The organism is Nocardiopsis sp. JB363, assembly GCF_900143625.1.
Taxonomy (GTDB): domain Bacteria; phylum Actinomycetota; class Actinomycetes; order Streptosporangiales; family Streptosporangiaceae; genus Nocardiopsis.
In genome coordinates this window covers 1-55,582 of the sequence record NZ_FRFF01000084.1, presented here as the reverse complement: position 1 = coordinate 55,582, position 55,582 = coordinate 1, and the positions used below count along the sequence as shown (strand labels likewise).

The following is a 55,582-nucleotide window of genomic DNA, read 5'->3' as shown; positions in this document are numbered from 1 at the left end:
CTTCGGTCATGGGATCCACCAGTGCCTGGGCCAACAACTAGCCCGGGTCGAGATGCGGGTGGCCCTGCCCGCACTGCTCACCCGGTTTCCCACACTCCGGATGGCGGTGCCTGAGAGCGAGGTGCCCACGCGAGAGGACATGGCCATCTACGGTGTCCACCGGCTCCCGGTCACCTGGGGGAGTGGGTCGGGGTGAGGGTGCGGGTGGACCGGACGGTGTGCGTGGGCGCCGGGATGTGCGTGCTGACCGCCCCCGAGGTCTTCGACCAGGACCCGGAGGACGGGCGGGTCGTGTTGTCCGAGCCCGTGCCCCCACCCGCACTGCGTACCCGGGTGGAGCAGGCCGCCGACGTTTGTCCTTCGGGAGCGATCACCATCACCGACTGAGGGCGGTGGTCGGGTTCATGTTCCGTTCGGGTCGGTCGCCTCGCCGTCGAGTCAGGGACCCGCGGAGGTGCCCGCGTGCTCGGTGTCGATCCCCGGTCGATCGGTCCTTCGTGCCGGATGCGCGGCACAAGTGAGACCGGCCGCGGTCGTGCTGATCGTCAGATCGAGGATGCTCGGGTAGAGGTCGGGGTCGAACTCCCGCTGGTTCACCTCTTTGCTGAGCCGCTTTCCGGACTTGGCCCTGCTCCACCCGCACACCCCACCGGCCTGGCGGCCCGGCGCGTGGCCTGGCCGAACTGCCGGTGCGGATGTATTGAACGGGCCTTCCGGGACACTCTGCGGCGTCCGTGCGGGTGAGTGCGGCCTTGACGTACTCGCCCACCCGGGGCCTAATATATTTACGGTACCGTTCCGTTAATAAAAAGAGGCGGCCATGTACGACACCGAAGTCCTGGTGGTGGGCGCCGGCCCCACGGGATTGACCACCGCGTGCGCGCTCATGCTCCAAGGTGTCTCCGTGCGGGTGATCGACACCGCTGAGAGCCCCTCGTGGAGCTCCCGGGCGAACTTCCTGCACGCGCGGGGAGCCGAGGTGCTCGACCGCCTGGGAGCCTTGGGGAATCTGCCCGAACAGGCGATCTCCGCACTGACCATCAAGGTGCATGTGGCCGGTGAACCGGTCTCCGTGGTGCGCTTCGGGGACGTCGGCCTGCGCACCAGCCGCCCCGCGCTCCTCACCCCCCAATCCGAGGTCGAGAGGGTCCTGCGGGAGCGCTTGGCGGACCTGGGCGGTTCGGTGCGGTGGGGTACGCGACTGGTCGGGATCCGGCAGGACCCCGACGGGGTGGTCGCTTCCGTGGAGGACGGCGACCCGATCCGGGCGTGCTGGCTCGTGGGCGCGGACGGGGCCCACTCCGCCACGCGCAAGCTCGTCGGCGAGGCCTTTCCCGGAGCCCCCATCGCCGACACCTGGCTGCTCGCCGACGTGCACATGGACTGGTCACTGGAGCCCGATGGCTCCTACGGGTGGCTGCACCGCGACGGTGTCCTCGGCGCCCTGCCCATGCGCGACCCCGCCGGTGAGGGTGTGCTCTGGCGTCTGATGGCCTACGTTCCGGGACTCGGAGAGCAACGTCCCGATGAGGGGGAGATCCTCGAACGGCTGCGCACCCTGCTCCCCGAACGTACGCACATCGATCAGGCACGTGTACTCGACGCCACCTGGACCTCGGTCTTTCGCATCCACCGAAGGCTGGCCGACTCCTACCGCCGGGGCCGGGTCCTGCTCGCCGGGGACGCCGCGCACATCCACTCGCCCATGGGCGGGCAGGGGATGCTGACGGGCATCGGGGACGCGGAGAACCTCGCCTGGAAGCTCGCCCTGGTCCTGCGCGGAATAGCGGAATCGGCTCTGGTGGACACCTACCAGGCCGAGCGGCGGCCGCTGGCCGAAGTCGTGCTGCGCACCACCACGGCCAACTCCCGCCTTCAGTTGGGAGAGGGAAGGGTGCTGCGCTACCTCCGCGAGCACGTTCTTCTCAAGGTCATCGACCTGCCCGCGGTCCAACGCTGGGCGACCTCGATCGCCTCGCAGCTGAGCGTGAGCTACCGCAAGGGCCCCTTGGGCGGACGACGCCCGTCGTCGCCCTCGAAACGCCCCGGTCCGGGCGATCGGGTTCCGGACCTGCCGTGCCTGGGAGAGGACGGCGAACCGACCCGACTGCACGGTGAACTCGGCTCGCACTGGGTCCTGCTGGCACCCACGCGGGAACCGGGTGGGGCGGACATCGTCCGGGAGCGTCTCGGGAACGACGTCACCGTGCTCACCCCCCGCTCCTCGGGGCTCCGCGACCTTCTGCTCGTCCGTCCCGACGGACACCTGCTCTGGCGCGGTCGTCCCGGAGACGACCGGATCGGACGTGTACTGGACGGTCTGCTGAACGAAGGGCGGACCCGATGACCACCCGACCGGAGCCTCCCCGGCGTGGGCGGCCGCGCGACCCGGCGACCGACCGGGCGATCCTGGACGCGGCCTTGGCGCTGTTCCTGGAGAAGGGGGTGGAGGGCACCTCCATACAGGCCATCGCGGCGCGCGCCGGGGTCGGCAAGCCGACGGTCTACCGGCGCGGGTCCTCCAAGGAGGAACTGATCGCCCAGGCCATCGAACACGGGCGAGGGGATCACCCCGAGCGATCGGTGGACGACACGGTGAGCGTCGCGGAGGCGATCGAACACTCCCTGCCGGCCTCCGCCGCACTCATCGCCGAACCCGGGTTCCGCGCCCTGCTGGCACGGATGTTGGGAACGACCCACACGCATCCCCGCATCATGGAGGCCAGTTGGGAGCACTACATCCTGCCTCGCCGCCGGGCCGCGGCGCTCCTGTTGGAACGCGCGGTGCAGGAGGGATCGGTTGACGCCGACGCCGACTTCGACGCGCTCATCGACATGATGGTCGGCGCCGTCGTCTACCGTGTCCTGCAACCGGAGCCCTTGGACCGGGGGCGGGCGGAACGGTACCTGCGGTCGGTCTACCGACAGGTGGGTCTGCTTCCCCCGACACACGACAAGGGCTGATCGTCGTCGCGGTCGGCCTCACCAAGCCCACTCCGGGTGGCCGGTCTGCTCCTGACTGACCCGCCACAGGCGTTCCCGGGCGTCCCCATCACGGGCGGACGGGGGCAGGGGGACGGGACGGCATCGTTCGTCCAGGTAGACGCCTCGCAATGGGTTCCGGTCGGCCGTCTCGCCATCGGTTCGGCCGTTCAGGGCGTCCTGCCGCGTGGACAGGCGGGCATAGGTCCGGGCCATGCGTTCCGGGGAAAGCGCCACCTGGTTCTTGGGGGCGTACAGCGTTCGCAGTACACGCGGCATCGAGGCCATCCGATCAGGGTCCAGGCGTACGGACGGAACCCGGAGACAGACCACGTCGACGGAGCCACGAGCGTGCTGGGCGATCCGAAGACTCGTCATGACCTGGGCGAGTTTGGCGTGGTAGTACGCCTTGGTCGGGCTGTACCAGCGTGGGGAGTCGAGTTCGTCGAAGCGGATCCTGGTCCACGGCATCGCGACAAGACCCTTGCTGGCGATGGTCAGCAGGCGCGGTACCGGGGCGGCGGCCATGAGCGGGCTGAGGGCGGCGGTGAGCCTGTGCGGCCCCAGGTGGTCGGTGGCCCAGACGAGTTCGTGGTCCTCCGGGGTGAACCGGGGCACGCGCATCGTCTGGTCGAAGATCGCCGCGTTGTTGATCAGGACGTCGAGTCGGTCCAGGGTCGCGCCGAGGTGGCGCGCGGCGGCCTCGATGGACGCGGGATCGGAGAGGTCGGTGACGACGAGCCGTGCCGCGACGGTGGCTCTGTCGTTGATGCGTTCCAAGGCCCTCTCGCCCCGGGCCGGATCGCGGCACAGGGCGAGAACGCGGTGTCCTTCGGCGGCGAGTCGTTCCGCCGCGCGAAGGCCGATCCCGGAGTTGGCCCCGGTGATGGCGATGGTGAGGGAGGTTCGGGGCACGACGATCTCCTGTGGTGGTGGTCGGACTCGGGTGGCTCGACACCGGCCTCACGTGGCGTCGTGGTCTCAGGACCGTAGTCGGGAACCTATGCGTCGCGCGAGCAGGAGGGAGACGATCACGGTGGTCGACAGCCCGCCGATCAGGATCGACGTGGCGAAGACGGCGTCGGTCGGAGACCTGGTCAGGGCCAGGAACGCCCAGGCGGGGGGTAGGACGAGCAGCGGTGTCCCCCAAGACGCGGGCAGTATCCAGAGCAGCGACGGAACCAGGATCGAAACGGCGGCCGCACCCTTCAGCACCACCAGTGCCTCCACCTTGTTGCTCGCCAAGGCCGTGGTGGTCAACACGACCAGCGGCGCGACCGACGTCGCCAACGCCACGGCCGTGACCAGCCCGGGAGACCACTCCGGCGCCAACCCCGACAGTGGCACGGAGAGCAACAGGCCGACCAGGGTGAGCAGGGCCGCCGTCCCCGACCAGAAGCCGAAGTAGGCGGTGGGCGAAAGCGGGGAGACCCGCAGGAGCAGCAGGATCCGGTCGTCGACGTCCTCCACCACGCGCAACGCCACGGCGGCCCCCACCATCAGGGGAACGTGCAGGAGCAGAGCGCCGAAGACGGCCGGGGCGTGGGGCAGGAGGTCGAATCGGTGGGCCGACCACAGGTACTCGACGAGTACGGGGTAGGCCCACCGGAGCGCCAGGAACAGGGGGACGAGCACCAGGACGATGATCGTCAACAGGGGGTCGCGTCGCACGCCGACCAGTTCCCATCGGACCAGTCCCAGGAGCGGGTGGCGCTTCCTCCCGGACGGCGACGCGGAGCCCGCGCGCACGTGGCCGCGCCGTCCTGTGGCACCTCGATCCCGGACACGGTCCGGTTTCGGCTCGCGGGCCGTCTTCGACACGGATCCGTGCCGCCGTGGTGCTCCGCCGGTGGGCTCAGCGGGGGCCATGGCCGCCCATCGACACACGGCCACCGCGCACCCCAGGGCGTACGGCAGCGCGAGCATCATGCCGGGGCCTCCCGACGCGCCCACCTGTCCGGTCGCGCCGTGGTGGATCAACTCGGCGCCCGCCGTGGTGGGTACGGCCCACAACATAGGGATCCGAACGATCTCGGTCATGTGCAGCACGGGGACGACGATGAGTGGAACCAGGGCGGGCGCGATGACGAGGAGGGCGCCCTGGAGGGTGCGGGTACGTGCTCCCAGACCCAGGCACACCCCCACCAGCAGGACGGACGTGAGCAGGACTCCGGCCGTGGTGAGTCCGAGCGCGCTCCAGAACCGGTCACCGGTCGGTACCACCATGGTCACCGGGACCGCGATGGCGACGGCCGCGAGGGTGAGGACCAGGACGCGCGCGACGGTGGCCGTACCAGGGCCGACGGGGGTGACCGCGCGTGCCGCGTCCGTGCCCTCCACCCGCTCGAACATCAGCAGGGCCACGGCGAACAACGCCCCGAAGCCCGCGGTGTCGAGGAACAGCAGGTACGGCGCCACCGCCACCGCGGTCGACGCGGGAAGGGCAGCCAATAGAGCGGTCCAGAGCACGGCGAGAATCGCGGCGATCGCCACGATGCCGTACCGTCGCGCCACCTTGGCCTCCACGACGCAGGCGCCGAGGAGCCGTGTCACAGCCGCACCTTCGTGACCGCCGCGAAGACCTCGTCGAGTGTGGCCTCGCGGGTGTGCAGGGTCGTGACGACGCCCGAGTCCACGAGGGCGGACAGTTCGCCGTCGGGTCTCAGCGCGGCGAGGTCGAAGACCCGCCGTCGTGTGCGGCCCTCGCACGAGTACTCGGCGACGACGCCGGGCTCACGGTGGCGTAGACGGAAACCCATGGGAGTGTCCAGGGCGACGATCCTGCCGTCGACGACGAAGGCCAGGCGGTCGCACAGCTCTTCGGCCGTGCGCATGTCGTGGGTGGTGAGGAAGACCGTGGTGCCGCGATCCGCCTCGGCTCGGATGATTTCGCGCAGGAGGGCCGCGTGGACCGGGTCCTGGCCCGAGGTCGGTTCGTCGAGGAAGAGCAGCCGAGGTCGGTGCAGCAGGGCTCGGGCCAGGCTCAGACGCATCCGCATGCCCTTGGAGAACGTGCTCAGCCGACGGTGCGCGGCCTCGCCCAGAGCGACGCGGTCCAGGATCTCGTCGATCCCCGACGTGGGGCCGCCGTGCAGGGAGGCGAACACCTCCAGGTTCTCCCTCGCGGTGAGCCGGGTGAACTCGGCGGGTAGTTCGAACCCCACGCCTATCCGCTCGTAGTAGTCCCTGCCCCACTCCGACAAAGGACGCGCGAACACGCTCACCCGGCCTTCGTGGTGGGGCAGGAGCCGGGTCAGTACCCGTTGGACCGTGGTCTTGCCGGCACCCGAAGGACCGAGGAAACCGAAGATCTCGCCCCGGCCCACGGTGAAGTCCATGCCCCGCACCGCGTACTCACGCGTCCCTCTGTAGCGCACCCGTAGATCGGCGACGGAGACGACGTCCTCGGTTCGGCGCTCAGCCATCGTCGGCCCCCGGTGCTTCGAGCGCGTCGAAGGCCTCTTCCACGAGCGCGATCAGGTCGGTGTCGCCGTCGTTCTCCACCCAGGCGGTGATCGCGGTGGTGAGCGCGGCGACGCAGGCCGACGCCACCACCCTCGCCACCAGTGACGGCGGCTCGGCCCCGGAAGGGTCGCCGAGCCCTCGCTCGAAGGCGTCCTGTGAGCCACGCAGGCTTTCGGGCATCCGGGAGCGCAGGGTGGGGGTGGTCAGCAGCAACCGGGAACGTAGGTACAGGGCCCGCCGATCCTGGGCGTAGACGGCCGGGAACACGCTCAGGACCGCGTCGCGCACACGTCGCAGCGGAGGGAGCCGGCGCGGCTGGGCGCGTACCAGCTCTTCGAGGAGGGGGTCGTAGTCGTCATGGAGGACCACGTCCTCCTTGGTGGGGAAGTACCGGAAGAACGTCATGTGGGAGACACCCGCTTCGGCCGCGATCCGTTCCACGGTCGTGGCCTCGTAGCCGTGTTCGATGAAGAGCCGGAAGGCCGCCTCCTGTAGGGCTTTCCGGGTGCGTTCTCGTTTGCGCTCGTGCCAGTTCGTCATGGCTTCGCCTCTCCAACATGTTAGTTCATAACATATTGGAGGGCCGGTGCCGTCCGGCCCCGGTCGCGTCCGGTGCTCAGGCCGGGATGTCCCGACGCCGTAGAGCCCACGTCCCCAGAGCGATGAGCGACAGCGCCAGGAGGGCGAGGATCAGGGGAGCGGCATCGTTCGTTCGGTAGTAGGGGTTGACGTGTGCGAACGGCGAGGTGAGCAGGAACAGGGACTCCGGCACCGTGCCGGTCTTGACCGCGATCTCGACCAGGACGCCCAGGGCCAACGCGCTCCAGCCGAGCACCGCGCACAGGCGCGGGACCGCTCCGAAGGCCAGGAAGGTGACGGCGACGAGCACCCACACGGCCGGGGCCAAGGACAGCGTGAACGTCGTGAAGCGGATGATGTCGCCGGCGGTGCCCTCGGTGCCCAGGACGGACCCTGTGCCGACCGCGACGCCCAGCACGGAGAGGAGCACGGTGGGACAGGCCAAGGCGACCACCAGGTGCGCCACCGCCCAGCGAGTGCGTTCCACGGGGCCGGACAGCAGGAGTTCGCCCGTTCCCGTGACCTCCTCTCGGCGTGGACGCAGGGTCGCCGACACGGCTTGGGCCGCGATCGGGAACACGAAGACGAACACCGTGTAGACGAAGAAGACCCGCGCCGGCTCCACCCCCAAGCTGACGCCCATCGCTCGAACCCAGGCCGTGTCCGCGTATTCCGCCATCGCCCCCGAGCCGACGTACCCCATCGCCAGGCCGCATCCGGCGATCATCGTCGACCACAGGAAGAGGGAGGATCGCTCCGAACGTAGGGCCAGAGCGAATACCGAGCGGAGGGAAGGTGCGGCCCGGGAGGCTCCGGTCCGGCCGGGGAACAGCCCTGCGCCCAGGTCGCGATGGTCCACGAGCACGAAGGCGACCGCCACCATCACCGCGGTCCAGATCGGTACGGGCAGCAACGCCCACCATCGCTCGTCGGCGAAGGGACGAACGTTCTCCAACCATCCGTTCGGCACCAGCCAGGTCGCCCAGAGGCCTTCGCCGCCCGCCATCGCACCGAGTCCGCGCAGGAGGTGCAGGGCGTAGAAGGCGCCGAAGGCCAACCCGAACGCCGCTCCGGTACGTGTGGTGACCTGGACGGCCACGGCGGCTAGGGACGCACCCACCCACACCGAGGAACCGATCACCAGCGCGAACGCGGTGGAACCCGTGGCGGGTGCGCCGGTGACCACCAGGCCGGCCGCGATCGCGGCGGCGATCACGACACCCGCACCCAGCGCCACGATCAGGGCGGCGGCCAGATCCGCGTGTCGGCCCAGAGGAAGGCCGCCGAGTAGCTCGCGCCTTCCGGAGGCCTCCTCCGCGCGGGTGGTGCGAACGACCAGCAGCACCGCGCCCAGAGCGGCGCACAGGGTCCCGACCGCGAAGGCCTGCTGGGCGGCGAGCGCCTCGGCGGTGTCGGCGAACGCCCGCCCCTGGAACAGGACGAACATGGGGATCTGCTGGAGCTGTTCCCATCGGTCCGCCCGGTCGGCCGCGGTCGGATAGGTGGTTCCGGCGGCGGCCACACCGCCCAGGACGAGACCGATCGTGGACAGCACCCACGCCGTGAGCAGGACCCGTTCCCTGCGCGGGATCTCCCGGGCCAGGAGACCGGCTCCGGTCGACGAACCTCCGAAGCGACGGGTGACGATCGAGGTCATCACGTGCCCCCGGTGGTGTCGTAGTGGCGCAGGAACAGTTCTTCCAGGGACGGTGGGTGCGCGGTGAGGTCACGGACCCCCAGCGACGCCAACCGGGAGCACAGTTCCGTCAGGGAGCGCGGTTCGACGAGCAGACGCACCCGATCGCCCGACACCTCCAGATCGTGTGTCCCGGCCAGGTCCGCCAACGCGCTGGGCGAGGAGGTGAGAACGGCGGTGACGGTGACGCGGGACAGGTGCCGGAGGTCGACGAGGGTGCCGCTCTCGACGGTGCGTCCGGCACGGACGATGGAGACACGGTCGCAGAGAGCCTCCACCTCCGAAAGGATGTGGCTGGAGAGCAGTACGGTACGGCCCCTGTCGCGTTCTTCGGTGATGCTGCGGCGGAACACCTCCTCCATGAGCGGGTCCAGGCCCGAGGTGGGTTCGTCCAGGACGAGGAGTTCGGTGTCGGCGGCCAGCGCGGCCACCAGGGCGACCTTTTGCCGATTGCCCTTGGAGTAGGCACGCCCACGGACACGGGTGTCCAGCGCGAAGCGGTCCACGAGTTCGGTGAGCCTGCGCTCATCGATGCCACCGCGTAGGCGGCCGAGCAGGTCGAGCGTCTCACCACCGGACAGGCCCGGCCACAGGGCGACGTCCCCCGGCACGTAGGCGAGGCGCCGCCGCAGGGTCGCGGTGTCCCACCACGGGTCGCCGCCGAGCAGGTTCACGCTGCCCGCGTCGGCGCGGGTCAGTCCGAGCAGGACACGCAGGGCGGTGCTCTTTCCGGCCCCGTTGGGTCCCAGGAGGCCGTGGACCTCCCCGGTTCGTACGGTCAGGTTCAGGCCGTCCAGTGCGGTGGCGCGGCCGAAGCGTTTGAGGAGTCCGCGAACGCGGATGGCCTCGGTCGTGGTCAAGGTTCCTCCTTCCACGGGCTCGTGGCCTCGTCGGAGATGGGACGCCCTCCCCCTTGGGAGAGGAACGCGTGGGTGGCCGAGTGGACCTCGACCATGGCCGCGACCAGGCGCGGGGTGTTGGCGGGGTCGAGGGGGTCGACGCCCATACGACGGCCGATGTGGGTGTGCAGGGCGAGGGTGGACAACTGCATGGCTCCCATGACCGTGGCGGTGTCCTCGGTGGTCGTGGCTCCGGCCGGGTAACGGTCGGGGTCCTGTTCGGTGAGGAAGCGTTCGGCGAGCGCCGCGCCGGTGTCGAAGAGGTCTGCGGCGGCGGGGGAGTCCTCCACCAGTGCGCGGGCCAGGTAGCGGGTGCTCGAACCACTCGCCCGGTACATCGAGTCGAGGAACCCGGGGGCGGCGGTGTCCTCCTCCAGGGCCCGCCGCGCCTGATCCAGGAGGGTGCCGATCGCGTACTCGTCGCAGGCCCGCCGCAGCCCTTCCTTGGAACCGAAGTGGTGGCGGATCAGGCCGGTGGAGACCTCGGCCGCTGCGGCGATGAGCTGCACGGTGGCCCCTTTGACCCCGCGTTCGGCGAAGACCTTCAGTGCGGCGTCGCGGATCCGCGCCCGTCCGGTGAGGTCTTCGTTGGTGAGGCGGTCGATGTCCATGACTTCATGCTACACGTTTGTGTAGTGAACTATAAGAACGTGTAGCCGCTGGTCGCGCGGGCCCGCCGAGATCCGGTGATCGACCTGGATGTGGTCCCGGGGGTCAGTCGTCCTTGAGGACCTGGGCGGTGGTGTGTTCGCCGATCGCGGCCAACAGGGGGTTGTCGGCGGTACCGGTGATGAGCACCGACGCGTAGACGACCGCCCAGGCGCGGGCGCGGGTCCAGGTGTGTTCGTCGACGCCGGCGAGCTCGTCGAGACGGGCCCGGAAACGGACGCGGTCGGGGGCCTCGAAGGTCATCCAGGCGGTACCGAGGTCGGTGGCCGGGTCGCCGGAGGTGAGGTCGCCGAAGTCCAGGACGGCCGCCAGCCCGTTCGCGTCGTCGACCAGGACGTTGGCGGGGTGCGGGTCGCCGTGCAGCCACAGGGCCGGGCCCTCCCAGACCGGGGTGTCGACCAGGTCGTGCCACAGGTCGAGGAGTTCGCCGGCCCGAGAGTGGTCGGAGGCGCCGAGGCGTCGCGACATCCGCTCGTGGCGTTCCCACAGTGGCACGCCGCGAACCGGGTTCCGCGGGGCCTCGGGCGGTGCGGGGACGTGCAGCCGGGAGAGGAAGAGCGCCAGGGGTTCGACGAGGGGACCCCGGTCGACGGGTGAGACCTCGGCGGCGGTGCGGCCCTGGAACCACGGGTTGACCGACCAGCTCCAGGGGTAGCCGTGGCCGGGGCGGCCCACACGGAACGGGGAGGGCACGGGAACATCGACGCGCGTGGCGATCTCGGGGAGCCACCGTTGTTCGTTGAGGACCAGGTGGGCGGCGACCGCGCGGCGGGGCATGCGCACGCACAGGTCCTCGCCCAGGGACAGCAGCGCGTTGTCCCACCCGTTGGTGACGGGCTCGATGGGGAGTTCGGCCAGGTCGGGGTGCTGTTCACGTAGGAGCGCCCGGACGAGTTCGGGGGTGACGTCGACTTCGGCTTCGGGGGTGCGCATCATCCCAGTATCGGGCACGGGAGACGCGCCTCCCGTGCCCGAAGCCGGGGCTCAGTAGTAGACCGCGAGCGGTCCGTTCGGCCCCTCGACGACGGTCACCGGGGTCTCGAACACCCGGGTGAGCACCTCGTCGGTCATGATCTGGTCGGGTGTGCCGAACTCGACGACGGCACCGTCCTTGACCGCGCAGATGTGGTCGGAGTAGTGGCCGGCGAAGTTGATGTCGTGCAGCACGATCACGATCGTGCGCTCCAGTTCCCGCGCGGCGCGGCGCAGGTGCTTCATCATCTGCACCGAGTGGCGCATGTCGAGGTTGTTGAGCGGCTCGTCGAGCAGCACGTACTCGGTTTCCTGGCACAGGACCATCGCGACGTAGGCGCGCTGACGCTGCCCGCCCGACAGCTGGTCGAGGTAGCGGTGCTCCAGGTCGGTGAGGTCGAGGAAGTCGATGGCCCGGCTGACGACCTCCTCGTCGGCCACGGTCAACCGCCCCTTGGAGTGGGGGAAACGACCGAACGCGACGAGCTGGCGCACCGTCAGCCGGGTGACGAAGTGGTTCTCCTGGCGCAGGATCGAGACGACCTTGGCCAGGTCCTTGGACGGAGTCTTCGTCACGTCGTGGCCGGCGATGTCGATGGTGCCCTGATCGATACCGAGCAGCCGACCGATCATCGTCAGCAGTGTCGACTTGCCCGCGCCGTTCGGGCCGACCAACGCGGTCACCCCGCCCTTGGGGATTCGCAGATCGACGGGGCCGATGGCGACCTCGCTGCTGTACTCCTTGCGCACACCGGTCAGGGTGATCACAGCCGGCCCTTTCTGAGGATGACGAACAGGAACACCAGCCCGCCGACGAGCTCGATGATGATCGAGACCACGCCGTTGGCGTAGAAGATGTTCCGCATGACGAAGTAGGCGCCGCTGAGTACGACGAAGCAGGTCAGCACCGCGACCGGGAAGACGTACCGGTGGTCGTGGGTATCGGCGAACTGGTAGGCGAGCGTCGCGACGAGGAAGCCCAGGAAGGTCATCGGGCCGATGAGCGCCGTGGAGACGGCCATCAGGATCGACACCAGGAACAGCACGCGCATGGTCTCGCGGCGGTGGTTCAGGCCCAGTCCCGTGCTCGCGTCACGTCCCAGCGCCACGATGTTCAGGCGCCGCGAACTCGCCCACAGCAGGGCGGTGGCGATCAGACACAGCGGCACCGCGATCGGCAGGTAGGACGCGTCCGCGTTGGCGATGTTGCCGAAGAGCCGGGCGGCCAGCACGTCGAATTCGCTGGGTGTGAGCAGCCGCTGCATGAAGGTGGAGACCGAGGCGAGGCCACCGCCGATGATGATGCCGATCAGCAGCATGATCTGGATGTTGCCGTACCTGCCGGACAGCAGCCACCCGTACAGCAACATCGAGAAGCCGACCATGAGCGTGATCTGGAGCAGGAACTGCGAGACACCCTGGACCGCCATGATTCCGGCGATGCCCAGGAGGTACACGGCGGCGGTCTGGATGGCGGTGTAGAGCGCCTCGAACCCCATGATCGACGGGGTGATGATGCGGTTGTTGGTGACGGTCTGGAAGCTGACCGTGGCGACGGCCTGGCAGATCGCGACCACGGCCATGATCACCAGGTTCGTGGCGCGTAGTTCCGCGATGCGCCAGAAGCCGTCCGAGCCCACCGGCATCGGGTTGTCCCAGGCCAGCTGCCCGAAGGCGAACCCGACCGCCAGCACCGACAGGACCGTGACGATGATCCGGTAGCGGCGTCGGGCGCGCGGTGTGGCCAGGGTGCGCGAGGAACGTTCCGAGGGCGGCGCGGCGAGCGGTTCGGTCACACGGGAAAGGGTCGTCTCAGCCACGGCGACGCTGCCTCAACAGGAGAAGGATGAACACGACGGCGCCGACGACCCCGAGGATGAGGGACACCGGCACCTCGAAGGGCATGATGATGGTCCGGCCGATCAGGTCGCATACCGTGACGATCCCGATGCCCAGCAGGCACACCCACGGCAGGTTGCCGCGCAGGTCGTCGCCGCGCAGCATCGAGACGACGTTGGGGACGATGAGCCCGAGGAAGGGCAGGTTGCCCACGATCACGGTCACCACGCCGGTCGCCACCGCGATGAGTCCGGTGCCGAGCAGGATGACGCGGTTGTAGTTCAGGCCGACGTTGGTGGAGATCTCCTGGCCCAGGCCGGCGACCGTGAACCGGTCGGCGACGAGGAACACCGCGAGGGCGACCAGGGCCACGATCCACAGCATCTCGTACTGGCCCCGCAGTACCGAGGTGAAGCTGCCGGCGAACCACACACCGAGGTTCTGCAACATGTCGGTCTGCAACGCGATGAAGGTGGACACCGCGCTGACGACGGCGCCCAGCATGATGCCGATGATCGGCACGATGAGCGAGGACCGCAGGGTGACGCGGCGCAGGAAGAGGAAGAACACCATCGTGCCGATGAACGCCGCGATGACGGCGCCGACCATGCGGGTGGTGATGCTCGCGCCGGGCAGCAGGATCATGACGGTGAGCAGGCCGAGTCCGGCCCACTCGGTGGTGCCGGTGGTCGTCGGTTCGACGAAGCGGTTCTGCGTCAGCAGCTGCATGACCAGGCCGGACATCGCCATGGCGGCGCCGGCGAGGACGAGGGCGATCGTGCGCGGAATGCGGGTGATCGCGAACATCTCGTCGCCGTCGTCGGCGCCGAAGACGTCGTACACGCCGGTGAGCAGCGACAGCACGAGCAGTGCGCCCACGACGGCGACGCCGATGAGCAACTTCCAGTCGAAGAGCCGGCCCTTGTCCCGGGAACGCGACGGGGCCGAGGTCGCGGTGGTCATGTTCCGGTGACCTTCCTGCGGCGGCTCGTCCCGGCGGTGACGCTCACGGTGTCACCGCCGGGACGAGGCGGGTAGTGGAGCCGGATCAAGCCTGCGTCTCCAGGGCGTCGGCGAAGGCGTTGAAGAACTCGGTGTAGGTCTGGATGCCCTCATTGGTGTAGGTGTCGACGGGCATGTGGACGATCTGCTCGTCCTCCACGGCGGTCACCTTCGAGAGCGCCTCGGAGCTCGACAGGATGTTCTCGGCGTTCTCATAGCCCTCCTCGTCGGCGGCGACGGCGGCGTCGCGGTCCATCACGAGGATCCAGTCGGGGTCGGAGTCGGCGATCGCCTCGACGGAGATGTCGTCACCCTGGTGGTCGTCGCTGGAGCCGTCGACCTCCAGGGCCGGGGTCAGCCCGAAGATGTCGAAGGCCGGGCCGAGGGTGCGTCCCACGCTCGGGGCCAGGTAGCCGATCTCGCCGCCGGAAGTGGTGACGGCCATGACGGTCGCGTCCTCGTCGTAGACCTCGTTGACCCGCTCGACCGAAGCGTCGAAGTCGGCGATGGTCTGCTCGGCCTCGTCCTGCTTGCCGAAGACCTCGCCCAGCACGGTGGTCTGGCGCTTGAGTTCGGCGTCGAAGGGCTCGCCCTCACGCGGGTCCAGTTCGAGGATGGTCGCTTCGGGCACCAGGGAGGCGAGGTCGTCGTGGTACTGGGCGAAGCGCTGTCCGTTGACGACCAGGTCCGGCTCGGCGGCGACGATCGCTTCGAGGTCGGGCTCCCGGTGCGAGCCGAGGTCGATGATCGATTCGTCCTGCGTGTAGTCGATGGTGTCGGGCATGAGCGACACGGCACCGGCGGACAGTTCCACGCCCCAGTCCGAGAGGGTTTCGAAGGTGCGGTTGTCGGTGGCGACCACCGAGGCGGGCGGGGTGTTGACCGTCTGCGTGCCGTTGTTGTCCTCGACCTCGACGGTGCCGCTCGATGCGGCGGCGTCTTCGGTCTCCTCTTGGCCCGCGGAGCAGGCGGAGAGGGCCAGGGGGGACGCCAGGGTCAGTGAGAGTGCCGCGAACGGACGGACGGGCTTCATGGAGGTCTCCCTTACGAGTTCTTGACGTAGGGGAGCCTAACCTAACCTTCTTGTGGAGTGGGCGGGGGATCCCCTTTTGAGACCTTCTCCTCATTTCATGCCGCTCTGACCAGCGAGTTCGCCGACGGTCCGGTGCTCGTCCGGTCGACCGAACACCGCGCCACCACCACCGGCGAAGGAATGTTCCGAGCGACCCGCGGGTAGCAAAGTACGTGTCGCCGAGAAACACGGGTGCAGGCGCCCCTCTTGTGTGACGTACGGGTTCCATGGCTTCGCGCGCTCACACCGACTAACGTCGGAGGCCACCGGTCGACGCCGGGTCTCCCAGGAAAAGAGCGGTCCTATGCCAGAAGGCAGCACGGCACCACCGAAGAGCAGAAGGGGTAGCGATTTCTCGCGGCTCTCCCTGCGGATCCGTGAAGCCGGGCTCATGGAACGCACGCCCGTCTACTTCACGATCCGGTTGACACTCATCGCTCTGGCCTACGTCGGTGGGTGGACGGCCTTCGTTCTCATCGGGGCGTCATGGTGGCAACTGGTCACCGCCGTCGCCCTGGCGGTGGTGTTCGGCCAGGTAGGGCTGGTCTCCCATGAACTCGCGCACCGACAGATCTTCGACGGTCGTCGCCTCAGCGAGGGTGTGGGTCGACTCGTGGGCAACCTCGGGATCGGCCTGGGCTACGGGTGGTGGCAGGACAAGCACACCCGGCACCACGCCAACCCCAACCACGAGGAATTCGACCCCGATGTTCAAGCGGAACTGTTCGTGTGGTCCCAGGACCAGGCGGATCGGGCCCGGGGCCTTCCTGCGTTCTTCGGCCGGTATCAGGCCTTCCTCTTCTACCCGGTCCTGCTGCTGGAGGCGCTCAACCTCCACTACGGGAGTGTGCGCGCGTTGCTGCGCCCCTCCACCAAGCATCGTGTTCTGGAGGGTGTGCTGTTGGCCGCCCACTTCGTGCTCTACCTCGGGGTGGTCTTCGTGGTCCTGGATCCGCTCCAGGCGGTCGTGTTCATCGTGATCCAACAGGGCCTGTTCGGGGTCTACCTGGGCTGCATCTTCGCGCCCAACCACAAGGGGATGCCGACCTTGAAGAAGGGCGAGAAACTCGACTTCCTTCGCAAGCAGGTACTGACCTCGCGCAACGTCCGAGGTGGGGCCTTCACCGACCTGGCGCTCGGTGGGCTCAACTACCAGATCGAGCACCACCTGTTCCCGAACATGCCCAGCCCTCATCTGGCGAAGGCGCAGCCGATCGTGCGCGACTACTGCGCGGAGATCGGGGTGCCCTACCACGAGACGGGTTTCGTCCGTTCGCACGCGGAGGCGCTCACCCACCTGCACCGAGCGGGTGCCACCCTGCGCGCGAGCACACCCGCCCGAAGCTGAAGTGCCGGCTCAGGCGTCCTGGTCACGCTCGCGGACGCGGGCCGCCTCGGTATGCGAGTCCGGTTCGGTCTCCGGCAACGGCACCGCGCGCAGGATCTCGTTCGCCTCGTTGAACTCGGCGGCCGGCATGGCCCGCAGGGCGCTCACCATCTCCTCGTCCGCCTCCGCGTCCAGGGCGGCGTTGACCACCGCGTCCCGTGTCACCGGGAACCGCATACCTTCCAGGACGTTCCGGAGCCCCTCCAAACCGCGTTCGACACCCATCACTGCCCCCCCCCAAATGGTGGAAGGGCCCGGTCGCACCGCCCCGAGGAGCGGGATCGACCGGACCCGCACGGACAACGGTGGGGCTACCCTGTGCCACCGCCGCTCAATCGCGCGCGTTCCCACACCTGGGCCACGGTGTCGGCCGTGACCACCGAGGCGGAGTGCTTCGCGAGCACGGACAGGGTGTGCTCCTGGGACTCGCGAAGGTAGGAGGCGGTGGCGTCGGCGATGAGGAAGGTGCGGTAACCCGCCTGGAATCCGTCGCGCACGGTGGCGTCCACGCAGCAGTCGGTGGTCAGACCGCACACCGCCAACCAGGTGATCCCTCGGGAACGCAGCAGCACGTCCAGTCCGGTGCCGTGGAAGGCCGAGTAGCGTCGCTTGACCACTACGTCCTCGCCCGGGGCGGGGGAGACCCGGAACCACTCCGCGCCGGTGGTCCCCGCCACGCAGGGTTCCCGCGAAAGCCGTCCGGCGGTGGAGGCATCGAGGAGCCCCCGGAGCCAGAGCGAGGACCACCAAGGGGATTCGGGGTCCTGTTCCAGCCGCACCCAGACCACACGCACACCGGTGGCGCGAGCCCGTTCGACCAGCCAGGACACCCGGGTGACGGCGCTTGACACCCGGGACCGCGCCTCCTCGTCCAGCCAGGGGAGCTGGCCGGGGTCGCAGAAGTCCCGTTGGACGTCCACGACCACCAGCGCGGCCTCCTCCCGCGCCGATGGGACCGGGCGGGGGCGCCCGGTCCCATCGGCGACGTCGATGCTCACGCAGGCGCCTCCGCCGTGGAGCGCAGCATCGGCATCACACGTTCGCCGAACGCCGCGAGGTCCGCGTGGTAGTCGGGGAAGATCAGCATCAGCCCGTCCAATTCGGCCTCCGCGACGATCTCGTTGATCCTCTTGGCCACCGTGGCGGGCGACCCCGTCACGAACGGGGTCTGGAACGCCTCGTCCTCCGGGCGCTCGGCCGTCAGCGACAGGGCCTTGTCCGGGGGAAGTCCCCAGGAACGCTTCATGTTGACGATGGCCTGGATGTCGGCGCCACGGCCGTACTCCAGGCGACGGGCCTCGGCGGCGGCGTCGCTGTCGTCCATGATCACGGTGAGCATCGAGTAGGTGCGAATGGTGCGGCCCTCCCGGGCCGACTCGGCGCGCACCCGCCGGCACGCGTCGCGGAGCCCGGGCAGGTCCTGGGCGGTGAGGAACGACCCGTCGCAGTGACGGGCCTGGAAGGCCAGCCCCGCGGGGGACCGTCCGGCGCCGATGATGGTCGGCGGCGAGGCGGGGTGGGGCAGGGAACGGCAGTCCTCCAAGTCGAAGAACTCGCCGTTCAGCGTCACCGAGTCCTCGGTCCACAGGCGGCGCAGCGCCGTGGCCCACTCCTCGGTGTACCGATAACGGTCGGCGTGCTCCATGTCCTCACGCCACAGACCCATCTGCCGGAACTCGTCGGCGTAGGAACCGACGACGATGTTCATCCCGGCGCGTCCGCCGCTGATCTCCTGGAGGGTGGTGAACATCTTCGCGGCCAGGGCCGGGTGGAAGATGTTGGCGTGGATGGTCGCCCACACTCCGACCCGCTCGGTGGCCTCGGCCAGCCCCGCCATCATCGTCATCGACTCCAGGGTGTGGTCCCAGTGGCCGGTGGCGCCGCCGTATCCGCGCCACTTGCCCATGGACATGATGAAGTCGAAGCCGTGCTCCTCGGCGAGGGCGGCGGAGTGGCGGTTGTAGGCGTAGTCGGACTTCGGGTGGGGCGCCGTCTCGGACACGATCCAACCGCCGCTGCCGATGGGCAGGAAGATCCCGTACTCGGTCCCGGGCGTCGTGGTGTTCGTCATCGTGGTACCTCGGTTCCTCTCGGGTTCACTCGTCGCCGGGCCAGACGACCTCGGTCGCCACGTGGACCGCTTCCAGGAAGCGGGGGTCGAACAGGGGTTCCAGGTCCGGCACCGAGTCCAGTTCGCCGCTGTCCTTGAGGGTCTCCGCCTCTTCCGCCGTCATGGTGAGGTCGATGTAGCCGTTGACCTGGTCGTCCGGGGTGGAGCCGCCCACGAGTTCGCGTTCGGTGTCCCAGACCTTGAGGTTGTGCTCGGTGTCGTATCCGGCCTCGTCGAGCTCGGCGGCGTACCCGACGCACTCCTCGCCGTTCTCCGAGCAGTGGTCGAAGGCCCGGGCGACGGCGCGCAGGAAGTCCTCGACGACGGTGGGGTGTTCCTCTGCCCACTCGGGGTTCGTGGCCATCACCCCGAAGGAGCCGACCACTCCGAAGTCCTCGGGCAGCCACTCGGTGTACTTCTCGTCCATGGCGTCGAGCTGGTGCGGTTCGTTGGAGCGGAAACCGGTGAGCGCCTGGATCTGGTCGCGTGGCAGGACGGAGGGGTCGTAGCCGGCCTCGACCTGTTCGATGGTGTCGACGTCCACACCGGCCTCGACCAGCATGGCCTCCACCGGGGCGGGCAGCATGCTCTGGTGACCCAGGGTCTGCCCCTCCAGATCGGTGAGGTGCTCCACGTTCTGCTGGGTGAGGAGGGTGGAGATGGGCACGTGCCCATAGGTGGCGATGCCGACGACCTCGTGGTCGCGTTCGTTGGCCTGCACGATCTCGGCCTCGTTGCCGGCGGGGGTGAAGTGGGCGGTCCCGGCCGATACCAGTTGGGCGTTGCCCATCACGTCGCCGCTGCCGGGCTGGATCTCCACGTCCAGGCAGAGCGTCTCGAACAGACCCATGGCCTCGGCCGCGATGACCTCCAGCTGGCTGACGGAGGCCTGGTAGTGGTAGCCGGTGACGAAGGTGATCGTCCCGGCCCGCTGGTTGTCCATGCAGCGGTCGTTGTCGATGACGGCCGCGGACGCGCCCTGCTCGGGTGTTTCCTGGCCGCACGCCGAGGCCAGGAGGGCGACCGTGAGGAGTGCCGCGGAGAGGAGTCCGGGACGGATCGGACGGTTCAGGGGGGTCATCGTGGGGGGTTTTCCGTTCTCTGTGGGGTTCATCCGGAGGAATGTCGTCGGGACTCGTGCCAGAACAGCACTCGGTGTTCGATCGCCGTGACCAGCGCGAGCATGGTGAGTCCCATCGCCGCCAGGCAGGTGACGGCGGCGTAGACGAAGTCGAGGCGGGCCGTGGAGGCGGAGTTGCGGATCATGGTCCCGAGGCCGCCGGAGGAACCGGCGGCGACGAACTCGGCGACCACCGCGCCGACCACGGACAGCGGCAGGACGACTCGGAGGGCGGCCAGTGTGTAGGGCAGGCTGCCGGGGAGCCGTAGTCGCAAGAGGACCTCCCAACGGGAGGCGTTCAGTGTCTGGAAGACCTGGAGCACGGTCGGGGGGACCGAGCTCAGGCCGGTCGTCACGTTGATGAGGACCGGGAAGAACGTGATGATCGCGGTGACGATGACCTTGGGGGCCATGCCGAAGCCGAACGCGACCACCAGCGCGGGGGTGATCGCCACGACCGGGGTGACGTTCAGGACCACGGCGATCGGCATGAGGGCACGGCGGACCACCGGTACCTCCGACATGAGGACCGCGAGGACGAAGGCCGAGACCGCGCCCACGGCCACACCGGTCAGGGCGATGCTCAGCGTCGCCCAGGCGTTCCCGAGGAACAGCGCGGGGTTCTCCAACAGGGTCCTGCCGACCTCGCCGAGCCTCGGCAGGATGTACGGGTGCGCTTCGGCCACCGCCGTCCACCCGGCGCCGAGGATCAACAGGAGCACGGTCGTGGGCAGCCACACGAAGGGGTGGAACACGGAACGGCCTCGGAAGCGCCGTTCGGTCGGAGCCCGCTCGGGGTCGGGGGGAGTGGCCGTGGCCGAGGGGCCGATCACCTCGGTGTTCATGGCGCCACCAGCTCCGTGGGGTTGATCCCGGAGCTCCAGGCGCTGCGTAACGACGCACGGACCCGACCCTCCACCTCGTGGGTGCGCGAATCCGAGACGACCTCGCGTTCGCGGGGGCGGGGCAGGTCGACGTCGAGTACGTCGTGGATGCGGCCGGGGCGGGCCGACATCACGACGATCCGGTCGGAGAGCACGACCGCCTCGTGCACGGAGTGCGTCACGAACACGACGGTGGTGGCCCGCCGCTGCCACAACTCCAGGAGCTGCATGCGCAGGGCCTCGCGGGTGAACTCGTCGAGGGCGGAGAAGGGCTCGTCCATCAGCAGTACGTCCGGGCGCAGGCCGAGGGCGCGGGCGATCGCCACGCGTTGGCTCATGCCCCCGGAGAGCTGGTGCGGGTACCGGTGGGCGGAGTCCTCCAGCCCGACCGCGCGCAGCAGGTCGTCGGTGGACTCGTGCGATGTTCCGCGACGCCGGTTGACCAGGGTGGGCAGGGCGATGTTCTGGCGGACGTTCAGCCAGGGCAGCAGCGCCGGGGTCTGGGGGACCAGCCCGATCGCCTTGCGTCGGCACATCTCACGGGGGGTACGGCCGAAGAGGGACACTCGGCCGTGGTCGGGGACGGTGAGTCCGGCCATGACCCGTAGGAGGGTCGACTTTCCGCATCCGCTGGGGCCGATGAGGCTGACGAAGCGGCGGTGCGGGATCTCCAGGTCGATGTCCTGGAGCGCGGGCCTGTCGTAGGCGCCACCCCGGTAACGCTTGGTGAGGTGGCGTATCTCGATATCATCGCTGGTCACAGTGCGTCCGCCCAAGAGGACGGAGCGTTTTTCATCTGGGCATGCGTTTCCATGCACCCTCCGGGGCGTGCTCGGGTAGGAAGTCCCAAGGACGTCAAGGGGAGTGCGGGCGGAAGCGCAAAGGACGTCGGCGGCCCGCGGGGTCGTTGACCCGTCAAAGGTAGGAGTGCCCCATTACCGTTGGGTGAACGGTCGGTCACGGGGGGATATCGTGCGGGGTGCTTCCTCCGCGGTCATCGACCAGAATCGCTTGAATCCGTCTCTGTTCGAGGGCCGCGGACAGCCAACTCCCCTGGCTGAGGAGGGGGGAGAGGTCCGGGCTCAGCGCGAGGATCAGCGTCGCGTCCGGGAAGTGGGAGTCCCGCAGCCAGGCGAGCTTGAAGGCGTCCGCGATGACCTTGTTGCGATGCGCGGACTTGACGCGCCCGCTCGCTCGGGTGGCCTGGACCAGCACCCTGGGCGGGTCGCGGTCGGCCCCGTCGATCCCGACCCGGACGCCACCGGGCAGGGTGAAGCGGTGCGGGGACAGGCGTGTTCCGCACTCGGTGGAGAGCGCCTCGATCATCTTGAGCACGGGTGGTGTGGGGTGGCCGGAGGGGGCCTGTGTGAGTTCCGTCATAAGTGGGACGGTAGTGCACGGAAAGCTTGCCGTGCTGGCTTTGTGCTCATGTGAACGGCCGTTTTCCGGGGCGCGGCCAGGATCTCCGCGCCCCGGATCCTCAGTTCGACTCGGGCCAGACCAGGTCGGAGCCCTCGTGGACCGCTTCGAGGTAACGGGTGTCGAAGAGGGGTGTCAGTTCGGGGATCTCGTCGAGTTCGCCGTTGTCCACGAGGGTCCCCGCCTCCCGCTCGGTCAGGTCGAGGTCGACGAAGCCCCGGGGCTCGCCCTCGGGGGTGGAGGAGACCACCAGTTCGCGTTCGGTCTCCCACACCTTGAGGTTGTGCTCGGTGTCGTAGCCCGCCTGGTCCAGTTCGGCGGCGTACCCCACGCATTCCTCTCCGGCGTCCTGGCAGTGGTCGAACGCGTGGCCGACGGCCCGTAGGAAGTCCTCGGTGGCGGTGGGGTGTTCCTCCGCCCAGGCGGGGCCGGTCACCATCACCCCGAAGGAGCCGACCACCCCGAAGTCCTCGGGCAGCCACTGGGTGTACTCCTCACCCAGGTCGTCGAGCCGGTGCGGCTCGTTGGAACGGAAACCCGTGAGCGCCTGGACCTGGTCGCGCGGCAGCACGGAGGGGTCGTAGCCGGCCTCGACCTGTTCGACGGAATCGACGTCCACGCCCGCTTCGACCAGCATGGCCTCCACGGGGGCGGGCAGCATGCTCTGGTGGCCCAGGGTCCGCCCCTCCAACTCAGTGAGGTCGTCGATGCCGGATCCGGTGAGCAGCGTGGAGATCGGCACGTGCCCGTACGTGGCGACGCCGACGATCCCGTGGTCGCGCGTGTCCGCCTGGAGGACCTCGGCCTCGTTGCTCATCGCGGTGAAACGGGCGGTGCCCGCGGATACCAACTGGGCGTTGCCCATCAGGTCGCCGTTGCCGGGTTGGATCTCCACGTCCAGGCACAGGGCGTCGAAGTACCCGAGGGCGTCGGCGGCGATGACCTCCAGTTGGGTGACGGAGGCCTGGTAGTGGTAGCCGGTCACGAAGGTGATCGGCCCGGCCTCCCGGTTGGTGTCGCACCGCTCCTGGTCGATGGCGACGGCGACCTCCGGGGCGTCGTCGCCGTCCCCGCCACAGGCCGTGGCGAGGAGGGCGGTGGCGGCCAGTGCCGCGGCCGGGCCGAGGAGTCGGGAGCGGCGCTGGGAAGGGACGGGCATCGGGTGGTTCTCTTTCGTTCGTCGCCGGCCCTCTGGCCGGTTCCGCCGTGGCGGGTGGTTCATCCGCGGGTGGGACGTCGGGAGTCGTGCCAGAACAGCAGGCGCTTCTCCACCAGGGTGACCAGGGTGAGCAGGAGCACGCCCATCGCCGCCAGGCAGGCGACACCGGCGTAGACGTGGTCCAGGCGCGCGGTGGAGGCCGAGTTGCGGATCATCGTTCCCAGACCCCCGGAGGACCCCGCGGCCACGAACTCGGCGACGACCGCGCCCACCAGGGACAGCGGCAGCACCACACGCAGCGCGGCCAGCGTGTAGGGCAGGCTGCTGGGGACGCGCAGGCGCAGCAGCACCTCCCAGCGGGAGGCGTTCAACGTCCGGAAGACATGCAGGACGGGGAGCGGCACCGAACGCAGGCCGGTGGCCACGTTGACCAGCACGGGGAAGAACGTGATGATCGCGGTGACGATGACCTTGGGGGCCATGCCGAAGCCGAACGCGACCACCAACGCGGGGGTGATCGCCACGACCGGGGTCACGTTCAGGACCACCGCGAACGGCATCACCGCTCGGCGCACCACCGGGATCTCCGACATCAGCAGGGCCAGCAGGAACGCGCTGCCCGCGCCCACGCCCACACCGACCAGGGCGATGCTCAGCGTCGCCCAGGCGTTCTCCAGGAACAGCAGCGGGTCGCCGACCAGGGCGGTGCCGACCTCGCCGAGTCCCGGCAGGATGTACGGATGGGCTTGGGCCACCACCGACCAGGCCAGGCCGAGCACGACCAGGACCACGGTGGCGGGCAGCCATGTGTTGGGGTGCAGGACCGATCGTCGACGGGAGCCCCGCGCGGGCGCGGGAGCCTCGGGCTCCGGCGCGGGTGGGACCGTGGCGCTGGGGACCGGGGTCGGCGGCACCGAACCGGTGCCCTCCGCCTCGTCGGTGACGCGGGTGGCGATACCCGCCTCCTCTCTCACAGCGGAACGAGGTCGTCGGGGGCGGCGCCGGCCTTCCACGCGCTCTGCAGCGAGGCGCGGACCCGGTCCTCCAGGTCGTGCATGTGCGGGCCCTTCACGACCTTCCGGTCACGAGGCCGGGGCAGGTCGACGTCGAGGACCTCGTGGATGCGGCCGGGGCGGGCCGACATCACGACGATCCGGTCGGAGAGCACGACCGCCTCGCGGACGGAGTGCGTCACGAACACGACCGTGGTCGCCCGCTGTTGCCACAGACCCAGGAGTTGGTACTGAAGGGCCTCGCGGGTGAACTCGTCGAGCGCGGAGAAGGGTTCGTCCATCAGCAGTACGTCCGGGCGCAGACCGAGGGCGCGGGCGACGGCGACGCGTTGGAGCATGCCGCCGGAGAGTTCGTGCGGGTACTGGTCGGCGGACTCCTCCAACCCGACGGCGCGCAGCAGCTCGTCGGGGGAGTCGATCTTCGAACCGGCGCGGCGGTTGACCTTCCCCGGCAGGGCGACGTTCTGGCGGACGGTGAGCCAGGGCAGCAGGGCCGGGGTCTGGGAGACCAGGCCGATGGCCTTGCGTCGGCTCGCCTGCTTCGGGCTCCGGCCGAGCAGGGAGACCTGTCCGGTGTCGGCGCGGTCCAACCCGGCGAGGATGCGCAGCAGGGTGGACTTTCCGCATCCGCTGGGGCCGATGAGGCTGACGAACTGGCGGTGCGGGATCTCCAGGTCGATGTTCTGGAGCGCGGGACGGTCCAGGCGTGCGCCCGGGTGACGTTTGGTGAGGCCGCGCACCTCGATCCCGGCGGTCACCGCGGTTCCACGGTGGTCGGCCGGGCGCCCTCGGCCCGGGTGTGGTGTCGCACTGTGCACTCTCCAGGTTTTCGTCCTCGGGCGGGTACGGACGGGCCGTAGGGCCCCTCATACCCGCCGGTAGGTCCCCACTTGAGTGACGATAGTTGACCGCGTTTTCTTCCGTACCGCCGCTGTGCCCTTGTTCACCTGGGGCGGCGGGGAGCGAAACCGGAGGTCGCCCGGCCGAGGTGGCCTCGTTCGACCACCTCGGGCCGAGGTGGACCGAGGGTCCGACGCGTCACCCCCGAGCGGCCCGCAGCATGCGCAGCTGTCCGATCTCGGCGGCGTTCTTCATCAGTTCGGCGTTGACCCACCAGGCCGTGTCCACCCGGGTCCGTCCCTCCGGCCAAGGGAAGGCCGTGGGAGCGTCCAGGTCGATCCCTTCGAGGGCCTCGCGCCACTCCGCCCCCAGTTCGCGCAGCCAGGGCACGGCCCCCTCCTCGCCCGGCCAGGTCACCTCGGTGCGTTCCCGTACCGGGCGTTCCAGGACGTGGTCGAGGGTGACCGACCACCACCAGCCGATGTGCCAGGTGATCCAGGCGATGGTCGGTACCGGCACCGGGTCGGGTTCGGTCTCGGCCCAGTCCGGGTGCCAACGGCCGTCGGCTCGGTGGTGCACGGTCCAGCAGAGCGGGCCGGGTTCCCAGAGGTGGTCCTCCGGACTCAGGCGTTCCAGGTGGTATTCGAACAGCGCCCAGGTCAAGTCGTACTGGTCGCGCAGCAGGTCACGTCGGGGATCGGACATGCGCCCAACCTCTCACGTGACTCCGACCCGGGGAAGTTCTTTTCCCCGACACGGTCGACGCGCCGAAACCTACAATGTCGAAGGTGCTCGACAAGGTGAGGAAGTGGCTGGGAGAACACGTGGTGCTGGTCGACACGATCAGCGTCGCTCCCTTCCTGTCGCTGGCCGTGGGCTCGTACCTCGGGGCCATCGCCGCGGACCCCTCGAACACCTCGCTCCTCCGCGTGGCCTTCGCGGTCGCGCTGTTGCTGCCACTGGTGCTGCGGCGGACCCTGCCCATGACGGTGTTCACGGTCATCGCCGTCGTGGCCGCGATGCAGATGGTCTCGCCGGTCGGGTTGATCGTCGCCGACCTCGCGCTCCTGGTGGCCCTGTACACCGTCGCGGCACGCGGTGATCCGGTCCGGGCGGTCGCCGCGCTGGTGATGGTCGAGGCCGGTTTCCTGGTCGCCCTCCTGCGGTCCGAGTACGTCGGTTGGGATGACTGGGACACCTTCGCCCTGTACACCTGCCTCATCCTGCTCTTCTGGGTGGTGGGTCTCTACGTGAAGGCGCGTCGGCGCCATTTCGCGGGGTTGGAGGAACGGACGCGGTGGCTGGAACGGGAGCGGGACGCCCGCGCGCGGGTCGCGGTGGCCGAGGAGCGCGAGCGCATCGCCCGCGAGATGCACGACGTGGTGGCGCACAACCTGAGCGTGATGGTGGTGCAGGCCGAGGGCGCCACGTACGCGATCGACCAGGACCCCGCGCGTGCCAAGAACGCCCTGGGGACCATCGCGGCGACCGGAAGGTCGGCTCTGGCGGAGGTCCGCGAAATCCTCGGGGTCCTTCGTGAGGGCGGTGACGAGGAGGAGTACGCCCCGCGGCCCGGCCTGGAGCAGGTGGAACAGGTGGTCGAGCGGGTCCGCGAAGCGGGTCTGCCGGTGGAGTTCACCGTCGACGGACCCCGGCGCGGGCTGTCGGCCGGGGTGGAACTCGCCGCGTACCGCGTGGTCCAGGAGGCGTTGACCAACACGCTCAGGCACGCCGGGCCCGAGGTGGGCCGGGTCCTGGTGCGGGTGCGCTACGGCGAGGACGCCCTGGAATTGAGCGTCCGCGACGACGGTCGGGGCGGCGGGTCCGTCGCCGAGGTCGAGCCCGAGGTCGAACCCGAGGCCGGGTCCGAGGCCGGATCCGGGGCCGTGGACGGCGACGGCGGTGGACACGGTCTGATCGGTATGCGCGAGCGGGTCTCGGTGTACGGCGGTAGCGTGCGCGCGGGGCCCCGCGCCGACGGAGGCTTCGAGGTGGTGGCGTCACTGCCGCTGCGGTCCGACACCGGGTGAGCCGAGAGGCCGAGAAGGAGAGCAGTGAACGCACCGGACGAACAGCCCCGGGAGACGATCCGCGTCGTCCTGGTCGATGACCAGGAGCTGGTGCGAACCGGCTTCCAGATGGTCCTGGACTCTCAACCCGACATGCGGGTCGTGGGCCAGGCCGGGGACGGGGCCCAGGCCCTGCGTCTGTTGGAGACCGTCGCGGCCGACGTCGTCGTCATGGACGTGCGGATGCCCCGCATGGACGGGGTGGCGGCCACACGCCGGCTCCGTGCCACGGCCGGCGGTCCGCGGGTGCTGATGCTGACCACCTTCGACCTCGACGAGTACGTCTACGCGGCGCTGCGGGCCGGGGCCAGCGGATTCCTGCTCAAGGACGCGCCGTCCTCCGCCCTGTTGTCGGCGATCCGCTCCGTTCACTCCGGCGACGCCGTGGTCGCCCCCAGCGCCACGCGACGCCTCCTCGACCGGTTCGCCGACCGCCTGCCCGGGGGAGAGGAAGAGGACCGTCATGGATCCCTGGACTCCCTCACGCCCCGCGAGCGGGAGGTTCTGGTGCTGATGGCCCGTGGGTACTCCAACACCGAGATCGCCGGCCGACTGTACGTGTCCGAGACGACGGTCAAGACCCACGTGCGTCGGATCCTGACCAAACTCGACCTGCGCGACCGCGTCCAGAGCGTGGTCCTGGCCTACGAGATCGGTCTGATCGAGCCTGGCGGAGACGGGCGGGTCAGCGGACGTCGCGTCGGTCCAGGAGAACCGCCGCACCGGCCACCAGCGCGACCGTGAGCGCGAGGGCCACGGCCACAAGGACGCCCAACGCGGGAAGGGCGACCGAGCCGTCGTCGGCGAAGGCACCGGTCCCCACCTGGGTCGCCCGGCTCACCAGGCCGTACGGCAGGAGCAACGACGGGGCCTCCACCCGGGTCAGCAGCAGGAGCGTGCCGACGGTCGCCCCCGCCAGGGCCACGGCGACGGGGGCCGCGAAGGACCGCATCAGCATGGACAGGCCGGACTGTAGGGCGGCCAGTGGGAGACAGGCCACGACGATCACCACGCTGACCGCGAGGTACCGGGGCGGTAGGAGGCCGGGCAGGTCGAACACCAGCTTCCCGGCCACGATCACGCCGACCACCAGGACCGCCTGAAGGGCCGCCGCCAACGCGGCCGTCACGGTCGTCTTGGCGACCACGATGTCCAGACTGGAGGTGACGCGCCCCATCAGCGCGTTCCAGTTGCCGCCTCGGTGTTCTACCCGCCACACCAGGGAGGCGAGCACGGCCACCCCCGCGGCCAACGGGAACAGGCCGTAGAAGACCACGATCCGCATCCACAGGGTGTGCCAACCGTCGCCCGGCGGCTGCCCGGAGACGAGGGTGTTGACCACGCCCGTGACCACGGCCATCAGCGGCAGGAACAGCACCACGGCCCAGCTCAGCGAGCGTCGCAGTTTGACGAGTTCGGCACGGATCGCCCCCATCATCGGGCCTCCTGTCGGTCGAACAACCGGGTGAGGGCGAGGAACACGGCCCCGCCCACCACACCCAGGACGATCACGCTCGGATGGTGCGGGTCGAGGTCGACCACACCGACTTCGGTCAGGTCCACGGGTATGGCCAGCCCGTAGTAACTCCACGGGGGCAGCAGGTGCCCGATCCACGGGGGCAGCCCGGTTCCGGTCAGGGCCACGAACGTGCCCAGGACACCGACGCCCAGGCTCACCAGCTGGTTGGGGACGCGCGCCGACAACAGGATGTGCAGGGCGAGCAGCACCAGGTTGATCACCAGCACCGAGGCGGTGTGGCCCAGCCACTGCCCCGTGGGGAAGTCGACGGAGATACCGACCGCCCATCCCAGGGCGGCCACCAGCGCGCTCTGCGCCAGCGTCGCCCCCGCCACCAGGGAACCCGTGGCGACGAACTTGGCACGGCACAACCCGCCCGCGGTCACCCCCGAGGTCTGGGAGAGGAACCAGCCGTTGCCCTGGTGCTCGATGTCGATCTGCCGACCGGCCACGATCGCCAAGAGGAGGGGAGAGATCAGGGCCACCGCCAACGCCGGCCCTCCGAGCAGCCATTGCCAGGGGCGCGCGTCGGGATCGTCGACCGCGTCCAGGAAACCGGGGGCGGTGAACGTCAATGAGGAGAAAGCGACCACGCCGACGACCATGACGGCGAGCACGGGCAGCGTGCGCAGGCGTCGCATCTTGGCGAACTCGGCGACCACGACTCGACCGGTCACAGACCCCGCCCCCCGGTCAGATCCATGAACACGTCCTCAAGGGACTGTTCCTCCCGCCGCACTCCGTGGACGGGGATTCGTTCGTGGACCAGCCGATCCACCAGGTGCGCGGTGGCGGCGTGGTCGAGTCCGGGCACGCGCACGCGGTCTCCGTCACGGACCGCGTTCCACCGGCCGGCCAGGGTGGTCGCGCGCTCCGGTTCCGGGGTGTCGACGAGCACGTCGGGGGTGGAACGGGAGAACAGTTGCTCCCGGGTCCCCTGGAAGAGCATGCGTCCGCCCGCCAGGATTCCCAGCACGCTCGCGGTCCGATCGATCTCGCCCAAGAGGTGGCTGGAGACCATCACGGTGATCCCCCGTGCGGCCAGCCGGGTGAGCAGGTCCCGCACCTCCTCGATCCCGGCGGGGTCGAGACCGTTGGTGGGTTCGTCGAGGATCAGCACGCGCGGTTCTCGGGCCAGCGCCATGGCGATGCCCAGGCGCTGTCGCATCCCGAGGGAGTACTCGCGCACACGCTTGTCGAGGTGGTCCTGTAGGCGGACGGTTTGTACTGCTCGCTGGACCTGTCCCTGGTCCAGGTCGAGCAGGTGCCGCACCAGCCGCATGTTCTCGGCGCCGGTGAGGTGGCCGTAGGCCGGTGGGGCCTCGATCAGCGAACCGATCTCGCCCAGGAGTTCACGGCGGGTGGACCGTCGCATCGGACGGCCCAGGACGTGGACCTCGCCGGCGGTGGGGCGCACCAGCGACAGCAGCATCTTCATCGTGGTCGACTTCCCGGAACCGTTGGGTCCCAGGAAGCCGTAGACACAGCCCTGCGGTACCCGCAGGTGCAGGTCGTGGACGACCGTCCGCTTTCCGTAGGTCTTCTTCAGGTCATGGGTGATGATCGCGTTGGACACGGTCGCAGTGTGGCTTTTCGGACGGGTCGGAGTCGTCTACCCGTGGGAGGAGACCACCGTCGTCCTCAAGGAGGACCTCGGGGTGCGGAGCGGCGGTGTTCAGGCCTTGGCGCGGCTCTCGATCCCCGCCAACAGGTCGGCGGTGAGCCATCGGAGCCGGCGGTCCCTGAGGGCAGGCGCTAGAGTCCTGTGTTCCGACAAGCGCCGGGCTCCCTACCGATGATCTTGCTCGTAGCGCCATGTTGGGCGCCCGAATGGGCGCTACGAGCAAGATCATCGGAACCCAGGGGCCGGCGAGCTGATCTAGGAGCGCCCGTGGAGACGATCCGGCTGGTGACGATGGACGACGCGGAGGAACTGACCGCGCTGCTGGTCCGCAACCGGAGGTTCCTCGCCCCCTGGGAGCCGTTGCACGACGACGACCACTTCACCCTCGCCGTGCAGCGCGCGCTCTTGGAGAGCGCCCTCACCGATCATGGGAACGGGCGGCGGCTACCGCTCGTGATCCTCGACGGTGGGCGTATCGTCGGGCGGCTCAGCCTGAGCGGGATCACCCGCGGGGGTCTACAGTCGGCGGCCGTCGGCTACTGGGTGGCGGCCGACAGCAACGGGCGCGGCCTCGCGACCCGGGCGCTCGCCGAGGCGGTCGAACTGGCCTTCGGTGAGCTGAACCTGCACCGGCTCCAGGCCGAGACTCTCCCGGAGAACGCCGCGTCCCAACGCGTCCTGGAACGCAACGGCTTCACCCGGTTCGGTGTCGCCCCGGAGTATCTGCGCATCGCCGGGAAGTGGCGCGACCACCACCTCTTCCACCGGATCAACCGGGACTGGCAGCCCTGAGGTTCACCGGTCCTCGCGGGTGGTGAGTTCCTCGTCGGCGATGGCCCGGAACCCGGCGATCAGGGAACGCAACCCGAACTCGAACCCCGTTCCACCGAACAGGATCCCCCCTTCGGCCAGGGCCCACTGAAGGGTCTCGGAGCTGCGGTAGGCCGCCTCGATCTCCTGACCCCGGTCGCTCATCGGGTCGCCCACCCCCTCCGCGAAGGCGGTCTGCACGGCGACGGTGGCCGCCCCGCGCACGTAGGCGTCCAAGGCGTCGATCATGTCCAGCCGAGTCTGCGCGCTCAGGTCAGTGCCATCGAAGATCCGCAGCGCCGAGTCCAGCCAGGTCAGCATGGACGGACCGTACTCGCGCACGGACAGGCGCAACTCCAGCACCCACGGATCTTCCCGGAAGGTCACCCAGTCCTGTCGGGCCCACGCCTCCAACTTCTCGAACCAGGTGCCGGGGTGTTCGTGGGGAAGCCCGTCTCGGGCCACCACCGTGTCCAGGATCAGGGACTCCAAGGCTTGGCGCCCCTTGACGTAGGTGTACAGGGTCCCGGGGGCCACCCCCAACCGTTCACCGAGGGCGCGCATGGTGAGCGCGCGCAGCCCGTCGGCCTTCACCAACGCGACGGAGGTGTCCACGATGAGCTCGATGGACAAGCGTCGACGGGGCCCGGGGGTGCGACGACCCGCCGGGCCCCGGCCGGCCCCCTGGGCCGGTTCCGTTCCGGGTGTCGTGACCATCAGCCCAATCTAGTCATACTTCGACGGTTGTCCGTGCCGGTGTCTTTCGAGAGGTCAGGTGGCGCAGCAGCCGTTCGAACGGCCCCTGCGCTCCACGGCGTTCCATCAGAGCGGCGATCACCACCGTGAACAGCCACAACGCGATGGCGTATAGCGCCATCGTGGAGTTGGTGAACCAGCCGCCCAGCCCCAGCCCCCAGGCGGACAGCATCGGCGCCATGATGATCGAGTGGGTCAGGTAGCCGCTCAGCGAACGCTTGCCCAGGGCCGCCACGGAGGTGATGACCACCGGGGGCCGACCCCGGCGCTCCAACCGGGTGGAGATCAGGACGAACAGCGCGGCGTAACCCAGACCCTGAGCCAGACCACTGGTCCAGACCATCCCGCCGAAGGCGGCGCTCGACAATCCGTAGAAGGGTGCGACCTCGAAGGCGCCCACGTGGTGCAGGGCCGCCGGGAGCGAACCGGCCAGGCCTAGGGGGATGCCGAAGAGGGCGGTGTTGCGCAGCAGCCGGCGGTGGCGCTCGGGTTCCTCGATGACGCGGTGCCGAGCCGCCCAGAACCCGATGAGCATCGCGGTGGGCAGCACCACGCCGAAGGCGTTGATGAAGAGCAGCGACACCCACGACATCAGCCGGACCACCATCGAGGCCAGGTAGTTCTCCTCGCCGCTGCCGTTGAGCCCGCCGAACTCGTCCGGTCGCGTCGCCATGGCGGGACCGGACGGGTCCACCACCAGGAGCGTGACCAGGGTGGCGACCGCCAGGACGAACACCAGGGACAGCAGGGTGACGCCGAGGATGATCCCGCCGCGCAGCCGCCGTTCGCTTCCGCCGAGGAACAGGGAGCACAGGACCAGGCCGATGATCCCGTAGGCGGCCAGCACCTCCGAGCCCAGGAGTAGGGCCGCGTGCACGAACCCGAACAGGAGCAGCCACCGGTTGCGGCTCCGGATGACGGTGTGCGCCTCCGAGTTCGAGGCGCCGCGGGCCAGCCGGCCGTTGAGGGCCTGCACGAGCCCGTATCCGACCAGGAAGGCGAAGAGCGGATAGGAGCGCACGTCCAGCAGCGCGATCATCAGGAACTGGGTGACGCTGTCCGCCGCCGTGGTCGGTTCGGAGAAGTTGGCGGATCGTTCGTGGGTGCCCCCGTACAGGAAGATCGCCGTGTTCGACAGCACGATCATCAGCAGCATCGAGCCCCGGGCGAAGTCCGGCGCGAGTAGTCGTTTCTTCGTGGCGGTCCCTGCCACGCTGCCCTCTGTCATCCCGGTCCCCGCCTCTCGCGTGCATCCTTGAACACTGTTCATAATTGTAGGTCAGGGTGCACGACGCCTTCAAGACCACCCGTGTGACCGCATGCGGACAGCAGAAAGGGCCCGAGTGGATCACCACCCGGGCCCCACGGTCCTATCTCCTACAAGAGGAAGACGCTCAGGACCATGATCGCGCCGAAGGCCGCCACACCCTCGATGGCCGTCGCCACCGTCAGGGTCCGGTAGGCGGTCGCCACCGGGATGCGGCTGAGCTGCGAGACGACCCAGAAGTAGGAGTCGTTGGCGTGCGAGACCACCATCGCGCCCGCGCCCACCGCGAGCACGGACAGCACCATGCCCATCGTGGAGTCCAGACCCAGCGAACCCAGCATGGGGGCGAGCAGCGCCGAGGTGCTGACGATCGCCACCGTGGACGAACCCTGCGCGGTCTTGAGCGCCGCGGAGATCAGGAACGGCACCGCCAGGCCGATACCCAGGCCGCTGAGGTTGTCCGCGAGGAAGTCGGTCAGCGGGGAGGCGGCCAGCACCGCGCCGAAGGCCGCGCCGGCACCGGTGATCAGCAGGATCGGCGCGGCGATGGTCACCGAGTCGTTGATCTGCTCGTTGAAGCTCGCCAGCTTCCCGTTGCCGCGCAGCAGCGTCAATGCGGCGGCCAGGCCGATGATCAGCGCGATCACCGGGGTGCTCAGGAAGGACGCCACCTCGAACAGGGTGCCTCCGCCCAGCGGCTGCGAGGGCAGCTTGACGACCGAACCGAAGCAGATCAGGAGCAGCGGCAGCAGGATCGGCAGGAACGCCAGGAAGGCGTTGGGCAGCTTGCCGTAGCTCTCGCGCAGCTCGTCGTAGGAGCGGGTGTCGATCTCCTCCTCGCTGGAGGCGGGGATCGGGGTGAACTCCTTGCGCGCGAACGTGCTCGCGTAGATCAGACCGGCGATCGCGGCCACGGCCGCGACCGGCAGACCGAGGGCGATGATCAGCCCGAGACTGTCGGTGATGCCGATGTTCTCCGCGGCGGCCAGCGGACCCGGGGTCGGTGGCACCAGCGTGTGCGTGGCGTACAGGCCGGTCATCAGCGCGATCGAGGTGGCCAGCGCGGACACCCCGGTGCGCACGGTGATGGCCTTGCGCAGCGAGTTCAGGATGACGTAACCGGAGTCGCAGAACACCGGAATGGAGACGATGTAGCCGATCAGGGACATCGTCAGGTTCGGGAATCGGGTGCCGATCACCTTGATCAGCGCCTCGGCCATCGCGATCGCGGCGCCGGAGCGCTCCAGGATCACACCGATCATGGTGCCGAACAGGATGACGAGGCCGATGTTGCCGAGCGTGCTGCCGAACGCCTCCGTCACCGTCGTGACGATGTCCGCCAGCGGCAGTCGGAAGGCGAAGGCGCCCAGGATGGCGGCGCCCATCAGCGCGAGGAAGGGGCTGACCTTCCACCGCGCGGTGACGAGCACGATGCCCGCCACGAGTAGAACGAGGATGAGGAGTGCGGTCACGGTCGTGGTTCCTTAGTGGTGCCCGGCACGGGTCGCACGGTGCTCGGGAGTCCGGGGTGGGTGAGGAGCCGACAGCACTGGTAGGCCGTCGAGATGATCTCTGGGAGGGCCTCGTCCCGCATTTCCTCCAGCGTCCGGGGGCCCGGAGCGATGGAGAGGGCCGCGGTGACCCCTGAGCGGTGGAGTTCGTCCGCCGTGACCGACACGCTGCCCGCGATCACCACGACGGGCACGTGGGCGGGGGTGAGTCGGCGCACCGCGTCGACCACCTTCCCGCCGAGGGACTGGCTGTCGAACCGGCCCTCGCCGGTCAGGACCAGGTCGGCCCCGCCCAGCAGTCGCTTCGCGTCGAGGACCTCGGCCACCATCTGAGAACCCGGGAGGAGTTCGGCGCCCAGGACCGATGACAGGGTCGCGGGAATGCCGCCGGCGGCGCCCATACCCTCCACGTCACGCAGGCACGAGCCGGTGACATCGGCCAGCACGTCGGCCAACCGGCCCAGACCGGCGTCGAGCACCTCGACGTCCTCCGGGCCGGCGCCCTTCTGTGGTCCGAAGACCGCGGCGGCGCCCCGTTCCCCGACCAGCGGGTTGGTGACGTCGCAGGCGATCCGCCACCGGACCTCGCGGGCGCGCGGGTCGACTCCGGACAGGTCCACGTCGGCCAGGTTCTGGAGGTGGCCGCCCCCGTCGGGGAGTTCGGTGCCCTCGGCGTCCAGGAAGCGCGCCCCTAGTGCGCCGAGCATGCCGGTGCCGCCGTCGGTGGACGCGGAACCGCCGATGCACAGCAGGATCTCCTCGACCCCGCGGTCGAGGAGTTCGGTGGCCAGACGGCCCACGCCTCGGCTGCTCGCCTCGCGTGGTCGGAGTTCGACGTCGGAGACACCGGGCAGGCCGTTGGCCTCCGCCGCCTCGATCACGCCGGTCCGGCCGTCGTCGGAGACGCCGAAGCGGGCGCGGGTGGGGCGGCCGAGCGCGTCGGTGGTCTCCACCGTGAGGGCGTCGGTTCCCCAGGCGCCGAGCAGGGCGTCGAGGGTGCCCTCGCCGCCGTCGGCGAAGGGCAGGGTGTGGACGGTCACGGCCAGGTCCTGCTCGGTGAACGCCTCACGGGCACCTTGGGCCATGGCCTCGGCCACCTCGACGGCGGACGCACTGCCCTTGAACGAGTCGGGGATCACCGCGACGCGTGCGACGGCCGACTCGTCATGTTCGTGCAACTCCTGGGACATGACGCAGATCATAGAATCCAGTTCGGTGCATTTCGACGGCGTAGCGCCCAGTCTTCCTGCGCCTTTGTTCGGGGTCTATGTGCTAAATGCCCAGTGCCGTCTCCGCGTAGAGACACATGTGCAGTGTGGTCAGGTGATCCGGGCGACGGATGTCCAACCCCGTCGTGGCCCGGATCCGCTCCACCCGTTGCAGCAGGGTGTTGCGGTGGACGTACATCGTGTCGGCTGCCTCGCGCATGGAGGCGGAGGACGCCATGGCCTCGACCGTGCGGCGCTGGCCCTTCGTCAGTGGGGTGGCCCTCGCGGCCATCCGGGTCAGGGAACGGCGGGGTAGGTGGGCCACCGCCACCGCGACCTCCCGCGACCAGCTTTCGGGGTCTTCCAGGCTCGGGAGTAGGGCGGCGTACCTGCACAGCGCTCGGGATTCCTCGGCGTACGACAGGAGGGTCTCCACGTCGTCGGTCAGCGGGGTCTGCGCGTGCTTGCTGTTGGAGGACAGCCCCAGGCCGTTGGGTGCCGGCGTGCGGCCCGAACCGATCACCCACAGGGCGCCGTGCAGCACTGCGGCTCGTCGGGAGCCCTTGCCGTTGACCCTGGTCACGGCGGTCTCGGCCGGTGATGGTGGGGAGGCGCCGCCGTCCTGCCGTGGGGTGTTCGCCGTCCACAGGGCCAGCGACCACGGTGGTTTCAGCCCAGCGGCCATGAGGCGGGCCCGGGCGTCTTCCCCACGGGTGGTGCCGGAACTCAAGGACGCGATGAGGTCCCGGGCCTCGGTGTGCCGTCGGCTCACCGCGTCCTGTTCGTGTTCCTGGGCGATGAGCAGTTGGACGGTCAGCGCGACCACCCGGGCGAGTGGTTCGACATCGCGCGGGCTGCCGGTCACCCCCACCACGCCGCGGAGTTCTCCGTCGATGAAGAGGGGTTCGTTGGCGCCGGGCCGGTCCGAGGTGTCGGGTTCGGGCGTGGTGACCAGGACCCGGCGACGTTCGGAGATGGCACGTTGGGCGCCCCGATGCAGGCTGCCTACGCGGGAGGGGTCGAGGCAGGCGATGATCGTGCCGTGCTCGTCCATCACGTTGATGTTGTGGCTGATCGTGGGTGCGATGAGGTCGACCACCCGCTGGGCGAGCTCGCTGCTCAGGGGTGCCCGTCGCCGGTCTTCGGGCATGCCTCAAGGGTATTGGTGCCGGTCAGGTCGGCGGGGGAATCGTCCCGACCTCTACCGGTCGTCGCCCCGGGCAGGGTACAGTCGTCGCGGGAATGCTGTTCAGGTACAGCACACGACGGCCCGCTGGTCTCAGACCAGCGGGCCGTCGTTGTTGTTGCTAGAGATCGTGGGTTTGGGTGGTGGACAGCAGAGCCGCCCACTCGGAAGCCGGGAACAGTAGGTATCCCTGCTCCCTGTTCTGGGTGTCGCGCACGGCGGACGCCCCTGGGGCATCGGCGACCTCGACGCAGTTCTGACCGGTCGCGCTGCTGTAGCTGCTCTTGCGGAATGCCAGGTGGGTTGCGGTAGGCATGGCGGTCCTCTAGTCGATCAGGGCCTTCAGGAAGTCACGTGATGCCTCGACGCTGAGTGCCTGGGCGTGCACGCGGTCGTACAGCGTCTCGTAATGGTCCATGACCACCGGGTCCTCCGGCAACAGCCCGCTCACGGACTGCTCCAAGTACACCGTGGAAGGGTCCATGGGGAAGTCCAGAATCACGAACTGGCCGGTCATCGCCGGGTGCGGGCCCGCAGAGAACGGGAGGACCTGGATCCGTACTCGGGCGTCGGGCTGCTGTGCGTCGAGGAGGCGCTGTACCTGACCGGGGAGAACATCGGCGGGGATGCGGTGGAACACTGCTTCGTCGAGGACCGCCCACAACTGAGGGCCGGCCTCAGGAGCGAGGAGGGTCTGGCGCATCATGCGCGCCTCGACGCGTCGCTCTACCTCCCGGTCATTGGGGACGCCCGAGCTGATGAGTGCACGCGCGTACTCCTCGGTCTGGAGAAGACCTGGGATGAAGGAGACCTCGTATGTGCGGATGCGGGTGGCTTCGGTTTCGAGGTCGACGTAAGCGCCTGAGCCGAGCACATCGGAGTAGTTCACCCACCATCCGGTCTGGGATGCCTCCGTGGCGGTGCGCACGTAGGACGCCCGCTCGGCTTTGTCGATCACGCCGTAGACGTCCAGGAGTGCAAGTAGGTCGTCGGTGTGAAGACGCTTCCACTGCTGGGTTTCCAACCGAGTGAGCTTGGCGGCGGACCACGGCCGGTCGGGACGGAGCGCTTTCGCCTTCTTGGCCACGGCGTCCACGGTGAGACCGCTTGCCGACCGGAGTGCGTCGAGTTGCCGGGACAGGCGCTTTCTTCGCAGCGTAGGGCTGGCGGCCAAGGTGTCGACGCTCCCTCTGGGACGGCTCATCCGGACTCCTGATCCTACGCTCCGCGCATGAAAACCTGACATTTGTCGCATCATTCACTTTTGCTGGTTAGTGCATAAGGATCTTAATATTCATCTGACATGGATATTGCAGATAAGCGTTTGATGGGGCAGCATGGCACTACCTGAACAGCCGCTGGCCCCCCATCCGGCATCCGAACCAGGAGGTGCGTGCCCGTGGCCGCCCGATACCTGAACCCGAGTGAACTCGTCTACGTCCGATGGCGTGCCGCTGAGAACACCCGATGGCGTAGGCCGCGCCGAGCCGCTCGGGTTCGCGCCTTTGCCCCGCAGCCTCCGCGTCCCCCGCTGGTTCCGGAACCCCGACGGCCCGTGGACACCACCGACCTCGACCTGCTCCGCCGGGTCCTGGCCGGACTCCACCGACTCCCGGAGGTGGCGTGAGGTGTTCCCTCCGTCCTGCACCGAAGCGCGCCTCAACAGCCACGGATCCACTCGAACCTGCTGCCTTGACGTCGACCACGACGGCGACCACATGGACGCCGCCGGCAACACCTGGGAACCGCCCGGACAGACCCTGCTGCGCCTCACCGCGCGATGGGGCCGCACCCACCGGATCGCGTGGACCGGGAAGCTGTGGCTGGCCACGCACCGCGACCGCCGTTCCCACTGGCGAACCGAGATCGAGCCGACCCCCGAACTCCTGGAGGCCAGCCTCCGCAAGCACCACGGCCACCCGCCCGGACCGCCGGCCGGCCACACCTTCCACCCCGGGAGGAGTACTCGTGCCTGATCAGCAGCAAGGCGAGGACCCCGAGAACGCTCCCCTCACCCCCGAGGAAGAGCAGGCCTGGGAGGCGCAAGGACTGCGTATGGAACGGACCTACGGCACGACCGAACCCGATCCGGGCGCCTAGTGCGGTGACCGCGAAGGTTCACCGGCTCGACCTGTCCCCGTGATCTTGCTACCAGAAGCGAGGAAAGCCTTTTCTTCGCTTCTGGTAGCAAGATCACGGGGGATGGGGACCCATGAGTCGATCCGGGCGAACGTTTCCGGTCACGGCACCTGCACGAGAGATCGACGTCAGACGGACCCGGCGAGGTCGGCGGCCGTCCAGGCCATCGCGATCGCGCCTTCGACGACGGCCTGGTCCGCGGTCGGGGTGACACAGGCCGCGGTGAACTCGGGTTGGTGGTTGGCCGCGGGAGCACAGTCCAACCCGAGCGTGGGGTGGATGGTGGGCACGACGTGGGAGACGTTGCCCATGTCGGTGGCGGCGCCGACGGCCGCGCCCTGCGGCAGGTCCGGGAAGACCCGACCGAGAGCCTCGGCGTTGGCCTGGTACAGGGCCAACATGCGGGGGTCGGGACGCAGGTCGGCGTAGTCCGGGCAGGCCTGGTCGGTGGACAGCTCACAGCCGGTGGCCAACGCTCCGGCCTCGAAACAGTGTTGGACACGTTCCCGCAGCGGCGCGAGCGCGTCCGAGGTCTGCGCCCGGACGATCCACCGGCCGCGGCTGGAGTCCGGGATGACGTTGGGCGCGGACCCGGCCTCGGTGACGATGCCCTGGATCAGCTCGCTACGGGTGGTCTGCTGACGCAGCAGGCCGATCGCCACCTGGGCGACCGTCATCGCGTCCGCGGCGTTGACCCCCAGTTCCGGAAAGGCGGCGGCGTGGGAGGGCGTGCCCCGGTAGGACACGTCGAACATGGAGATCGCCGATCCGGGCATGGTCGCCGTCTCGACGGGGGTGGGATGCACCATCATGGCGGCGTCGAGTCCGTCGAAGGCCCCGCGTTCGAGCATCAGGATCTTGCCGCCACCCCCCTCCTCGGCGGGTGTCCCGAGCACGGTGACGGTGAGCCCCAGGTCGTCGGCGAGTCCGGCCAGCCCCAGACCCGCGCCCACCGCAGCGGCGGCGATGACGTTGTGCCCGCAGGCGTGACCGATGTCCGGCAACGCGTCGTACTCGGCGCAGATCCCGACGTGCAGCGGCCCCGAACCCACGGTCGCGCGGACGGCGGTGGGCAGGCCGTAGCAGCCGTGCTCCACGGAGAAACCGGCACCGTCCAGCGCCTCGGCCACCCAGGCGCTGGCACGGACCTCCTCGAAGGCCAGTTCGGGATGCGCGTGGATCCGGTGGGACAGGTCCACCAGGGACCGTTCCGCCGCCCGGACCCGCCGCTCGACCTCGCTCTTGTGGTTCATGGGAGTCGACCTCACGCTCCCGGACGCGCGGCGATGTGCACGGTGGCCGGTCGGGTGGCGGCGTCGTAGGACGCGTGCGCCCCGGTCGCCCCCATCCCGCTGTCCCCCGCGGGTTCGTACCGTCCCTCGGGGCCGCCGCCCTGCCACTGGTTGACCCAGGTGATGCCGGCGGGGATCCGGGCGGCCGCGGTGATGTGCTCGGGGTCCTCGGTGTAGACGGTCGCGGCGAGGCCGAACCGGGACCGCGACGCGCGCTCCAGCCCCTCCTCGAAGGAGGAGACGACGGAGACCGGGACGACCGGCCCGAAGGTCTCCTCGGTCATGACCAGCATCGACTCGTCCACGTCGGTCAACACCGTGGCCGGGTAGAAGAAGCCCTTGCCTTCCGGTTCGATCCCGCCCGTGCGGACGGTCGCGCCCCGCGCCTCCGCGTCGGCGACGTGCCGCCGGACGGTGTCGCGCTGCCGCTCGTCGACCAGTGGCCCCAGCACGGTGTCCTCGTCGAGGCCGTTCCCGGTCGTGTAGGTTCCCGCCGCCGCCACGAGTGCGTCGACGAACTCCTCGGCGACGTCCCGGTGGACGTAGACGCGCTCCATCGAGGTGCAGATCTGTCCGGTGTTGACGAACGCGCCGAAGGCGACGGCGGTCGCGGTGGCGCGGACGTCGACCCCCGCGTCGACCACGACCGGGTCCTTGCCGCCGAGTTCGAGTACCGACCGGTGCAGCCGTTCCCCGGCTCCGGCCCCGATCCGGCGTCCGGTCTCGACCGAGCCGGTGAAGTGCACGAGCCGGATCTCCTCGTGCTCGGCCAGCGGTGCTCCGGCGCGGGCGTCCCCGAGGACGAGGTTGACCACGCCAGGCGGAAGGGACAGCAGCTCGAACAGCCGTACCGTCGACAACGGCGAGTGCTCCGAGGGCTTGACGACCACGGTGTTGCCCGACGCCAGCAGCGGACCCAGGGCGCCGAGCACCATCGGCACCGGGAAGTTCCAAGGCGTGATCACCGCGGTGGCTCCCAGCGGGTGCCGCAGGATCCGGGACCGGCTGCCGTCAGGCCGGCTGACCGTCTCCTCGAACGGGTACGTCAGCGCCTGATCGGCCGCGACCCGCAGACCGGCCACCGCGCCGTCGATGAACGAGCGGCCGAGCCCGACCGGCTTGCCCATCTCCCGGCACTCCAGCTCGGCCAGTTCGGAGACGTGCTCGGAGACCGCGTCGGCCCACGCGTGGATCCGCGCCACACGTTCGGCGAGCGGCAGGGCAGCCCATGCCGGCTGTGCCCGCACGGCGGCCGTCATCGCATGGTCGACGTCGTCCGCGCAGCCGCCGGGCAACCGCGCGATCAGCTCCTCGGTCGCCGGGTTGACGACGTCGAGTGACGTACCGCTCCGGGAGTCCTCCCAGGTGCCATCGATCAGGTTCTGCAGGGTCTTCATCCGAACGGACTCCTCTGACGGGGTGGGACGCGCGGTGGCACGGCCCGTGGAAGCAGGTGGGAACGGGGACTCAGTCGAGGCGGTCGGCCATGAGTTCACCGGTCATGATCGCGGCCAGGTTGGTGTTGGCCCGGGGGACGAGAGGGAAGATCGACGCGTCGACCACGCGCAGTCCGTCCACGCCCAGGACGCGGCACGCGGGGTCGACCACCGTGTCGGCGGCATCGGGAGATCCCATGCGGCAGGTGCTGGTGCCGTGCTGCGCGTCGGAGACCGTCGCCATCAGGTGGTCGTCGAGCGCGCCGTCGTCGTCGAGTGCGGCGAACAGGTCCGGGTTCGCGCTCTCCAACGAGCCCCGCGTGATCGCGGCGGTCTCGGGCCTGCGCGCCAGGTCGACCAGCGTCCGCACGCCCTCGCGCAGGCGGGCGAGGTCCCGTTCGTCGGAGAGCATCCTCTGCCGCACCAAGGGCTGGTCCATCGGGTCGGTCGAGGTCAGCGTCAGAACGCCGCGGGAGTGGTTCTGGTTGAGCCACACGCCGAAGGCGCCCGAGGCCGTGCCGGTCGAGGCGTTCGCCATGGACAGCACGTTCTGGTTCATGGAGACGAACATCAGGTCGTTGACCGGGGCGTCGGCGCCACTGGTCCAGCGGACGCAGACGTTGGTGTGCCGGTCGTTCGGCGTTGCGACAGCAGCCTCATCCGTCAGTGGGAGCGACACCATCGCCATCGGGTGGTCCTGCATGCCGCGCCCCACGGGAAGGTCCTGACGGACCTCGACGCCGAGGGAGCGAAGGTGTGCGGCCGGACCGATGCCCGAGCGCATGAGGATTCCGGGGGAGTGGATGACACCGGCGCTGAGGACCACCGTGTCCGCGTGCTCGGTCACCGTGGCACCGTCGGCCACGAACCGGACCCCCGTGGCGCGGTCGCCATCGAAGACGACCCGGTCCACCAGCGCGTCTCCGCGAATGGTGAGGGTGCCCAGCTCACGGGTCCCTTCCAGGTAGGCGTCGTTGACCGACACCCGCCGCCCGTCACGCGAGTTGATCGGGTAGGGCGAGACCCCCGTCGCCGACGGTGCGTTGACGTCCGGAGCCCAGGAGAACCCGGCGGCCAGGGCGGAATCGGCCAGTGCGATGTCCACCCCTCCCCACCGGCTCCGTGGTGTCCGATAGATCGGTGTCGGGCCGCCGCGACCGTGATACGCCTCGTCGCCGAAGTCCTCGTCGTCCTCCAGCTTGGCGAAGTAGGGCAGGACGTCGTCCGGTGCCCATCCCGAGCATCCGAGGGCGACCCAGTCCTCGAAGTCCGCCATCGGGGGACGGATCGCGATCTGCCCGTTGACCGAGGAGCTGCCGCCGACGCCCCGACCGCGCCAGTACGGGGCCTGCTGCTGCCTGTCGGTCCGCGAGGAGTTCAGGCCCGTCCAGACCAACCCTTCGGCGGCCGTGGGGTCCATCAGCGCGACGGCCGGATTCGGCGATCGCCACGCCTCGTGCATCTGCGCGGAACGGTAGTCGGGTCCCGACTCCAACAGGAGGACCCGTTTGCCCTTCTCCGCCGAGCGGACCGCGAGCGCCGCGCCCGCCGAGCCCGCGCCCACCACGATGACGTCCCAACCGTTGCTCGTCATGCTTCGTCTCCCGCCATAGGGTGATCGGCCGTAGGCTCATACCGCCTTGACTGCCCTGAGCTGGAATTGTGCTCCACGTCTCATGTTCAGTCAAGAGTGAATGTTCATTTTTCAATGAATGCAGGGGGGTTCGCGTGTCCTCGACAGCCGACGACGGCGACGGCGGCGGTCTCGACGCGCATGACGCACTCGTCGAGGAGTTCGGTACGCACATCGGTCGCGCGATGGGTTGGCCACCGATGGCGGGCCGGGCCGCAGGGGTGCTGATGCTCAGCGAGAGGCCGCTGACGATGGCGCAGTTGCAGGAGGAGCTCGACGCGAGCAAGGGCTCGGTGTCCGAGATGACCCGACTGCTCATCGCCAACGGCACGGTGGAACGCTTCAAGGAGCCGGGTAGCCGGCAGTTCGTGTACCGGTGGCGCGACGACGCCTGGATCGGTTGCCTGCAGCACGTCCTCGCCTCGACCACGGAACTGCGGGAACTGGCCGAACGCGCACAGGCCCGGGGCGCGGCCATGCCGGAGGAACAGCGCGATCGGCTGATCGAGATGCGGGAGTACTACCGCTTCATGGTGGGGCGCCTGGAGACGTTGCTGGAGGACTACACCGCAGGGTGGGAGGCACGCCAGGGGCGGGAGTGACGTGCCCGAGGACTCTGGGGCCTCCCCAGGGGCTCCCAACGCCCCGGAAACAACGAAGGGCGCCCCTCGAAGATGAGGAACGCCCAGTTCATGAAGGGTGAGCCCCCGGGGGATCGAACCCCGAACCCACGGATTAAAAGTCCGTTGCTCTGCCGATTGAGCTAGAGGCCCGCGCGTACGCCCTGGAGCCTGACCCCGGGCCGTCGCCGCGACAACTCTACCGCAGCCGTGGGTACTTGGGACGTCCGGCCACGGCCACCACCCCGGCTGTCACCTCGACGCGGTGAACGCTTCGGGCTGGCACTGTGGAGCCCGTAAGACCGACATGAGGCTGGATGGGACACCATGGTGCTCGACGACACGGACCTGAGATTGTTGCGCCTGCTCCAGCGCGACGGACGCGCCAGCTACGAGGCCCTGGCGCGGGAGGTCGGGCTCTCCCGTACCGCGGCCCGGATGCGCACGAACAAGCTGCTCGACAGCGGCCGGATCCGGGTCCGCGGAGTCGTCAGACCCGAGGTCACCGGGGCCACCACGGTCGGTCATGTGTCGGTGGCCATCGAGGGCTCCGCCGAGAAGGCCGCGAGCGCCCTGTCCCAGGTCCCGGACGTGGTCTACCTGGCGGTGGCGGCGGGCCGGTACCCCCTGGCCGCGGAACTGCGCACCACGGGGATGGAACGGCTCGCCGACGTGGTGGGGCGGATCCGCGCGCTACCGATGGTGCGTGACGTCGACACCCTGGTCTACAGCGCCATCCTGCGCGACCGCTTCCAGGCGGAGCGCCCCTACACGCCCACGGAGCTGGACACGACCGACCACGTACTGCTGAGGGAACTCCAGCAGGACGGCAGGATGCCCTTCTCCGAACTGGCCGTGAGCGCCGGACTGTCCGCGCCCGCCGCACGTGCTCGCGTGCTCAGGCTCCTGGAAGCGGGCGTGGTGCACGTGGGCGCCATGGTCGTGCCCGGCGCCCTGGGTGTGGAGTTCCTCTGCGGTTTCCTCCTGGCGGTCGACGATCCCGAGGGCGAGGCCCTTTCGGGCATCGCGAGGTCGGAGTCGACGGTGTTCCTGGCTCGGTGCATGGGCCGTGGAGACGCGGTGGGCACCGTCATGGGCGCCTCCCTGGATCAGGTGCTCCAGGAACTGGACCGGCTCCGGTCGACGCCCGGGGTGAGGCTGATCGAGTCATGGATGCACCTGCACCTGGCCAAAGAAACCTATGAAACCGACTTTGGTAGATGAAAACTTTGCACAGATAGGACTTGCCAAACTTTTCATCCACTGGATACCTTCCAGTGTGTCGACATGTCATTTGTGCTGCTCGACACACCGGAGGAGAACACCCATGGACACCGCCAAACGCGACGCGCATGCCTGGATGGATGCCCACAAGGAGCACCTGTCACAGTGGCACCGCACCATCTGGGACTACGCCGAGCCCGCCTGGCGTGAGTACCGATCGAGTGCCTGGTACGTGCGGACCCTGCGCGAGCACGGCTTCGAGGTCGAAGAGGGCAGCGGTGGCATGCCGACGGCCTTCTCCGCCACCTGGAGCAACGGACCCGGCCCCACCCTGCTGACCTACGCCGAGTACGACGCGGTTCCCGGAAACTCCCAGGCGCCCGTGGCCAACCGTGAGCCGCGCGAAGGCCAGAGCGAGTTCGCGCCGGGGCACACCGACCCCCACTCCGCCCTGGGCATGTCGACCCTGGCGGGGCTGCTCGCGGCACAGGACGCGATGAAGCGCAACGAAATCGGCGGCACCCTGCGCTACACCGGCGAGCCCGCGGAAAAGGTGCAGGGCTCCAAGGTCGTCCACGGCCTGCGCGGCTACTACGACGATGTCGACGCGATCATCAGTTTCCACCCCTTCTACATGCTCCCCCTGTGCAACACCACGCGGTGGGACACCCAGTGCGGCTCCTACTACAGCCGCGTGTACACCTTCATCTGCGACGAACCCGAGACCTGGTTGGCGGCCGACGAAGCCAGTCCCATCCCGGCCTCGCACTCCTCCGCACGCGCTCCGGGTGCCAACGCCGCCCTGTTCACGATGTACTCACTGACCAAGACCACCCAGGAGTCCATGCTGCCCTCGCACGGCGGCTGGTCCCTGACCGAGGCGCTGCTCCCCGCAGGTCAGGCCACCGCCGACAACCTCCCCGCACGGGTGGCCTCCATCCAGTACTCGTGGCGCTGCCCGGACCTGGACATGGCCGAACGCGTGCTCAGCGTCCTGGACCGCAACGCCGAGCACGCCGCCCAGGCTTCCCACTCACGCCTGGCCACGCGCTGGGTGGCCCGCAACCGTCCGGGCATCACCAACCACACCCTCGCGGAGGCCACGTACCGCAACCTGGCGGAGGTCGGCGCCCCGACCTACGGCCCCGAGGCCGTTGAGGCGGCGCGCATGGTCCAGAAGGGTCTGGGCTTCGAACCGATGGAAGACCCCTTCCTGGACGAGTGCCAGAGCCTGATCGAGCCGAAGGAGGCCGAGCGGGCGCTGCGTGAGCACATGCCGTCCTGGCAGACCAACTGGACCAGCGACGACTACGTCGAGATGACCTGGTACGCCCCCACGGTGCGCTTCTACGTGGCCCGCCCCGCGCTCAAGGTGCCCGAGGGGTCGCCCGGCTACCCGTCCTGGGTGATGAACGCCCTGGGCGGCATGCCCGAGGCCATCGACCCCACCATCGACACCGCCGGCCGTACCGTGGCCGGCACACTGCTGGATCTGATGCGCGACCCCCAGACCCTGGTCCGGGCCAAGGAGGAGTTCGACCAGCGTCGCGCCGAGCGCGGTGACACCCCGGCCCTGCTGGCCGCGGACTTCATGCCGCCCACCGAGCTGCCTTGGCCCGACTACGACAGCGGTACCGGTGCCTGGTCTCCCGCGGCCTCCTTCGAGACCGACGATCACGGACGGACGGTGCAGAGTCGATGACCGCCACCACATCCTCCGACAAGGTCACCAGTTCGTCGCGCCGGGCCGCCATCGGGTCCTTCATCGGCAGCACGGTCGAGTGGTACGACTTCTACGTCTTCACCATCGCCGCGGCCTTCCTGATGGGACCCCTCTTCTTTCCCCTCAGCGAGAACCCGTTCATCGGGGTCATGGCGGCCTTCGCCACGCACGCGGTCGGGTTCTTCGTCCGACCCCTGGGCGCTCTGGTCTTCGGGCACATGGGCGACCGGGTCGGACGCAAGAAGATCCTGGTCACCACGCTGCTCCTGATGGGCGTGGCCACCTTCTTCATCGGTCTGCTGCCCACCTATGAGCAGATCGGCATGGCCGCCCCCGTGATCCTGGTGGCCCTGCGACTGCTCCAGGGGTTCGCCGTCGGCGGCGAGTGGGGTGGCGCGGTACTGGTGGCCGTCGAGCACGCACCCGCGCGGCGTCGTACCTTCCTGGGCTCGTTCGCCCAACTCGGTTCCTCCGCGGGTTCCCTGCTGGCGACCGGATCGTTCGCCCTGCTGAGCCTGGTCGGGGAGGACTTCCTGATCAACGGTGGTTGGCGCATCCCCTTCCTCCTGAGCGCGGTGATGGTCGTCATCGGCCTGGCCATCCGGATGAAGGTCGACGAGTCACCGGTCATGACCGAACTCCAACGCACCGAGGGCGTCTCACAGCGCCCCGCGGTCGAGGCCGTCCGCGGTTCCTGGCGCCAGATCCTGATGGGTATCGGCCTTCTCTCGGTCGGGGTGGGGGGCTACTACGTGGTCACCAGTTTTGTGATCACCTACGGCACCGTGGATCTCGGCCTGTCCGAGAGCATGCTCCTCAACGCCATCACCGTGGCCTCGCTCGCGGAGTTCCTCACCGTCCCCGTCCTGGCTCTGCTGGGCGACCGGATAGGCGCGCGCCGGGTGATCGGCTGGAGCATGCTCCTGGTGGCGGTCGCGTCGATTCCCCTGTTCGGACTGATGGCCACCGGTAGCGTCGTGCTCATCTGGGGCGTGATGTGCGTCGTCCGCATCGGCATGGCGGGTTCCTACGGTCTGGTGGGCTCGGTCCTGGCCGAGTCCTTCCCCGCCCGTACCCGCTACACGGGTATCTCGCTGACCTACCAGCTGTGCGCCATGATCTTCGGGTCCATGTCGGCGCTGGTCGCCACGGGTCTGCTGGCCCTGACCGGTTCGCCGTGGTCGGTAGTGGGCTACCTGGTGGCCATGTGTGTGCTGGGAGCGGTGTGCAACAGAGGACTCTCCCGATACGGGCACCACATGGACGCCGTCGAACGGAGCGCGGGGGCGTAGCCGTGCACGTCCGCGGACGGGACCGGGGCCGGGCTCGGTGGAGACCGGCCCTCGCTGGTGGGTCTCCGGTAACAGGACAGGGCCCGGCCCGGCTGGGACAAAACGCCACATAGCGACGTGAAATCCCCCGGCCCCGTGAACTTTTCATCTGTGGTGTCGGGGTTCGATCTCCGGGGGATCACCAGAAATCCCCAGGTCAGTACGTATTCAACGTGCTCGACCTGGGGTTTTCGCGTGCCTGGGGCCTCGCTGCACCTCCTCGACCACCGGGGCGCAGAGCCCCCTGCTCGCGGCTCCGGGGGGCCGATGGCCCGGATGGCGCCTCCCCGCGTAGGCCCGGGTCTGGTCTGGACAAGCAGCCCTTCCGGCTCGAAGAGCCCCGCCCCCACCGGGTGAGGGGTGCCCGCGGTGGTGTCCTGCCCCCCACGATTCTCCCGTCTCGACCCGTGCTTCGCCCAGTAGCGGTGTGTCACCTCCCGCCCGTGACATTCGTGGCGTCCAAGTCATGACGCGGCATCACTGTCGGACACACGCGATGCGCAAAAGACTGTGTCGTGGACGCGGTGGTCGAGCCGGAGCGTCCCGGGCCCGCGGTCGGCCCGGCGCCGCCGGCTCCGGACCGCGACTTCCGGACACCAACGAGAGGAACGACATGGCACTGCCGGCACTGATCTCGGTCGAGGACATGTTCGGTTCACCGGAGCGCACCCGGCCCCTGATCTCGCCGGACGGCGCCCAGGTCGCCTTTCTGGCTCCGTGGAAGAACCAACTCAACGTCTGGCTCCAGGACCTGGACACCGACACCGAGCCGCGCTGCGTGACCAACGACGAGACCCGCAGCGTGATCCGCTACGAGTGGGCCGACGACCCCCGTTGGCTGCTCTACCTCCAGGACGTCGGCGGCGACGAGAACTGGCATCTGTACCGCGTGGACCTGGATTCTCCGGACGCTGACGCGGTCGACCTCACACCGTTCCCCGGAGACAGGGTCATCAGTTTCGAGCCCGTCGCCGGGCGCCCCGGTAAGAGGAAGCTGGTGATCGGCAGAGCGGCCGGGAGCATCGAGACCCACGAGCTGGACATCGCCTCCGGGGAGATCGTGTCGATGGAGGAGGATCCCGAGCACCTGGCGGCCCTCAGAATGGCCGAGGAGAGCGAGTGGCTCGACGGCACCGACTACCCCCTGGGCGTCTTCCCGACCACGATCACACCGGACCGCACCGGGATGTGGATCGGCTCCCACCTGGGCACCGACCGCACCCGGCTGGTGCGGGTCGATCTGGCCACCGGGGAGGGGACCGAGGTCGACAGCCACCCGACCCACGACATCGACACCCGGTCCCTGGTCTTCCCCACACTCCCCCCACCGCTGATCCAGGACCGGCAGGGAGAGTTGCTCGGGGTGCGCTACCTCGGGGAACGGCAGGTGATCCACGCACTGGACCCGCACTTCGCCGAGGTCCTGGAGAACCTGGAGAAGCTGTCCGAGGGAGACCTCTCCGCGATGTCCACCGACGAGAGCGGCCAGCGGTGGGTCGTCACCTTCACCCACGACCGCGACCCCGGGGTGACCTGGTTCTACGACCACGCCACCGGCGAGAGCCGGCTGCTGTTCCGGCCCTACCCGCATCTGGACCCTGAGGTGTTGGCACCGATGCGGCCGGTCACGATCACCGCGCGCGACGGACTGAAGCTGCCGTCCTACCTCACACTTCCCGTGGGGCTGGACCCCGTGGGGCTGCCCATGGTGCTGCTGGTCCACGGCGGACCGTGGGCCCGGGACAGCTGGGGGTTCGACCACTCCGTGCAGCTGCTCGCCAACCGTGGCTACGCGGTGCTCCAGGTCAACTTCCGCGGATCGACCGGGTTCGGCAAGGCCCACATGGAGGCCGCGATCGGTGAGTTCGCGGGCAAGATGCACGACGACCTGATCGACGGCGTGGACTGGGCGGTGGCGCAGGGCTACGCGGACCCGGACCGGGTGGCGATCTTCGGCGGTTCCTACGGCGGCTACGCGACTCTGGTGGGGGTCACCTTCACCCCGGACCGCTTCGCCGCGGCCGTCGGTTACGTCGGCGTCTCGAACCTGGCGAACTACATGCGGACCCAGCCCGTGTTCCTCCGTCCCGCGCTGGTCAACAACTGGTACCGCTACGTCGGCGACCCCGACGTCCCGGAGCAGGAGGCGGACATGCTCGCCCGCTCGCCGATCAGCCGGATCGACGAGATCCGCACACCGCTGATGCTGGTCCAGGGCGCGAACGACTCCCGCGTCGTGCGGGACGAGTCCGACCAGATCGCCGAAGGGCTGCGCGCCCGCGGGGTGGACATCGAGTACATCGTCTTCGACGACGAGGGGCACGGGTTCGTGCACCCGAAGAACCTGATCACTATGTTCGACTCCGCGGAGCGCTTCCTCGCCGAGCACCTGGGAGGACGGACCGAACAGGCCTAGCAGAACAGGGCTGAGCGCCCGCGGAGAACCGAACGCCCGGACGGATCCACCCGTCCGGGTGTTCGCGTGTGTGCGGAGCGTTGATGACCAGGGGCGGAGCCGGGGGTAGTGACACCACGTCATGGGTGCGCCCCCAGGAATGTCATGCGCGGGTGTTGACGTGAGGGCACTGCCGGGCCAACTCTCCAACGGCTTGAATAAAGGAGAAGGAAAGCAGAGGAGCAACCGCTTACAGGCCGAACCGCCCCTTTCAAAACTTCCGAAGGCAGGAGAAGCCCCCATGAGTCACCAGACCGCGATCACGAACTTCGAGCAGGAAGACCGGAACGCGCAGGAGTCGCAGGACGTGCACTCCGAGCAGCCGGTGGACATCAAGCAGGAAGTGCTCAAGGGCCTGGGCGGCACCTCGGGGATGATCTACTCCGTTCTGCCGGTCGTGGTCTTCGCGATGGCCGTTCCCTTCCTTTCGCTGTTGGCCGCGATCGGGGCTGCGATCGCTGTGGCTCTGGTGTTGGCCGGGTATCGGCTGTGGCGTGGTGAGCAGGTCATGGCCGCGTTGGGCGGGGTCTTCGGTGTGGCTGTGGCCGGCGGTGTGTCGGCCGCGACCGGGTCGGCCAACGACTTCTTCCTGATCGGGATCTGGGCGTCGCTGGTGGGGGCGGTGATCCTGCTGGTGACGTTGGTGGTTCGTCGGCCGTTGACCGGGGTCATCTGGAACGCCTTCCATGGTGGTGAGAACCCCTGGCGTGAGGAGCGGGGCGTGTTGCTGGGGCACGATCTGGCGACCTTCGCGGTGATGGTGATTCTCGCCGGCCGGTTCGCTGTGCGGCAGTGGCTCTACCTGGCTGATTCCACGACCTGGCTCGCGGTCGCTGACACGGTGACGGGTTTTCCGTTGACGGCGGTGGGCGCGGTGGTGATCGTGTGGGCGTTCCGTCGCTCCACCAAGCGTCTGCTCAAGAACGACACCGCCCAGACCGCCACCACCCCGACCAGCGCGTAGACCAGCGAGACCAGCACACAGACCAGCGAGACCAGCGCACAGACCAGCGCGCAGGGCTGACCTGACGAACACCGCGCCATCCACCGTTCGGTGGGTGGCGCGGTGTTCGTCGTTTCCGTGGTGGATCGTGCGGGGCGCGGGGCCATGAACCTCTACGAGGTGCGGGTGGGTTCAACCCATGATCTGGCGGGGTGTCAGCGGTCGACGGATTCCAGGGTGGACTCCAAGAGCCCCAGGCTCGCTGATATCCCGGATCGCTGTTCCTCGGAGAGCCCTTCGATGGTGAGGCGCTCCAGTTCGCTCCACATCCGGTCCACCTTTGGGCGCAGGGCCAGGCCGGCCTCGGTGACCTCGACGATCATCACGCGCCGGTCAGTGAGGGACGGCGTGCGACGCACCAGCCCCGACTTCTCCAGCCGGGAGATGCTGCGCGTCATGGTGGGGGCGTCCGACTCCAGGGACGCGACCAGGTCGACCTGTCGCTGTGGTCCCCCGGACCACAGGGTCATCAGCACGAGTTCCTGACCCGGGTGCAGGCCGGTTTCGCGTAGCAACCTGCCCGCGAGCGACTTGTGGAGCCGTGCCACCCGGAAGATCGCGTGGCTGACCGAGCCGCCATCGAGCCCTGTGACCTGTTTCGATTCCTCCTCTGGCATGTCCATGCTCCCACCTCCAGAAAAAAGGTTGTCCGGCTAAGGAATTTGCGCCGGCGTTTTAGTTGTTCGGCTAACTATAAGCCCACCTCGGATATTCAGGAGAGTCTCGATGTCGACCGCCTTCACCCCACTGACCGCCGGCGGCCTCCAGCTGCGCAACCGGATCGTCATGGCCCCGATGACCCGCAGCCGCGCGGACGGCACGCTTCCCACCGCCGACATGACCACCTACTACACCCAGCGCGCGAGCGCCGGCCTGATCGTCACCGAGGGGGTCCAGCCCTCGGCGATCGGTCAGGGCTACCCGTTCACGCCCGGCCTGCACTCCGCCGAACAGGTCGACGGATGGCGGGCCGTGACCGACGGCGTGCACGCGGCCGGTGGCACGATCGTCGCTCAGCTCATGCACACGGGGCGTATCGGCCATCCCAGCACGACGAAGGCGGTCGGTAACGGCGCGCTGAACCCCGTCGGTCCCTCGTCGGTACGGGCGGCGGGCCAGGTCTTCACTCCGTCGGGTCCACAGGAACACGTCGTCCCCGATGAGCTCACCGAGGAACAGATCGTCGCTACGATCGCGGACTTCGCCCGTGCCGCCCGCAACGCCGTCGCCGCCGGATTCGACGGCGTCGAGATCCACGGAGCCAACGGCTACCTGCTGCACCAGTTCCTGTCCACCAACGCCAACCGGCGCACCGACGACTGGGGCGGTTCGCCGGAGAACCGGATGCGTTTCACGGTCGAGGTCACCAAGGCGGTGGCCGCCGCCATCGGAGCCGACCGAACCGGCATCCGGCTCTCTCCGGCCAACGGCCTGGGGGACACCGTCGAGGACGATCACCGCACGCTCTACCCCCGGCTGGTCACCGAACTCGACGGGTTCGGTCTGGCCTACCTGCACTTGGTCGAAGCCGGAGATCCCTCTTTGACCCCGGTGTTGCGCGGTGCCTGGTCCGGTGCGTTCATCCTCAACCCGGCCGACACCGCCCGATCCGGCTGGGCGGACCGTCTCGGCTTGGTCGCCGATGGCGACGCCGACGCCGTGTCCTTCGCCCGACCGTTCATCGCCAACCCCGACCTGGTCTCCCGGCTCGCCGCCGGCGCCGAGCTCGCCGAGCCCGATCTCGGCCTCGCCTACGGGGGCGATCACCGGGGCTACACCGACTACCCCACCCTCGCCGGCGAACTGCCGGTGCTCTGAACGACGTTCTCCACGACCGACACGATCGAAAGGAAGTAGGACCATGCGAGCCCACGTTCTGCACAACTATGGGCTCGATGGCATGACCCTGACCGACGTGCCCGAACCGGAGGTCGGCCCCGGCGAGGTCAATCCGTGTCGAACACATCGCCGTGAACCCGCTCGACTGGAAGATCCGCGACGGCCACCTCGCCGAGATGGTGTCACCGAGCCTGCCGACCGTCATCGGCACCGATATGGCCGGCACCATGTTGGCGGTCGGCGAGGGTGTCGACGACCTGTCCACTGGGGATCAGGTGGTCGGGTTCGCGGACTCGGGGGCCTTCGCCGCCGTGGCGGTCACCCGTCGAACCCGCGTGACCAAGGTGCCAGCCGGGCTCGATCTTCGCCACGCGGTGGCCGTCGCGACCTCCGCCGAGACCGCGCAGAGAGTCCCGGCGCTCCTCGATCTACTACCAGGCACACGCCTTGGACGCGATCGTGCCGCAGATGTCCCTGTCACTGATGACGGGGGTGCGCACGCTCATGGACTTGCTCAACGGTTGGGAGGAGCTGGAGGCCGTCGACGGCACACCGCTTCTGCACACTGGTCACGGCAGCTCCGAGGACCGTGAATCGCTGATCGAGCTCCTGGCCCGGCACTTCCCTGACTGGCCGGTCAACGATCCTGACCCACAGTAGTCTGACGCCGTCCCGGGAACCGTGCAGTCACAGCAGGAGTAGCGTTCACATGGCCAAGTCAGCAGCCCCCTCCGGTACGAGGGACTTCCTCGCCGACGACCTGCGTCGTCGTCGTGCGGCGTTCGCCACCGTCAGCGACGTCTTCGAGCGGTACGGGTTCGATCCGCTGGAGACCCCCGCGTTCGAGCGGCTGGAGGTGCTGACCGGTAAGTACGGCGAAGAGGCTTCCCAGCTCCTGTTCAAGATCCTGCGTCGCGGGGTCCACGAGGCCTCGGGCAAGCCCGATCTGGCGCTGCGCTACGACCACACGGTTCCCCTGGCCCGGGTCATCGGCACCCACGGGGCGAAGCTGCCCAACCCCTACAAGCGCTACGCCATCGGCCCGGTGTGGCGGGCCGACCGCCCCCAGGAGGGCCGGTTCCGGGAGTTCGTGCAGTGCGACATCGACACGGTGGGTTCGTCCTCCCCGCTGGCCGACGCCGAGATCGTCCTGGCCTTGGCCGAGAGCCTGGATGCTCTGGGGGTGAACCGCGTCCCCTTGGCACAGGCCGGCGCCGATCTTCGGGAGCGTCTCGAAAGTTTTCGCTCGACCGGGGGCAGTCCGTCACGTATGCCAGAGGTCGAGCGACTCCCAACCCTGAGGAACTCCCATCGATCCTAGCGACAGCGCATATGACGTCGGGAACGTCTGCAACAAGGCGACCAGTTGCTGGTTCCAGTGCGGTTCGGTCTCGATCGACGGGAGGAGGTAGGCGATGACCGCGAGAGCGTTGTACGTACCGAAGACGCCCTTGGAAGTCGTCTCTTCCCGAAGATGGTCGAGGAGAGGCGCCTGCCCTACTTTGGGTCGTGATGGGGCGTACTGAAGCTTCCTGTTGAACCAGGGCCCCGGCAAAGTCAGGTCTGTAGGAGTCTGAGCGGGCGAGCCTCGTCGCGGATCATGTGACGGTTGGCCTCGGCGATGTTGTCGAACCCGGCTGCTCTGAGCAGCCCGATCGCGGTGTTGCGCAGAGCCGCCATAACCTGCGGAGCGCTGCCCGTGCGCACCTGGGAGCGGTCCTCGTCGTAGGTCACATCCCGCACGTGGTGAAGCTTGTTCTCGATCCCCCAGTACCGGCGCACCCACCCGGACAGCACCAACGCAGGCGCAACGCGGTGGTCGGCCGAGGT

General features: G+C 69.1%; 58 protein-coding genes, 1 tRNA gene and 2 pseudogenes (1 of these 61 cut by a window edge). 21 read left to right on the top strand and 40 right to left on the bottom strand.

The genetic code is table 11. The annotated features are described in order from the left end of the window. Positions 1–196, top strand: partial view of a cytochrome P450 gene (locus tag BQ8420_RS12575; protein WP_087098602.1) — the 3' portion only. Its footprint begins 1,016 nt before the window's first position; only the last 196 of its 1,212 coding nucleotides appear in the window; its start codon lies beyond the left edge, outside the window; its stop codon occupies positions 194–196. Further along, positions 193–387, top strand: a complete 195-nt coding sequence (locus tag BQ8420_RS12570; protein ID WP_087098600.1) for a ferredoxin — start codon at positions 193–195, stop codon at positions 385–387. Before BQ8420_RS12575 ends, BQ8420_RS12570 begins: the two co-directional genes overlap by 4 nt. 51 nt (positions 388–438) lie before the next feature. Here the strand turns inward: BQ8420_RS12570 and BQ8420_RS31895 are convergent, their stop codons facing one another. Then, entirely contained in the window at positions 439–597 is a 159-nt protein-coding gene (locus BQ8420_RS31895) for a hypothetical protein (protein ID WP_160049303.1), read from the bottom strand. 223 nt (positions 598–820) lie between these two features. Here BQ8420_RS31895 and BQ8420_RS12565 point away from each other — a divergent pair, with 223 nt between their 5' ends. Both BQ8420_RS12565 and BQ8420_RS12560 read left to right on the top strand, forming a co-directional pair. Continuing rightward, positions 821–2,347, top strand: a complete 1,527-nt coding sequence (locus tag BQ8420_RS12565) for an FAD-dependent monooxygenase (RefSeq protein WP_087098598.1) — start codon at positions 821–823, stop codon at positions 2,345–2,347. Further along, the gene (locus tag BQ8420_RS12560) at positions 2,344–2,964 is read left to right on the top strand and encodes a TetR/AcrR family transcriptional regulator (RefSeq protein WP_087098596.1); all 621 of its coding nucleotides are present in this window, start codon (positions 2,344–2,346) and stop codon (positions 2,962–2,964) included. The genes BQ8420_RS12565 and BQ8420_RS12560 overlap by 4 nt, the downstream gene beginning before the upstream one ends. A gap of 18 nt (positions 2,965–2,982) precedes the next feature. Here BQ8420_RS12560 and BQ8420_RS12555 read toward each other — a convergent pair whose 3' ends face one another. The 12 genes from BQ8420_RS12555 to BQ8420_RS12500 all read right to left on the bottom strand — a co-directional run bounded on the left by BQ8420_RS12555 (position 2,983) and on the right by BQ8420_RS12500 (position 15,136). After that, positions 2,983–3,897, bottom strand: a complete 915-nt coding sequence (locus BQ8420_RS12555; RefSeq protein ID WP_087098594.1) for an SDR family NAD(P)-dependent oxidoreductase — start codon at positions 3,895–3,897, stop codon at positions 2,983–2,985. Between the two features lie 66 nt (positions 3,898–3,963). Continuing rightward, the gene (locus BQ8420_RS12550) at positions 3,964–5,535 is read right to left on the bottom strand and encodes a hypothetical protein (protein WP_087098592.1); all 1,572 of its coding nucleotides are present in this window, start codon (positions 5,533–5,535) and stop codon (positions 3,964–3,966) included. Further along, positions 5,532–6,407 carry an ABC transporter ATP-binding protein gene (locus BQ8420_RS12545; RefSeq protein WP_087098590.1) on the bottom strand — a complete coding sequence of 292 codons (876 nt, stop codon included), beginning with the start codon at positions 6,405–6,407 and terminating at the stop codon, positions 5,532–5,534. Before BQ8420_RS12545 ends, BQ8420_RS12550 begins: the two co-directional genes overlap by 4 nt. Beyond that, on the bottom strand, positions 6,400–6,987 hold the full coding sequence (locus BQ8420_RS12540; RefSeq protein ID WP_087098588.1) for a TetR family transcriptional regulator: 588 nt from the start codon (positions 6,985–6,987) through the stop codon (positions 6,400–6,402). Before BQ8420_RS12540 ends, BQ8420_RS12545 begins: the two co-directional genes overlap by 8 nt. Positions 6,988–7,063: 76 nt before the next feature. Then, the gene (locus BQ8420_RS12535) at positions 7,064–8,683 is read right to left on the bottom strand and encodes an ABC transporter permease (RefSeq protein ID WP_087098586.1); all 1,620 of its coding nucleotides are present in this window, start codon (positions 8,681–8,683) and stop codon (positions 7,064–7,066) included. After that, positions 8,683–9,582: an ABC transporter ATP-binding protein gene (locus BQ8420_RS12530; RefSeq protein ID WP_087098584.1), complete on the bottom strand. Its 900-nt coding sequence runs from the start codon at positions 9,580–9,582 to the stop codon at positions 8,683–8,685. Before BQ8420_RS12530 ends, BQ8420_RS12535 begins: the two co-directional genes overlap by 1 nt. Beyond that, positions 9,579–10,232 carry a TetR/AcrR family transcriptional regulator gene (locus tag BQ8420_RS12525; RefSeq protein WP_087098582.1) on the bottom strand — a complete coding sequence of 218 codons (654 nt, stop codon included), beginning with the start codon at positions 10,230–10,232 and terminating at the stop codon, positions 9,579–9,581. Before BQ8420_RS12525 ends, BQ8420_RS12530 begins: the two co-directional genes overlap by 4 nt. A 103-nt stretch (positions 10,233–10,335) precedes the next feature. Further along, on the bottom strand, positions 10,336–11,223 hold the full coding sequence (locus BQ8420_RS12520) for an aminoglycoside phosphotransferase family protein (RefSeq protein WP_087098712.1): 888 nt from the start codon (positions 11,221–11,223) through the stop codon (positions 10,336–10,338). 51 nt (positions 11,224–11,274) lie between these two features. Continuing rightward, positions 11,275–12,030, bottom strand: coding sequence for an ABC transporter ATP-binding protein (locus tag BQ8420_RS12515; RefSeq protein WP_087098580.1), 756 nt, complete (start codon positions 12,028–12,030; stop codon positions 11,275–11,277). Then, a complete protein-coding gene (locus BQ8420_RS12510; RefSeq protein WP_087098578.1) occupies positions 12,027–13,058 on the bottom strand; it encodes an iron chelate uptake ABC transporter family permease subunit in 1,032 nt (343 codons plus the stop codon). Before BQ8420_RS12510 ends, BQ8420_RS12515 begins: the two co-directional genes overlap by 4 nt. A 16-nt stretch (positions 13,059–13,074) precedes the next feature. Continuing rightward, complete coding sequence (locus BQ8420_RS12505; RefSeq protein WP_087098576.1) at positions 13,075–14,064, bottom strand: ABC transporter permease; 990 nt, start codon at positions 14,062–14,064, stop codon at positions 13,075–13,077. Positions 14,065–14,149: 85 nt separating this feature from the next. Next, positions 14,150–15,136: a siderophore ABC transporter substrate-binding protein gene (locus BQ8420_RS12500; protein ID WP_087098574.1), complete on the bottom strand. Its 987-nt coding sequence runs from the start codon at positions 15,134–15,136 to the stop codon at positions 14,150–14,152. Between the two features lie 430 nt (positions 15,137–15,566). Between BQ8420_RS12500 and BQ8420_RS12495 the strand changes: the two genes are divergently transcribed. Beyond that, on the top strand, positions 15,567–16,523 hold the full coding sequence (locus BQ8420_RS12495; RefSeq protein WP_087098572.1) for an acyl-CoA desaturase: 957 nt from the start codon (positions 15,567–15,569) through the stop codon (positions 16,521–16,523). Between the two features lie 9 nt (positions 16,524–16,532). On the opposite strand, the gene BQ8420_RS12490 is transcribed toward BQ8420_RS12495, so the two are convergent. The 11 genes from BQ8420_RS12490 to BQ8420_RS12440 all read right to left on the bottom strand — a co-directional run bounded on the left by BQ8420_RS12490 (position 16,533) and on the right by BQ8420_RS12440 (position 25,812). Next, positions 16,533–16,787, bottom strand: a complete 255-nt coding sequence (locus tag BQ8420_RS12490; protein WP_087098570.1) for a DUF2795 domain-containing protein — start codon at positions 16,785–16,787, stop codon at positions 16,533–16,535. An 86-nt stretch (positions 16,788–16,873) separates the two neighbouring features. Then, entirely contained in the window at positions 16,874–17,560 is a 687-nt protein-coding gene (locus BQ8420_RS12485) for a cysteine hydrolase family protein (protein ID WP_087098568.1), read from the bottom strand. After that, entirely contained in the window at positions 17,557–18,633 is a 1,077-nt protein-coding gene (locus BQ8420_RS12480) for an LLM class flavin-dependent oxidoreductase (RefSeq protein ID WP_087098566.1), read from the bottom strand. The genes BQ8420_RS12485 and BQ8420_RS12480 overlap by 4 nt, the downstream gene beginning before the upstream one ends. A 25-nt stretch (positions 18,634–18,658) precedes the next feature. Next, entirely contained in the window at positions 18,659–19,753 is a 1,095-nt protein-coding gene (locus BQ8420_RS12475; RefSeq protein WP_087098564.1) for an ABC transporter substrate-binding protein, read from the bottom strand. Positions 19,754–19,782: 29 nt separating this feature from the next. Continuing rightward, a complete protein-coding gene (locus tag BQ8420_RS12470; protein WP_087098562.1) occupies positions 19,783–20,637 on the bottom strand; it encodes an ABC transporter permease in 855 nt (284 codons plus the stop codon). After that, the gene (locus tag BQ8420_RS12465) at positions 20,634–21,437 is read right to left on the bottom strand and encodes an ABC transporter ATP-binding protein (RefSeq protein ID WP_087098560.1); all 804 of its coding nucleotides are present in this window, start codon (positions 21,435–21,437) and stop codon (positions 20,634–20,636) included. The genes BQ8420_RS12470 and BQ8420_RS12465 overlap by 4 nt, the downstream gene beginning before the upstream one ends. 196 nt (positions 21,438–21,633) lie before the next feature. After that, positions 21,634–22,056 carry a hypothetical protein gene (locus BQ8420_RS12460; RefSeq protein ID WP_235006128.1) on the bottom strand — a complete coding sequence of 141 codons (423 nt, stop codon included), beginning with the start codon at positions 22,054–22,056 and terminating at the stop codon, positions 21,634–21,636. A 100-nt stretch (positions 22,057–22,156) separates the two neighbouring features. After that, on the bottom strand, positions 22,157–23,254 hold the full coding sequence (locus BQ8420_RS12455) for an ABC transporter substrate-binding protein (protein WP_087098558.1): 1,098 nt from the start codon (positions 23,252–23,254) through the stop codon (positions 22,157–22,159). Between the two features lie 59 nt (positions 23,255–23,313). Continuing rightward, positions 23,314–24,228 carry an ABC transporter permease gene (locus BQ8420_RS12450; RefSeq protein WP_200815912.1) on the bottom strand — a complete coding sequence of 305 codons (915 nt, stop codon included), beginning with the start codon at positions 24,226–24,228 and terminating at the stop codon, positions 23,314–23,316. Next, complete coding sequence (locus BQ8420_RS12445) at positions 24,225–25,025, bottom strand: ABC transporter ATP-binding protein (RefSeq protein ID WP_087098556.1); 801 nt, start codon at positions 25,023–25,025, stop codon at positions 24,225–24,227. Before BQ8420_RS12445 ends, BQ8420_RS12450 begins: the two co-directional genes overlap by 4 nt. Positions 25,026–25,305: 280 nt before the next feature. Beyond that, positions 25,306–25,812 (bottom strand): DinB family protein, encoded by a 507-nt coding sequence (locus BQ8420_RS12440; RefSeq protein WP_087098554.1) that lies wholly within the window; start codon positions 25,810–25,812, stop codon positions 25,306–25,308. Positions 25,813–25,895: 83 nt separating this feature from the next. Here BQ8420_RS12440 and BQ8420_RS12435 point away from each other — a divergent pair, with 83 nt between their 5' ends. Further along, on the top strand, positions 25,896–27,137 hold the full coding sequence (locus BQ8420_RS12435) for a sensor histidine kinase (protein ID WP_235006126.1): 1,242 nt from the start codon (positions 25,896–25,898) through the stop codon (positions 27,135–27,137). Positions 27,138–27,161: 24 nt separating this feature from the next. Continuing rightward, positions 27,162–27,920 carry a response regulator transcription factor gene (locus BQ8420_RS12430; RefSeq protein WP_200815911.1) on the top strand — a complete coding sequence of 253 codons (759 nt, stop codon included), beginning with the start codon at positions 27,162–27,164 and terminating at the stop codon, positions 27,918–27,920. On the opposite strand, the gene BQ8420_RS12425 is transcribed toward BQ8420_RS12430, so the two are convergent. From BQ8420_RS12425 to BQ8420_RS12415, 3 genes are read right to left on the bottom strand one after another with little or no spacing between them, the layout of a single operon-like run. Then, positions 27,862–28,614, bottom strand: a complete 753-nt coding sequence (locus BQ8420_RS12425; RefSeq protein WP_369825501.1) for an ABC transporter permease — start codon at positions 28,612–28,614, stop codon at positions 27,862–27,864. The genes BQ8420_RS12430 and BQ8420_RS12425 overlap by 59 nt on opposite strands. Then, positions 28,611–29,372 (bottom strand): ABC transporter permease, encoded by a 762-nt coding sequence (locus BQ8420_RS12420; protein WP_087098548.1) that lies wholly within the window; start codon positions 29,370–29,372, stop codon positions 28,611–28,613. Before BQ8420_RS12420 ends, BQ8420_RS12425 begins: the two co-directional genes overlap by 4 nt. Then, a complete protein-coding gene (locus BQ8420_RS12415) occupies positions 29,369–30,271 on the bottom strand; it encodes an ABC transporter ATP-binding protein (RefSeq protein WP_087098546.1) in 903 nt (300 codons plus the stop codon). The genes BQ8420_RS12420 and BQ8420_RS12415 overlap by 4 nt, the downstream gene beginning before the upstream one ends. Before the next feature lie 315 nt (positions 30,272–30,586). On the opposite strand from BQ8420_RS12415, the gene BQ8420_RS12410 reads away from it, so the two are divergent. After that, a complete protein-coding gene (locus BQ8420_RS12410; protein WP_087098544.1) occupies positions 30,587–31,111 on the top strand; it encodes a GNAT family N-acetyltransferase in 525 nt (174 codons plus the stop codon). Positions 31,112–31,114: 3 nt separating this feature from the next. Here the strand turns inward: BQ8420_RS12410 and BQ8420_RS12405 are convergent, their stop codons facing one another. From BQ8420_RS12405 to BQ8420_RS12375, 7 genes are all read right to left on the bottom strand, one after another. After that, positions 31,115–31,846, bottom strand: coding sequence for a TetR/AcrR family transcriptional regulator (locus BQ8420_RS12405; RefSeq protein WP_087098542.1), 732 nt, complete (start codon positions 31,844–31,846; stop codon positions 31,115–31,117). Positions 31,847–31,859: 13 nt separating this feature from the next. Beyond that, positions 31,860–33,098 carry a DUF418 domain-containing protein gene (locus tag BQ8420_RS12400; protein ID WP_235006125.1) on the bottom strand — a complete coding sequence of 413 codons (1,239 nt, stop codon included), beginning with the start codon at positions 33,096–33,098 and terminating at the stop codon, positions 31,860–31,862. Positions 33,099–33,262: 164 nt separating this feature from the next. Then, a complete protein-coding gene (locus BQ8420_RS12395) occupies positions 33,263–34,624 on the bottom strand; it encodes a GntP family permease (protein ID WP_087098540.1) in 1,362 nt (453 codons plus the stop codon). Further along, the gene (locus BQ8420_RS12390) at positions 34,621–35,865 is read right to left on the bottom strand and encodes a glycerate kinase (RefSeq protein ID WP_087098538.1); all 1,245 of its coding nucleotides are present in this window, start codon (positions 35,863–35,865) and stop codon (positions 34,621–34,623) included. The genes BQ8420_RS12395 and BQ8420_RS12390 overlap by 4 nt, the downstream gene beginning before the upstream one ends. Positions 35,866–35,935: 70 nt before the next feature. Further along, a complete protein-coding gene (locus tag BQ8420_RS12385; protein ID WP_087098535.1) occupies positions 35,936–37,021 on the bottom strand; it encodes a sugar diacid recognition domain-containing protein in 1,086 nt (361 codons plus the stop codon). Between the two features lie 157 nt (positions 37,022–37,178). Then, positions 37,179–37,373, bottom strand: a complete 195-nt coding sequence (locus BQ8420_RS12380) for a DUF397 domain-containing protein (protein WP_087098533.1) — start codon at positions 37,371–37,373, stop codon at positions 37,179–37,181. Positions 37,374–37,382: 9 nt separating this feature from the next. Continuing rightward, the gene (locus BQ8420_RS12375; protein ID WP_369825500.1) at positions 37,383–38,261 is read right to left on the bottom strand and encodes a helix-turn-helix transcriptional regulator; all 879 of its coding nucleotides are present in this window, start codon (positions 38,259–38,261) and stop codon (positions 37,383–37,385) included. A 195-nt stretch (positions 38,262–38,456) separates the two neighbouring features. Between BQ8420_RS12375 and BQ8420_RS12370 the strand changes: the two genes are divergently transcribed. From BQ8420_RS12370 to BQ8420_RS33025, 3 genes are read left to right on the top strand one after another with little or no spacing between them, the layout of a single operon-like run. Then, on the top strand, positions 38,457–38,684 hold the full coding sequence (locus tag BQ8420_RS12370; RefSeq protein WP_087098699.1) for a hypothetical protein: 228 nt from the start codon (positions 38,457–38,459) through the stop codon (positions 38,682–38,684). Between the two features lies 1 nt (position 38,685). Further along, positions 38,686–39,033: a hypothetical protein gene (locus BQ8420_RS12365; protein WP_235006123.1), complete on the top strand. Its 348-nt coding sequence runs from the start codon at positions 38,686–38,688 to the stop codon at positions 39,031–39,033. Beyond that, positions 39,026–39,157 carry a hypothetical protein gene (locus tag BQ8420_RS33025; protein ID WP_255404866.1) on the top strand — a complete coding sequence of 44 codons (132 nt, stop codon included), beginning with the start codon at positions 39,026–39,028 and terminating at the stop codon, positions 39,155–39,157. Before BQ8420_RS12365 ends, BQ8420_RS33025 begins: the two co-directional genes overlap by 8 nt. 167 nt (positions 39,158–39,324) lie before the next feature. On the opposite strand, the gene BQ8420_RS12360 is transcribed toward BQ8420_RS33025, so the two are convergent. The 3 genes from BQ8420_RS12360 to BQ8420_RS12350 all read right to left on the bottom strand — a co-directional run bounded on the left by BQ8420_RS12360 (position 39,325) and on the right by BQ8420_RS12350 (position 43,518). Further along, positions 39,325–40,449 carry a M20 family metallopeptidase gene (locus BQ8420_RS12360; RefSeq protein WP_087098531.1) on the bottom strand — a complete coding sequence of 375 codons (1,125 nt, stop codon included), beginning with the start codon at positions 40,447–40,449 and terminating at the stop codon, positions 39,325–39,327. A gap of 11 nt (positions 40,450–40,460) precedes the next feature. Continuing rightward, positions 40,461–41,885, bottom strand: a complete 1,425-nt coding sequence (locus BQ8420_RS12355) for an aldehyde dehydrogenase (protein ID WP_087098529.1) — start codon at positions 41,883–41,885, stop codon at positions 40,461–40,463. 70 nt (positions 41,886–41,955) lie between these two features. After that, entirely contained in the window at positions 41,956–43,518 is a 1,563-nt protein-coding gene (locus BQ8420_RS12350) for a GMC family oxidoreductase (protein WP_087098527.1), read from the bottom strand. Between the two features lie 134 nt (positions 43,519–43,652). On the opposite strand from BQ8420_RS12350, the gene BQ8420_RS12345 reads away from it, so the two are divergent. Next, the gene (locus tag BQ8420_RS12345; protein WP_087098525.1) at positions 43,653–44,159 is read left to right on the top strand and encodes a GbsR/MarR family transcriptional regulator; all 507 of its coding nucleotides are present in this window, start codon (positions 43,653–43,655) and stop codon (positions 44,157–44,159) included. A 98-nt stretch (positions 44,160–44,257) separates the two neighbouring features. Here BQ8420_RS12345 and BQ8420_RS12340 read toward each other — a convergent pair. Next, positions 44,258–44,330, bottom strand: a tRNA-Lys gene (locus tag BQ8420_RS12340). Positions 44,331–44,504: 174 nt separating this feature from the next. On the opposite strand from BQ8420_RS12340, the gene BQ8420_RS12335 reads away from it, so the two are divergent. The 5 genes from BQ8420_RS12335 (at position 44,505) to BQ8420_RS12315 (ending at position 51,874) form a co-directional block, all read left to right on the top strand. Then, a complete protein-coding gene (locus BQ8420_RS12335; RefSeq protein ID WP_087098523.1) occupies positions 44,505–45,401 on the top strand; it encodes an Lrp/AsnC family transcriptional regulator in 897 nt (298 codons plus the stop codon). Between the two features lie 103 nt (positions 45,402–45,504). Then, positions 45,505–47,103, top strand: a complete 1,599-nt coding sequence (locus BQ8420_RS12330) for a hypothetical protein (protein ID WP_200815910.1) — start codon at positions 45,505–45,507, stop codon at positions 47,101–47,103. Then, the gene (locus tag BQ8420_RS12325) at positions 47,100–48,416 is read left to right on the top strand and encodes an MFS transporter (protein ID WP_087098521.1); all 1,317 of its coding nucleotides are present in this window, start codon (positions 47,100–47,102) and stop codon (positions 48,414–48,416) included. The genes BQ8420_RS12330 and BQ8420_RS12325 overlap by 4 nt, the downstream gene beginning before the upstream one ends. 652 nt (positions 48,417–49,068) lie before the next feature. Beyond that, entirely contained in the window at positions 49,069–50,871 is a 1,803-nt protein-coding gene (locus tag BQ8420_RS12320) for a S9 family peptidase (protein ID WP_087098519.1), read from the top strand. Between the two features lie 280 nt (positions 50,872–51,151). Beyond that, on the top strand, positions 51,152–51,874 hold the full coding sequence (locus BQ8420_RS12315) for a DUF3159 domain-containing protein (protein WP_087098517.1): 723 nt from the start codon (positions 51,152–51,154) through the stop codon (positions 51,872–51,874). A 194-nt stretch (positions 51,875–52,068) separates the two neighbouring features. On the opposite strand, the gene BQ8420_RS12310 is transcribed toward BQ8420_RS12315, so the two are convergent. Beyond that, positions 52,069–52,536, bottom strand: a complete 468-nt coding sequence (locus BQ8420_RS12310; protein ID WP_087098515.1) for a MarR family winged helix-turn-helix transcriptional regulator — start codon at positions 52,534–52,536, stop codon at positions 52,069–52,071. Between the two features lie 103 nt (positions 52,537–52,639). Here BQ8420_RS12310 and BQ8420_RS12305 point away from each other — a divergent pair, with 103 nt between their 5' ends. The 4 genes and pseudogenes from BQ8420_RS12305 to BQ8420_RS12290 all read left to right on the top strand — a co-directional run bounded on the left by BQ8420_RS12305 (position 52,640) and on the right by BQ8420_RS12290 (position 55,073). Next, positions 52,640–53,731: an alkene reductase gene (locus tag BQ8420_RS12305; protein WP_087098513.1), complete on the top strand. Its 1,092-nt coding sequence runs from the start codon at positions 52,640–52,642 to the stop codon at positions 53,729–53,731. A gap of 131 nt (positions 53,732–53,862) precedes the next feature. Next, positions 53,863–54,090 (top strand): annotated as a pseudogene (locus BQ8420_RS33210) (alcohol dehydrogenase catalytic domain-containing protein); the annotation flags it as partial. 130 nt (positions 54,091–54,220) lie between these two features. Further along, the gene (locus tag BQ8420_RS12295; RefSeq protein ID WP_235006121.1) at positions 54,221–54,412 is read left to right on the top strand and encodes a hypothetical protein; all 192 of its coding nucleotides are present in this window, start codon (positions 54,221–54,223) and stop codon (positions 54,410–54,412) included. A 49-nt stretch (positions 54,413–54,461) separates the two neighbouring features. Further along, positions 54,462–55,073 carry an ATP phosphoribosyltransferase regulatory subunit gene (locus BQ8420_RS12290; protein ID WP_235006120.1) on the top strand — a complete coding sequence of 204 codons (612 nt, stop codon included), beginning with the start codon at positions 54,462–54,464 and terminating at the stop codon, positions 55,071–55,073. Positions 55,074–55,309: 236 nt separating this feature from the next. Here the strand turns inward: BQ8420_RS12290 and BQ8420_RS12280 are convergent. Further along, positions 55,310–55,582: pseudogene (locus BQ8420_RS12280) on the bottom strand (ISAs1 family transposase); the annotation flags it as partial.

Coding starts and splice junctions, on each gene's coding strand:
- BQ8420_RS12295 (WP_235006121.1), top strand. CDS start 54,221: ATGTCCCTGTCACTGATGACGGGGGTGCGCACGCTCATGGACTTGCTC.
- BQ8420_RS12375 (WP_369825500.1), bottom strand. CDS start 38,261: ATGAGCCGTCCCAGAGGGAGCGTCGACACCTTGGCCGCCAGCCCTACG.
- BQ8420_RS12335 (WP_087098523.1), top strand. CDS start 44,505: ATGGTGCTCGACGACACGGACCTGAGATTGTTGCGCCTGCTCCAGCGC.
- BQ8420_RS12505 (WP_087098576.1), bottom strand. CDS start 14,064: ATGACCACCGCGACCTCGGCCCCGTCGCGTTCCCGGGACAAGGGCCGG.
- BQ8420_RS12460 (WP_235006128.1), bottom strand. CDS start 22,056: ATGACGGAACTCACACAGGCCCCCTCCGGCCACCCCACACCACCCGTG.
- BQ8420_RS12495 (WP_087098572.1), top strand. CDS start 15,567: ATGGAACGCACGCCCGTCTACTTCACGATCCGGTTGACACTCATCGCT.
- BQ8420_RS12475 (WP_087098564.1), bottom strand. CDS start 19,753: ATGACCCCCCTGAACCGTCCGATCCGTCCCGGACTCCTCTCCGCGGCA.
- BQ8420_RS12560 (WP_087098596.1), top strand. CDS start 2,344: ATGACCACCCGACCGGAGCCTCCCCGGCGTGGGCGGCCGCGCGACCCG.
- BQ8420_RS12470 (WP_087098562.1), bottom strand. CDS start 20,637: ATGAACACCGAGGTGATCGGCCCCTCGGCCACGGCCACTCCCCCCGAC.
- BQ8420_RS12540 (WP_087098588.1), bottom strand. CDS start 6,987: ATGACGAACTGGCACGAGCGCAAACGAGAACGCACCCGGAAAGCCCTA.
- BQ8420_RS12545 (WP_087098590.1), bottom strand. CDS start 6,407: ATGGCTGAGCGCCGAACCGAGGACGTCGTCTCCGTCGCCGATCTACGG.
- BQ8420_RS12405 (WP_087098542.1), bottom strand. CDS start 31,846: ATGGTCACGACACCCGGAACGGAACCGGCCCAGGGGGCCGGCCGGGGC.
- BQ8420_RS12355 (WP_087098529.1), bottom strand. CDS start 41,885: ATGAAGACCCTGCAGAACCTGATCGATGGCACCTGGGAGGACTCCCGG.
- BQ8420_RS12520 (WP_087098712.1), bottom strand. CDS start 11,223: ATGCGCACCCCCGAAGCCGAAGTCGACGTCACCCCCGAACTCGTCCGG.
- BQ8420_RS12425 (WP_369825501.1), bottom strand. CDS start 28,614: ATGATGGGGGCGATCCGTGCCGAACTCGTCAAACTGCGACGCTCGCTG.
- BQ8420_RS12325 (WP_087098521.1), top strand. CDS start 47,100: ATGACCGCCACCACATCCTCCGACAAGGTCACCAGTTCGTCGCGCCGG.
- BQ8420_RS12320 (WP_087098519.1), top strand. CDS start 49,069: ATGGCACTGCCGGCACTGATCTCGGTCGAGGACATGTTCGGTTCACCG.
- BQ8420_RS12500 (WP_087098574.1), bottom strand. CDS start 15,136: ATGAAGCCCGTCCGTCCGTTCGCGGCACTCTCACTGACCCTGGCGTCC.
- BQ8420_RS12480 (WP_087098566.1), bottom strand. CDS start 18,633: ATGACGAACACCACGACGCCCGGGACCGAGTACGGGATCTTCCTGCCC.
- BQ8420_RS12385 (WP_087098535.1), bottom strand. CDS start 37,021: ATGCCCGAAGACCGGCGACGGGCACCCCTGAGCAGCGAGCTCGCCCAG.
- BQ8420_RS12350 (WP_087098527.1), bottom strand. CDS start 43,518: ATGACGAGCAACGGTTGGGACGTCATCGTGGTGGGCGCGGGCTCGGCG.
- BQ8420_RS12525 (WP_087098582.1), bottom strand. CDS start 10,232: ATGGACATCGACCGCCTCACCAACGAAGACCTCACCGGACGGGCGCGG.
- BQ8420_RS12310 (WP_087098515.1), bottom strand. CDS start 52,536: ATGGACATGCCAGAGGAGGAATCGAAACAGGTCACAGGGCTCGATGGC.
- BQ8420_RS12290 (WP_235006120.1), top strand. CDS start 54,462: ATGGCCAAGTCAGCAGCCCCCTCCGGTACGAGGGACTTCCTCGCCGAC.
- BQ8420_RS12360 (WP_087098531.1), bottom strand. CDS start 40,449: ATGAACCACAAGAGCGAGGTCGAGCGGCGGGTCCGGGCGGCGGAACGG.
- BQ8420_RS12440 (WP_087098554.1), bottom strand. CDS start 25,812: ATGTCCGATCCCCGACGTGACCTGCTGCGCGACCAGTACGACTTGACC.
- BQ8420_RS12455 (WP_087098558.1), bottom strand. CDS start 23,254: ATGCCCGTCCCTTCCCAGCGCCGCTCCCGACTCCTCGGCCCGGCCGCG.
- BQ8420_RS12535 (WP_087098586.1), bottom strand. CDS start 8,683: ATGACCTCGATCGTCACCCGTCGCTTCGGAGGTTCGTCGACCGGAGCC.
- BQ8420_RS12390 (WP_087098538.1), bottom strand. CDS start 35,865: ATGATCTGCGTCATGTCCCAGGAGTTGCACGAACATGACGAGTCGGCC.
- BQ8420_RS12330 (WP_200815910.1), top strand. CDS start 45,505: ATGGACACCGCCAAACGCGACGCGCATGCCTGGATGGATGCCCACAAG.
- BQ8420_RS12315 (WP_087098517.1), top strand. CDS start 51,152: ATGAGTCACCAGACCGCGATCACGAACTTCGAGCAGGAAGACCGGAAC.
- BQ8420_RS12490 (WP_087098570.1), bottom strand. CDS start 16,787: ATGGGTGTCGAACGCGGTTTGGAGGGGCTCCGGAACGTCCTGGAAGGT.
- BQ8420_RS12565 (WP_087098598.1), top strand. CDS start 821: ATGTACGACACCGAAGTCCTGGTGGTGGGCGCCGGCCCCACGGGATTG.
- BQ8420_RS12380 (WP_087098533.1), bottom strand. CDS start 37,373: ATGCCTACCGCAACCCACCTGGCATTCCGCAAGAGCAGCTACAGCAGC.
- BQ8420_RS12305 (WP_087098513.1), top strand. CDS start 52,640: ATGTCGACCGCCTTCACCCCACTGACCGCCGGCGGCCTCCAGCTGCGC.